Below are 56,511 nucleotides of genomic sequence, written 5' to 3'. Positions count from 1 at the left end.
GTCGCCGGCGAAGGTGAGCACGTTGGTCTTGTGGACCAGCGTGAGCTTCTTGCGGGGCCGCGACTGGGCCTTCTGGAAGGCGAAACGCACCACGCGCTCGACGCCGTGGGCGGTGTTCAGCGACTCCTGGGTGGCGATCTCGTGCGGCGTGCCGCGCCGCATGACGCCGCCGGTGCCCGCGTAGAGGCCCTCGGTGCCCTCGCGGACGACGACCATGTCGATCTGCTCGGCGGACGCGCCGGCCAGCGCGGTCGGGACGCCGGGGAACAGCTTGACCGGGCGCAGGTTGACGTAGTGGTCGAACTCGAACCTGAGCTTGAGCAGCAGGTCGCGCTCCAGCACGCCCGGCGGCACGCTGGGGTCGCCGACGGCGCCGAGCAGGATCGCGTCATAGCCGCGCAGCTCTTCGAGCACCGCGTCGGGCAGTGTCTCGCCCGTGCGGTGGTAGCGGGCTGCGCCCAGGTCGTAATGGGTGGGCTCGATCTTCGTGCCCACGGCCTCCAGGACCTTGAGCCCTTCGGCTACGACCTCGGCGCCGATGCCATCCCCGGGGATGACGGCCAGGCGGATGTTACGCGACTCCATGGCGGTACCCTACCGGCTCGTCTCGGCTGACGAACACATCATCTCAATGGTCGGACATTCCGTTTTGGGGGGATTGCGACCTTTTGACCGTTTCGTTAGAGTCCGACGAGCCTAATCCGCGCAGCACTGCGTGGAGCCGGGGACCCACCCCTTTTCCCCCCGGGGCGAATCGGCCTCGCTTCCCCTTCGAAGCACAGCCGTAGGGCTACTTCCAGGCCCGAGCCCGTCAGCTAACCCGGCCGGCCTCGTGGAAGGACAGTTCCCCTGTCTAGCATCGCCATCCTCCTGGCGGTGGCAGCGGGCGGCGCAGGTCTCGCGCCCGCGGCTCCCGCCGACCCCGCCCCCTCCGTCACCCTCACCGGCCCCCAGGTGAAACAGGTCCAGGAACAGCGTGTACCGAAGCCGGCCTGGAAGGTCGCCCTCGACTACGCCATGGACAAACGCGGCACCCCGTACGTGTGGGGCGGCGCCAGCGAACGGGGCTACGACTGCTCGGGGCTCATGCTCCGGGCGTACGAGGACGCCGGGATCGAACTCCCCAGAACCGCCGCCGAGCAGTACGGCGCCTTCTCCCGGAAAATCGCCTGGAAAGACCTCAAACCAGGCGACCTGGTGTTCTTCAGCAATCTCGGCCACGTCGGCATGATCTCCAAACCCGGTTTCATGGTCCATTCCCCGCACACCGGCGACGTGGTGAAGGAGGAACGCCTGTCGCAGTGGCGCAGGCAGGCCTTCGTCGGCGCGGTACGCCCCGACCCCAAGGGCGTCAAGCGCTGGGCGGACTACACCGCGCTCCGCAAGGCCCCCGCCCCCGCCATGCTCACAGCGACCCTGTGACGACGACCTTCCCCGGGGCGTGTCCCTCCTCCTGGTAGCGGACGGCCGCCGGGATCTCGCCGAACGGGAAGGTCCTGTCGATGACCGGGATGATCTCGCCCCCTTCGATCAGCCCGGTCAGCGTCAGCAGGTTCGCCCTGTTGCTCCCGCAGCGGACCACGTCCGCCCTGGCGATCCGCTGCGGGACGAAGGGCGCCGACGCGAGCGCGGCGAACATGTGGCCGGCCGGCTGCACCCAGCGACCGGCCGGCCCGCCGACCACCACGTACGCGCCCTTCCTGGCCAGGACGCGGCGGCAGTCCGACAGCCGGCGGCCGCCCGCCACGTCGACGAGCAGGTCGAAGCGCTGCCCGGAGGTGGCGAAGTCCTCCTTGGTGTGGTCGATGATCTCGTCCGCGCCGATCGAGCGGACCAGGGCGGCGTTGCGCCCGCCGCACACGCCGGTCACGTGCGCGCCGAACGCCTTGGCGAGCTGCACGGCGAACGTGCCCACACCACCGGACGCGCCGTTGACCAGCACCTTCTGGCCCGCCTGCACGCGGCCCTCGTCGCGCAGCGCGATCAGCGCCGTGTTGGCCGCCATCGGGACGGCCGCCGCCTGCTCGAACGTCAGGTTCCCCGGCTTGGGGGCCACCTCGCTCTCCCGCAGGCAGACGTACTCGCCGAAGCCGCCCTGGAGGGACATCGCGTACACCTCGTCGCCGGGGCGGAACAGTGTGACGTCCTTGCCGGTCGCCTCGACCTCCCCCGCCACGTCGGCGCCGAGGACCGGGATGCGCGGCCGGCGCAACCCGACGCCGCCGCCCATGATCCGGGACAGGTACGGCTCCCCCCGCATGAAATGCCAGTCATAGGGCTGCACGGACGTGGCCCGCACCCGGACCAGCACCTCGTCGTCGCGCGGCACGGGCCGTTCGACGTCGGACAGGACGAGCTGGTCGGGTGAGCCGAACGAACGCAGGACGTAGGCCTTCATCGTTTCTCCCTTGTGGCGTGAACGGCGTGGACGTGCCGTGGATGTGCCGCCAGTGTGGGCGCGACCTGCGCGGACGCTCAACGGTCGAAAGGCGACGGCTCGATGGCCGAAAGTACGACCACCCGGCCCGCCGATGGTGCGAACCGGCTCGGGCCGTACGCGCGATGCCCCGGTGGGGCCGCGGCGGTCACGCTCTCAGGCATGAGATGGATCGCACCCACCGGATTGCTCGCGCTCAGCGTCGTCCCCCTCGTCGCCGGCGCGCTCCGGCTGACCGAACTGGCCTCGGGCGCCCCCGTCACGCCCGGCAACGCGCGCTTCTTCGCCATGCCCGTGCCGGTGTTGCTGCACATCCCCGCCTCGCTGGTGTTCTGCGTGCTCGGCGCGTTCCAGTTCTCGGCCGGGTTCCGGGCCCGGCGGCGGAGGTGGCACCGGGTGGCGGGGCGGGTGCTGGTGGCGTGCGGGCTGGTCGCGTCGTTGTCGGGGTTGTGGCTGACGCTCTTCTCCGACCTGCCCGCCGGTGACGGCGTGCTGCTGGCCGCCTTCCGGCTGCTGTTCGGCACGGCCATGGCCGCCTGCCTCCTGCTCGGCCTGGCCGCGATCCGGCGGCGCGAGGTGGCCCGGCATCGTGCCTGGATGACCCGCGGGTACGCGCTCGGCCTCGGCGCGGGCACGCAGGCCTTCACGCTGGCGTTCGGGCTGCTGGCCTTCGGGCCGCCCGGCGAGCTGGGCAGGGCGCTGCTCGTCGGCGCGGGCTGGGTGATCAACCTGGCGGTGGCCGAGGCGATCGTCCGCCGGGGTCAGGTGCGTACGCGGTCGGTCTCGTAGGCCCACATGGCGATCTCGACGCGGTTGCGCACGCCGAGCTTGGTCATCAGGCTCGCGACGTGGCTCTTGACCGTGCTGAGCGAGATGTGCAGCTCGGCGGCGATCTCGCTGTTGGTCCGGCCGCGGGCCACGGCGCGCAGGATCTCCTCCTCCCGGCCGGTCAGCGCCTCCATAGGCTGCGCGGGCGCCTCGGCACGCCCCGCCCCCGCGAACGCGGCCAGCAGGCGCGCGGTCACACTCGGGGCGATGAGCGCCTCTCCCCCGGCCGCGGCGGTCACCGCCTGGGCGAGCAGCGCGGGACCGGCGTCCTTGAGCAGGAATCCCCTGGCCCCGGCGCGCAGGGCGGCATAGACGTACTCGTCGAGGTCGAACGTGGTGATGACGACCACAGCCATGGGGTCGGCCACGTCGGGCCCGGCCAGCTCGCGGGTGGCCGCGATACCGTCGAGGCCGGGCATGCGGATGTCGAACAGGCACACGTCGGGCCGCAGGCGGCGGGCCAGCTCGACGGCCCGCCTGCCGTCGCCGGCCTCGCCGACGACCTCGATGCCGGGCTGGGCGTCGAGGATCATCCTGAGCCCGGTACGGGCGATCTCCTGGTCGTCGGCGACCAGCACCCGGATGTTCACGCGGCCTCCCTGGGCAGGACGGCGGTGACCGTCCAGCCCCGGTTGGGGTTGGGGCCCGCCTCGCAGGTGCCGCCGAGCAGGGCGGCGCGTTCGATCATGCCGATGAGGCCGTAGCCGGGGGCGGCGACGCCGGTGGCTCGGTCGCCGTCGTCGCTCACGGTCAGGTGTACGGAGGTGTCGTCGGCGGTGACGCGGACGGTGATGTGGGTGGCGTGGCGGGCATGCCGCCGGGCGTTGGTGATCGACTCCTGCGCGATGCGGTAGAGCGCGGCGCCGGACGACGGCGGCAGGTCGTCCAGCCCGCCGGCGATCTCCACCTCGACGGCCGGACCGACGCGCGGACGCCCGGCGAGTTGCCGCAGGTCGTCGAGGTGACGGCCCGGGGTCAGCTCGGCCGGCTCGTTCCTGCGCAGCACGCGGACCATGGCCCGCATCTCGGCGAGGGTGCGGGACGCCTCGGCCTCGATCACCCGTAAGGCGTCGGTGGCGGCGCCCGGCTCGGAGGCGGCGGTGGCCAGGCCGGCCTGGGCGCGGATGGCCATGGCCGAGACGTGGTGGGCGACGGTGTCGTGCAGGTCGCGGGCGAGTTGTTCGCGTTCGAGAAGTTTGACCTGGTCAAGCTCGCGCAGCCGCGCGCCGGCCCGGTACCGGAAGGCGCCGCCCAGCCCGACGGCGGCGAACAGGACGCCGAGCGCCGGGACGACGTCGCCGGGCGCGATGCGGCCGGTGATCAGCGACAGGTGGACCGCGACGAGCCCGGCCGCCATCCCGATCACGGCCTCGCGCCCCGATCCCCACCGGAACAGCGCGTAGAGCACGATCGTCACGAACGCCAGCGTGTACGTCTCGACCGGCTCGCCGCGCGTCAGCAGCGGCGCCAGGCTGGTGACGCCGAAGACGAGCATGACCATGAGCAGCGGCCGGGTCCTGCGCCACAGCAGCGTGGGCACCAGCGCGACGGTCACGGCCGTCGAGACCACCGGCCACCGGAGGTCGGGCCGCAGCAGGCCCTCGATCACCGCGGCCGGCACGAGCACCGCGACGAGCGCCCAGTCGCGCCACACCCGCGCCGGCGGGCCGGCGGGACGCGGCTCACGCCACACGGAACGGAGGAGGCCGGGCACCCCCTCATCGTAAAGGCGCACCCCACCTCCGCGCAGAGCCCACGAGCCCGGCCGCGATCAACTCCCGCGGGCCTCGGCGACCGGCCCGGCCGGGGTCATCTTCTGCGGGCGTCGAAGATGAGGTCCCACGCGCGGGACTTGGCGTGCGCGACCGCCCCCAGCAGCACGCCGCTGTCGCCGAGCAGGCTGGCCACCACCTTCGGGCGCAGCGGGCCGAGCTCGGCGATGCGGCGCTCGACCGAGGCGCCCAGCAGGTCGAGGTTGCGCCCGACTCCCCCGCTCAGCACGATCACCTCCGGATCCAGCACCGCGGCCACGGCCACCAGCAGGCCGCCGATGCGGCGTCCTTCGGCCTCCACCACCGATCGGGCCGTCTCGTTCCCGTCGGCGGCGGCGGCGAAGACCTCCCTGGCCGTCTCCAGCTCCAGGCCCGCCGCGCGGGCGGCGCGTACGACGCCGGGCGCGGCCGTCGCGGCCTCGGTGGCGCCGTGCGCGAAGGAGTCGGCGTCGTGGGCGACGGGGTCGGCGCCGGGCGGCTGCTCGGTGGCCGGGACGTAGGAGACCTCGCCGGCCGCGCCCCGCGCGCCGACGTACAGCTCGCCGTTGATCACGATGCCCATGCCGACGCCGGTGCCGATGGAGACCAGGGCGAAGTTGGCCGTTCCGCGACCGGCCCCGTGGGCGTGCTCGCCGACGGCGGCCAGGTTGATGTCGTTCTCGATGACGAGGTCGACGCCGAGTGCCGCGCGCAGCCGGTCGGCCAGGCCGGGCGGGCCGGGCAGGTTGGGGGCGAAGTCGAGGCCGCCGCGTACGGGGTCGTACACGCCGGGCGAGCCCACGACCGCGCAGGTGATCGAGCGCCACTCGACCTCCGCCTCGGCGGCCGCCGCCCTGGCCAGCTCGCCGACCAGGTCGGCCAGCTCCGTCGAGGTCCTGGCCGTGTTGCGACCGTCGGTACGGCCGGCGAACGCACCGCGCAGATCGGCCACGGCGACCCTGATCCAGTCGCGGCCGATGTCGATCCCGGCGACGTGGGTCGAGGCGGCGTTCATGTCGTAGAGCGAGGAGACCGGGCCGGGCCGTCCGGACACTTCCCCGACCAGGTGGACCAGGCCGTCCTCCTCCAGCCCGGCCAGGGCGGCCGAGACCGTCGGCTTGGACAGGCCGGTGCTCTTGGCCAGGTCGGCGCGTGAGGCGGGACCGTGCTCGTGGAGCTGGTCGAGCAGGCGGCGCTCGTTGAGCACCCGCAGCAGCCGTGGATTGGCCAGGTCGCGTCGCATGTCCGGCCTCCCTCCGAGGTGCACTCTAGCCAACTCGCCTGATAGTAAACTACCTTTCTTACCAAGCGGGGGCGGGCATCTTCTGAGAGGACGAAGTGCGATGCACCGAGCTTGGCGACTCATCCCCTCGGCGGCGGTCCTGCTGGCCGCCGCCTGCGGAACCGGCACCACCGGCACGACCACCACCACCACTCAGGCCACCGCGGCGCGGCAGGGCGGGACGATCGCCCTGTTCCTCCCCGAATCGAAAACCACCCGGTACGAAGCCTTCGACCGCCCCCTGTTCGAGGCCAAGGTCAAGGCGCTGTGCCCCGGCTGCAAGGTCATCTACGGCAACGCCGAACAGGACGCGGCCAAGCAGCAACAACAGGTCGAAGCGGCCCTCACCCAGGACGCCGACGTGCTCGTCCTCGACGCCGTGGACGCCAACGCGGTCGCGCCCCTGGTCAACCAGGCCAGGCAGAAGAAGGTCCCCGTGGTCGCCTACGACCGGCTGATCTCGGGCATCGACTACGCCTACTACGTCTCGTTCAACAACGTACGGGTGGGCGAGATGCAGGGTCAGGCGCTGCTCGACGCCCTGAACACCAAGGGCACCACGGACAAGGGCCAGATCGTGATGATCCACGGCTCGCCCACCGACCCCAGCTCGGCCGACTACAAGAAGGGCGCCAAGAGCGTCCTGGACGGCAAGGTCAAGGTCGGCAGGGAGTTCGACACCCCCGACTGGAGCCCCGACAAGGCGCAGCAGCAGATGGAGCAGGCGATCACCGCCATCGGCCGGGACAACATCGTGGGCGTGTTGTCGGCCAACGACGGCATGGCGGGCGGCGCCATCGCGGCCATGAAACGCGCGGGCTACAAGGAACTGCCGCCCATCACCGGCCAGGACGCCGAGCTGGCCGCCGTGCAGCGCATCCTCACGGGCGAGCAGTACATGACCATCTACCTGGACATCAGGAGGGAGGCGGAGAAGGCCGCCGAGCTGGCCGTCGCCCTGACCAAGGGCGAGCAGCCCGCCGCCACCTCCAAGGTGAACAACGGCACCGCCGACATCCCGGCCTTCCTCCTCGACCCCATCGCGGTCACCGCCGACAAGATCAAGGACACCATCGTGAAGGACGGTTTCTACCAGGCCGACCAGATCTGTACGGCCGAGGTCAAGGCCGCCTGCACGAAGGCGGGCATCGAGTAGATGATCGCGGCGACGGGGATCTCCAAACGGTACGGAGCGGTACGGGCCCTCGACGGCGTGGGACTCGACCTGCGTCCCGGCGAGGTCGTGGCGCTCATGGGCGACAACGGCGCGGGCAAGTCGACGCTGGTCAAGACCATCTCCGGCGCGCTCGTACCGGACGAGGGCCGGATCACGGTGGACGGCGCGCCGGTGCGCGTCGCCACCCCGCACGACGCGCAGGCGCTCGGCATCTCGACCGTCTACCAGGATCTCGCGCTGTGCGAGAACCTCGACGTCGTGGCCAACCTGTTCCTCGGCGCCGAACGCCGCCGCTGGTCGGTGCTGCGCCACCTGAGCATGGAACGCGCGACCCGCGACCTGCTGGCCCAGCTCGACGTGCGCATCGGCGACATCAGGGTGCCGGTGTCGATGTTGTCGGGCGGCCAGCGGCAGTCCGTGGCCATCGCGCGGGCACTGCTCGGCGAGCCGCGGCTGGTCATCCTGGACGAGCCGACCGCCGCGCTCGGCGTGGAGCAGACCGCGCAGGTGCTCGCGCTGATCCGGCGGCTGCGCGAGCGCGGCCTCGCGGTGCTGGTCATCTCGCACAACCTCGCCGACGTGCGCGAGGTGAGCGACCGGGTGGTGGTGCTGCGCCTCGGGCGCAACGCCGGTGAGTTCCGTACGGCCGACGCCTCCCGCGAGGAGATCGTGGCCGCGATCACAGGAGCGGGCGAATGACGGCGATGCCCATCGTGCTGACGGGACGGCTGCGGCAGGGCGAGGTCGGCGCCTGGCCGGTGGTCGGCGGCCTGGTGGCGATCACGATCGTGTTCAGCACGCTCAACGACCGGTTCCTGTCGCCCGAGAACCTCACCAACCTCGCCCTCCAGATGGCCGCCACCGGCACGATCGCGCTCGGCGTCATCATGGTGCTGCTGCTCGGCGAGATCGACCTGTCGGCCGGCTCGGTCAGCGGCCTGTGCGCCACGGTCATGACGATCGCCCACGTCAAACAGGGCTGGAACGCCCTGCTCGCGATCCTGCTGGCGCTGGCGGCGGGCGCGGCGATCGGCCTGCTGCACGGGCTCATGCTGACCAAGCTGCGGATGCCGTCGTTCGTGGTCACGCTGGCCGGGCTGATGGGCTGGCTCGGGCTGCTGCTCTACCTGCTGCGCCAGGGCGGGACGATCAACCTGCCGTTCAACGGGTTCATCTCCGGGCTGAGCGACACGTGGCTGCCGGGCCGGCTCTCCTGGGCCCTGGTGCTCGCGCTGGCCGGCGCGTACGCCGCGATCTCCGTACTGGCCAGGAGGGCGCGGCTGGCCGCCGGGCTGCCCGTGGCGCCGGCGTGGCAGGCCCCCGTTCTGTCGGGCGGGCTGGCGGTCGTGCTGGGCGCGGCGGTGGCGGTCATGTCGGCCGACCGGGGCGTGCCGCTGCTGCTGGTGCTCTTCGGCGCGCTGGTGGTGCTGCTCGACCTGATGTTGCGGCACACGACCTTCGGCCGCCACCTGTACGCCGTCGGCGGCAACGCCGAGGCCGCCCGGCGCGCGGGCATCAACGTGACCAGGATCAGGATCCTCGCGTTCGTGCTGGCCTCCACGCTGGCGGCGGCCGGCGGCGTACTGGCGGCGAGCCGGCTGTCGGCGGTCAACCAGGGTTCGGGCGGGAGCGACATCCTGCTCATGGCCATCGCCACGGCGGTCATCGGCGGCACCTCGCTGTTCGGCGGCCGGGGACGCGCCTACGCCGCGCTGCTCGGCGTGCTGGTCATCCAGTCGATCACCAACGGCATGTTCCTGCTGAGCGTGGACTCCTCGGTCCGGTTCATGGTGACGGCCGCCGTACTGGCCCTGGCGGTGGCGATCGACTCGCTGGCCCGCAGGGGCGCCGCGCGGTGAGCCGGGTCCTCGGCATCGACGTCGGCGGCACCAAGGTCGCGATCGGGGTGTCGGGCTCCGACGGGCCCGTGGTCGCCGGGCGGGCCCGGCTGGAGACCGGGCCGGACACGCTCGTCCGCGCGCTGGCCGCCGCCCGCTCCCTGGACGGGCGGCCGGCCGCGGTCGGCTTCTCGACCTGCGGGGTGATCAGGGACGGCGTGGTGCGGCTGGCCCCGAACGTCCCCGGCTGGGAGGGGCTGGAGCTGCCCCGGCTGCTGCGGGAGGAGTTCGGCGCCACGCCGGTGGCCATCGACAACGACGTGAACGCGGCGGCGGCGGCCGAGCTGCGCTGGGGCGCGCTGCGCGGCGTCTCCACGGGTGTCTATCTCAACCTCGGCACCGGTCTGGCCGCGGCCCTGGTGGTCGGCGGCCGGGTGGTGCCCGGCGCGCACGGCGCGGCGGGCGAGATCGGCTACCTCCAGGTCACGCCTGGCCAGGCGGCCTTCGCCGACGGGCGGGTGCCGCTGGAGGAGCTGGTCTCCGGCGCGGGGCTGGCGGCCAGGGGCGGCGCGCTGCTCGGCCGCGCCACCACGGCGGAGGAGGTGCTGGCCGCGCGTACCGGGCCGCTGGCGGAGCTGGTGGAGGAGACGCTGCGGGTGCTGACCATGACGGTGGCGAACCTGTGCGTCACGCTCGACCCCGAGCGGCTGGTCGTGGGCGGCGGCATGATGGGCGCGGCCGGGCTGATCGTGCCCAGGCTGGCCGATGAGGTGCGGCGCGCCGTGCCGTTCCCGCCGGAGATCCGGCCCGGCCGGTTCACGGACGACGCGCCGCTGCTCGGCGCGCTGGCTCTGGCCCACGCCGCGGCGCGGGCCTGAGCGGCGCTACCGGGCCGAGTTCTGGGGGGCGCCGCCGTTGTCCCTGCGGTCCAGGGCGGTCTGCAGGGCCTCGGCGGCCTCGTTCTCCTGCTCTTCGGTACGGTTCCAGGCGTACATGTCGTACATGTCACTCATCTCGTTTCGCGGGCGCGTATCCAGCAAGGGGGCGTCGGACCCCGGTCGCGAATCCGACCGGGCCTGCTCTCGTGGGCCCGGGTCACGGACCGGACGAGGGGAAGGGACTGATCGGCCGACAGACGCCACTCACCGCGGCGGGTCGTCGGCCTGCCCTAACAGGCCCCGCCGCGGCAGGTAATGAGTACGAGAACCTGGCGCATTTCCGTCAACAGTACCTGGCAGTGGTTTCACTGTCTCGTTGGATGTCCTGCCATCTCGGATGCTGAGACAAGAAAAGGCCGCCACCCGGAACGGTCCAGGTGACGGCCTACCCCGGGATCCGGGGCCCGAACTTCTCGGGTCAGTCCTCCAGGTCGACCGAGCGGCCGCTCTCGGCGCCGATCTCGGCGGCGATCTGGTCGATCATGGCGGCCGGGATGGCCGAGTCGACGGTCAGCGCGATCAGCGCCTTGCCGCCCTTGACGTCACGGGCCACCTGCATCGAGGCGATGTTCACGCCGGCCTCGCCGAGCAGCCGGCCGACCACGCCCACGATGCCGGGACGGTCGGTGTAGGTGAAGAACGACAGGTGGGCCGTCGGCTCGATCTCCATCTCGTAGCCGTTGACCTCGACGATCTTCGTGATCTGCCGGGGGCCGGACAGCGTGCCGGAGACCGAGACGTGCCGGCCGTCGGCGAGCACGCCGCGCAGGGTCACCACGTTGCGCCAGTCGGGGCTCTCGGAGCTGGTCACCAGCTCCACGTTGATGCCCCGCTCCTTGGCCAGCAGCGGCGCGTTGACGTACGTGACCTGCTCCTCGATCACGTCGGCGAACACGCCCTTGAGCGCGGCCAGCTCGATCACCCGTACGTCCTGGGAGGCGATCTCGCCGCGCACCTCGACGTCGAGCTTGGTGGCGACCTCGCCCGCGAGGGCGGTGAAGACCCGGCCCAGCTTCTCGGCCAGCGGCAGGCCCGGCTTGACGTCCTCGGCCACCGCGCCGCCCTGGACGTTGACCGCGTCGGGCACGAACTCGCCCGCCAGCGCCAGCTTCACGCTCCGCGCGACCTGGGTGCCGGCCTTCTCCTGGGCCTCGTGCGTGGAGGCGCCGAGGTGCGGCGTGGCGACGACCTGGTCCAGCTCGAACAGGGGGCTGTCGGTGCACGGCTCCTTGGCGAACACGTCGAGGCCGGCGCCCGCGACCCGGCCCTCCTTGATCGCCGAGTAGAGCGCGGCCTCGTCCACGATGCCGCCGCGGGCCACGTTGACGATGCGCACGGACGGCTTGACCTCGTGCAGCTCCTTGTCGCCGATGAGCCCCAGGGTCTCCTTCGACTTCGGCAGGTGCACGGTGATGAAGTCGGCCTGCTTGAGCACCTCTTCGAGGCTGAGCAGCTTGACGCCCATCTGCGCGGCGCGGGCCGGCGGCAGGTAGGGGTCGTAGGCGATCAGCTCGACGCCGAACGGCTGGAGCCGCTGGGCCACGAGCTGGCCGATCTTGCCGAGGCCGAGGATGCCGACGACCTTCTCGTCCAGCTCGACGCCGGTGTACTTGGAACGCTTCCACTCGCCGTTCTTCAGCGCGGCGTGGGCCTGGGCCGTGTTGCGGGCGCTGGCCAGGATGAGCGCGATGGTCTGCTCGGCGGCGCTGGTGATGTTGGAGGTCGGCGCGTTGACGACCATGACGCCGGCCTTGGTGGCGGCCTCGACGTCGACGTTGTCGAGACCGACGCCCGCGCGGGCGACCACGCGCAGCTTCGGCGCGGCGGCGATGGCCTCGGCGTCGACCTGCGTGGCGGAGCGCACGATCAGGGCGTCCACGTCGGCGAGGGCGGGCAGAAGCTGGGAACGGTCCGCTCCGTCGGTGTGGCGGACCTCGAAATCGGCGCCGAGCACGGCGAGGCCGGCCTCGGACAGCTCCTCTGCGACCAGAACGACGGGCTTGTTCACAGGCGTGGATCCTTAGGGGCATGCGGCGGGCAGGAGGGACACGTCACTGGGTCCCTCGGGATCCCTCAGAGTCTATCCGCGCTTGTGAACGCGTTCACGAGGGACCCACGATATGAGACAGCCCTCCGCGTACCCGGGTGGCGGGAAACTCATCCACTCTGCTCCCATCTTTGTCTTGATCGGGAGATTTATTCACCATTAGCCTGATAAGCCGTGGCCGACTACCTATGGTTCGTCATATGAGCATCGGGAATCCTGCGCTTGCCGACGTGCTCGCACAGCATGGCGCGCCTCATCGCCTGCTGGCGGCCCTCGCCGACGGTGGAGTCCTGGTGGCAGTGCGACCAGATCGATCGGTCGTCCTTGGGACGACCCAGGCGGGTGACCGGGTTCTGCTCGGGTACACCAGCCCGACGACCTACGCCCGACACCGTGGCAGCCATTCCCTCTCGGTGTGCGACGCCGACACCATCCTGGACATCCAGCGCGTCACGGGCGTGCGGGAGATCGTGATCGACGCCGCGGGCCCCGCCGCCGCGGCCGTCCCCATCGACGATCTCCAGCGTTTCCTGACCAGCACCCGCAATGGGCACACCCCCGTCCTGTCGGGGGCGGTGCCCGCCGCGTACGCGACCGGCGCGATGGCGACCGTCTCGCGGGTGCCCGCGCTGGCGCAGGTGGCTCCGCCCGCCCCGGAGGCGCCCGCACTGCCGTGGGTCCCCGCGCCCCGGCCCCACCTGTCGGGGCCGATGCAGCAGGTGGACCCGGGCTACCGCCGGTGCACGCACCCGATCCTGCCCGCGCTGCGGCAGGCCATCGCGCAACTGCTGGCGGACTTCCCGCTCGTGCACCACGTGTGGATCTCCGAGGCCGGCACCGCGTCCGGGGCGACCGGGATCATGCTGCACGTGAAGGTGCACATGTCGGCCGCCGAGGACGTCGTCCGCGACCTGCACCGCCTGGTACGCGCCCGCCTCCCGCAGTTCGCGGCGAGCGGCGCGCCGATCCTCATGGCCAGGGTCGCCGACGCGCGCAGCGAACGCCGGATGATCGAGATCGGCGCGCACGTGGTCTGCGCCAACGTACGGGAGTAGCCACCGTACGGGAGTGGCCGCGGCGGGGCCCGGGAAACTGGGCCCTACCGAACAAGCTCTCGCTCGGCTTGAATAGGTCCATGATCACGACGCCGGTGAGCACGCCCACGGTCTCCAGGGGCGTGCGCCTCGGCTACGGCGTGGGCTCCTTCTGCACGGCCACGGTCAGCGCCGTGCCCGGACTGCTCCTGCTGTACTACATGACCAACTTCCTGGCCGTGCCCCCGTGGCTGGCCGGCGTGGTGGTCACCGCGCCCAAGGTGTGGGACCTGATCATCAACCCGCTGGTCGGCCGGTGGTCCGACCGGACCGTCTCGCGGATGGGCCCGCGCCGCCCGTGGTTGCTGGCCGGGTCGCTGACGCTGCCCGTCGCGTTCTTCCTCGTCTTCGCCGGGCCGCCGCTGACCGGGGTCCCGGCCGCCCTGTACATCGGCCTGTGCTTCATGGCGACGGCCACGGCGTACGCGCTGTACGAGGTGCCGTACAAGGCCATGCCCGGCGAGATGACCCACGACTACCACGAGCGCACCTCGCTGCTGCAGTGGCGGATGGTCTTCATCGGCGCGGCCACCGCGATCAGCGGCGTGCTGGCCCCGATGATCGCCACCGGCGAGGGCGAGGAGGGCACGCTCGGCAGCTACCGGCTGATGGGCCTGACGATCGCCCTCATCCTGCTGGCCTCGATGCTCGGCTCCTTCTTCGGCACCGCCCGCGCCCCCATGACCGGCGCCCCCGAGGCGGACCACGGCGGGTGGCGCGAGCAGTTCGCGGCGATCAAGGGCAATCGGGCGTTCCTGTGGCTGACCGTGATGGCCTGCCTGCAGATGCTGGCCGTGAGCATGATGCTGGCCGCCGCGCCGTACTTCGCGGCGTACACGATCGGGTCGTCGAAGGCGACGCAGACGCTCTTCGCCGCGCTGGTGGGGCCGATGTTGCTGACCATGCCGCTGTGGGTGTGGCTGGCCCGGCGCTTCGACAAGCGCGGCGCGATGATCCTGGCCGCGCTGCTGTTCGGCGGCGGCACGGCGGCGGCAATGGCCACCCCGCTGTTCGGCCCCCTGTACGCCCACCTGACCATCCTGCTCGTCGGCATCGGGATCGCCGGGGTCGAGCTCATGCTCTTCTCGATGCTGGCCGACGTCGTCGCCGCGGACGCGGCCGAGTCGGGCAAGCGGCGGGCGGGCGTGCTGACCGGGTTGTGGACGGCCATCGAGAGCGGCGTCAGCTCGTTCGGCGCGCTGATCTTCGGGATCATCCTGTCGATCGGCGGGTTCGTCGAGTCCGAGCCGAGCACACCCGTCCAGCAGCCGGACAGCGCCGTGACCGCGGTCCTGATCGGGCAGACCGCGGTCCCGGCGCTGATCATCTTCCTGTCGGTCCTCGTGACCCTCCGGTACCGGCTCAGGCCACCCGCCGGGCCAGCACCAGGCGCGTCCGGGTGAACAGCCCGGCCACCAGGGCCGCGACCAGCGGCAGGCCCAGCACGAGCGTGGCCAGGAGCAGCCACGGGACGTCGATCACGGCGGGGCCGTCCAGGAAGGCGCGCGAGCCGGCGGCGCCGTTCCTGGTCAGCGGCCAGGTCACCGCGACCCCGACGACGGATCCGGCCAGGAGGCCCACCCCCGCGCCGAGTCCCGCGATGTAGGCGGCCTGGGCGGCCACCACCAGCCTGCGCACCCGGGGCGCCGCACCGACCGCCGACAGGTTGTTCAGGTCCGGACGCATGTCGGCCGCCGCCAGCCCCGTGGCCGCGAACGTGCCCCCGAGCACGAGGACCAGCGCCGCACCGAGCACGATCATGAGGGCGAAGGCGCGGTCCTCTCCCTTCCCCCGCTCGGCGTAGAGGAACAGGTTGCCGTCCACCTCGCCCCGCAGGTCGGCCTCCATGCGCCGTTCGTCCTGCGGCGGGGACGCGGTGTAGAGCATCCGCTCGACCACGCGGAACCCGGCCTTGGCCAGCGCCTGCGGCGGGATCATGGCGCCCGCCTGACGGGGGTCGGCTCCGGTGGACAACACGGCCGGGATCCGGATGGTCCTGATGGTCGAGCGGGTGGCCGCGTCCTGGCGGTCGACGGCGACCTCGATCATGCCGTCGCGCACCACGTCCGGGCTGAACGCCACGGCCTTGCCCGCCGCCAGCGCGGCGACCGCCTGCGGGTCACGGCGCTTCTGGAGGAAGGCGAGCAGGTCGGCGCCGCCGATCGGGGGACGGTCGTGAACCCACGGCTGGCACGCCTCCGCCCCGCACGTCGCGTTCACGGTCAACCACATGGTCCTGCCCTTGGCGTCCGTCACCTCATGTCCGGCGACGATCTCCGTACCGGGGAAGCGGACGCGGACGGCCTCCTTCAGCCGGGCCCACGTCTGGCCGTCCATCGTCGTGGCGCCGCCGATCACCGTGGTGCCCAGCGGGAACACCGAGATGTTGCTCTCCTCCTCGTGGGTGTACGCACTGCTGCTGCCGATGCCGAGCGTGACCGCCCCCATGGTCGCCGCCATGACGGCCGCGGCGGCGGAGGCCGTACGGACGCGGTGGCGCGCGGCATCGCGCACGGAGAGGCGCAGCGGGAGCGGCAGCCTGGCGGCGATCCGCGAGGTGGCCTGGACCAGCCACGGCATCAACGCGACCACGCCGAGCACGAACGGTACGAAGGCCGCCGCGATCGACACCACGCCCCTGGTCATGGCGTAGCCGGTCGCCCCCAGCCCCACCAGCAGCAGCACGATCCCGAGCACGGGACGCCGGGCCCGCCCCCGGATCTCCGCGGCCCGCCCGGCCAGCACCTGCGCGGTGTCCTGCCGGCTCGCCTGCACCGCGGGCACGATCGCCGCGATCAGCCCGCTGACCAGGCCGAGCACCGCCACGCCGAGCACCGGCAGCCACGGCACCTCAGCCGGTCCGTGCGTCCAGTCCAGCTCCCGGGCCGCGATCGACTCGACGAGCAGGCCCGGCCCGATGCCCAGGACGACCCCGAGCAGGGCCGCGGCGCCGCCGAGCACCAGGCCGTCGGCCAGCACGATCATGCGCAGGTGCCGCGCCGACCCGCCCTGCGCGGCGATCATCGCCAGCTCCCTGCGCCGCCGCCGCAACCCCACGGCGAACGCCGGTCCGGCCAGCAGAACGGTCTCCATGACGACGAGCACGATCGCGACGCCGAGCAGGACCGCATCCTCCAGGTGTCCCGGGCCGTCGAAGCGGGAGTCGTCCCCCGCGTGGGCGTCGAGCACCGCGCGGGAGGTGACGCCCAGGCCCGCCCGGTTGAGCTGCTGCACCTTCGACCACATGACGGGCGCGGCGGTGTCGGCGAGCCAGCCGCTGCTGTTGCCGTCGTTCTGATGCGGGAGCAGGCCCTCCGGCAGGGCGGCCAGCTCAAGGATGCCGGGCCGGTTGGGGTTCTCGACGACGCCGACCACCTTCGCGGTGCGGTCCGGCCGCCGCGTGACGAGCGTGTCGCCCACCCGGACGCCGCTGCCGGCCATCTTCGACGAGATCGCCACCTCGCCGGGCGCTGCGGCGTACCGGCCCCGTAGCAGGGGGCGCAGCCCGGCCGTCATGGGGTCGCGCAGATCGATCTCCAGGACATCCGCCTGGGAGAAGCCGTCGGGCAGCCGGGCGCTGACCACGCTCTCCTGGTAGCGCAGCAGGCGACCAGGGAGCAGCGTGTTGATCTCGGTGGTCGTCCACGGCCGCGTCGAACCGGTGCTCTTCGGCTGGCCCGCGGAATACCCGCTGTAGTCCTGCTCGACCTGCGCACGGGACGAAAAGGTGATGAGACGGGCGTCGGCCGCCCCCATCCGCGAGCCGGCCCGTTCCTGCGCGGTGAGGCTGGTCGTCGCCGCGCCGGTGAGCATCCCCGTGATGACCAGGATGGGCAGCCCGATCATCACCATGATCAGGGCGCTGCGCCCCTTGAAACGCAGCGCGTCCCTGCGGGAGATGCGCAGGGCGGCCAGGAAGGCGCTCATCGCGCGCTCTCCAGCCGCACCGCCGACGCCTCCGCGATCAGGCCGTCCCGCAGGTAGACCACCCGGTCGGCCCAGGCGGCGTAGCGCGGCTCGTGGGTGACCAGCAACACCGCCGCGCCCTCGTCGCAGCGGTTGCGCAGCAGGCTCAGGATCTCGTCGCCGGTGGCCGTGTCGAGCGCGCCGGTCGGCTCGTCGGCCAGTAACAGCCGTCGCTCGCCGACCAGCGCCCTGGCGATGGCCACGCGCTGGCGCTGGCCGCCGGACAACTCCTCGGGGAACCGGTCGGCGAACTGGTCGACGCCCACGTCGGCGAGGACGGCCAGCGCCTCCTTGCGGGCCTGGGCGGCGCGCACGCCGTCCAGCTCCCTGGGCAGCATGACGTTCTCGGCCGCCGTCAGGGACGGGATCAGGTTGAGGTCCTGGAAGACGTAGCCGACGCTGCCGCGTCTGAGCGCGGCCAGGTCGCGGACCTCGGCCAGGTCGCGGCCCTCGATCCGTACCGTGCCCGACGTGGGCCGGTCGAGGCCGCCGGCCAGGTTGAGCAGGGTCGACTTGCCCGAGCCCGACGGGCCCATGACGGCGACGAGCTCCCCCTGTGCCACCTCCAGGCTCACGCCGCGCAGGGCGTGGGCCTGGCCGTGCTCGCGGGTGACGTCCCGCAGCTCCACCACAGTCATGCGTTCTTCTCCTTGACAACGGCCTCGCAGTGGTCGAGCCAGCGCTGCTCGGCCTCGGCCTTGAAGATCATCGATTCGAGGACGAGTCGCTGGGCGAGGCCGTCCCCCACTGCCCTCTTGGCCCTGGTCAGGTCCTGGAGCGTGCGCATGGTGGCCATGCGCTGGGCCAGGATGACCTCTCCCACGTCCACGTCCGTGGCGGCGACGGCCATCGCGATCTTGATGACGAGTTCGTCCCGAGGCCGGTCGGAGTGGTCGACGGGGGTGCTGAACCATCGCTCCAGCTCCTCCCGACCGGCCTCGGTGATCATGTAGACGGCGCGCCCCTGCTCGTCGGCGCCGCCCGGCGCGACCAGGCCGTCACGTTCCAGGCGGGTGAGCGTCGTGTAGACCTGGCCGATGTTGAGGGGCCAGGTCGCCCCCGTCGACGCCTCGAACTCCACCCGGAGCTGATAGCCGTACCGCGGTTCGCTGCTCAGCAGGGCGAGCAGTCCATGCCTGATCGACATGGATACTGAGTATGCATACTGAGTATGGCGATCGCAACCGATCCGCGTATTCTGGACACGGAACGCCGTTCAGGCCGATACTCGGGAGATGAGCTCCACGCAACCGCCGTTCCGCGCCTCCGACGGGGAACGCGACCGCGCGATCGACGAGCTCAAGCACCGGGCCGTGGAGGGCCGGATCTCCCACGACACCTTCGTCGGCCGGGTCGACCAGGCGCTGCGGGCACGCAGCCAGCACGAGCTCGACGAGCTGGTCGCCGACCTGCCGCGACGGCCCACGTTCAGGCAACGGCTGACGGACGCGGTCTCGTCGGTGTCGGAGTTCACCACCCGGTTGCAGTCGGCCTGGCGGCGGCCGCGGCTGCCCCGGCTGGCACTGCCGGAGGACGACCGGCTGCGCTACGTCGTGGGCCGGGGGTCGGCCTGCGACCTCGTACTGTCGGACCTGACGGTGTCCCGCGTGCACGCCGAGCTGCGGCGCGAGGGCGACGGCGGCTGGCTGCTCGTCGATCTCGGCTCGCTCAACGGCACCCGGCTCAACGGGTGGCGGCTGGTGGGGCCCGCCCGGGTGAAGTCGGGCGACGAGATCTCCTTCGGCGACTGCGGCTTCCTGCTGACCTCGGGCCAGCCCGCCCTCTGAAGCCCCTCCCCCTGAGCCGACACCGCCCCAGAAATACGGATATTTGCGGATTACACGGCGACTGAGCTGATTCATGCTCACATGCGATCCCCCAGTCCCTTGGAGACCACATGCGGCGCACCTCAGCCTCCCTCCTCGCGGGCACGCTCGTCGCGGCCCTCGCGTGGGCGTCCGGCCCCTCCACCCCCGCGGTCGCCCTCGACCCCTCACCCGGCGTGGCCGACCTGACCCAGGACCTCAACCAGATCCTCGGCGACTCGCGGCTCACGATCGCCAGGGCGGGCGTCGTCGTCAAGAGCGCCGCGAACGGCGAGCAGCTCTACGCCACCGACGCCGGCAAGCTCCTGACCCCGGCGTCCAACACCAAGCTGTTCACCTCGGCCGCGGCGGTGGAGACCCTCGGCCTCGACTACCGCTTCCCGACCACCGTGCTGAACGCCGGCCGCAAGGTCGGCTCGGTGCTCACCGGCGACCTGGTGCTGCGCGGCACCGGAGACCCGACCATGCTCGCCGAGGACTACGACGCGCTGGCGGCCAAGGTCGCCGCGGCGGGCGTCAAGGTCGTCACCGGCAAGCTGATCGCCGACGACACCTGGTTCGACGGGCAGCGGCTCGGCACCGACTGGGCGTGGGACGACGAGACCGCCTACTACGCGGCGCCGATCTCCGCGCTGACCGCCTCGCCCGACCGGGACTACGACGCGGGCTCGGTCATCGTCTCGGTTGCGGCCGAGGGCGGCCAGGTCAAGGTCACCACGACCCCGGAGACCGACTACCTGAAGATCGTCAACAAGGCCACCGTGGGCGCCGAGACCGACGTGCTCATCGAACGACAGCACAGCACGCGGACGGTCGTGATCACCGGTACGGTCGCGGACCCGTACCAGGAGTGGGTGGCGGTGGACGACCCCACCGCGTACGTGTCCTCGTTGTTCCGCAAGGCGCTGGCCGCGCACGGCGTACGGGTGCTCGGGGCGACGACCACGGGGGCGGCTCCCGCCGGGGCGAGCGAGCTGGCCAGGCACGACTCGATGCCGCTGGGCGAGCTGCTGGTGCCGTTCCTCAAGCTGAGCAACAACATGCACGCCGAGATCCTCACCAAGGCCATGGGCCGCAAGGCCACTGGTCAGGGCACGTGGTCGGCCGGTCTCAAGGTCGCCACGGACTTCGCCAAGGCGAACGGCGTCCAGGTGATCAACATGCGGGACGGCTCGGGGTTGTCGCGCCGCGACGGCTTCTCGCCGGACTCGATCGTGCAGCTCCTGACCTCCGTACGGACCAAGCCCTGGTTCAGCACCTGGTACGAGGCCCTGCCCATCGCGGGCAACTCCGACCGCTTCACCGGCGGCACGCTGCGCAGCAGGATGCGGAACACGCCCGCCGCGAACAACGTGCACGCCAAGACGGGCTCGCTGACCGGCGTGACCTCGCTGTCGGGCTACGTGACCAGCGCCGAGGGCGAGCCGCTGGTCTTCTCGATCATGCTGAACCAGTACCTGTCGGGCTCGCCGAAGGACATCGAGGACAAGATCGCCATCCGGCTCGCCCAATTCTCGCGGGCCACGGCGACCGACGTGACCGCCCAGCTCAAGGCCGCCGACCAGGGCGCGGCCGGCGACCTGGAGTGCTCGTGGCTGAAGCCGGCCCAGTGCTGACCACCCGCTGACCCACCGCGGCGGCCTCCCGGCGTACGGGGGGCCGCCGCCCGGTTCAGGGACGCTCCACGACTACGCTGCGTCGCAGATCATGAAGTTGCGGGGCATGACGGTTGCGGGGCATGACAAAGGGGCCCACCCCAACGGGCAGGCCCCTTAGTCACGCTGTTCAGCGCTGAGGAATGACGTCAGCTGATCGCGCACTTCGTGTCTTTGCTCTTGATCCCGAGGATCTGGCTCAGGATGTCGCCGGTCTCGAGGACGAGCACACCGCTGGTGCTGTTGTCGACCTCGCCACGGGCGAAGATGTTCTCGTCACCGCAGACGAAGAGAACCCGACCCGGGTCCTCGTCGGTCTGAGGGACGAAGGCCGTGTGAGGGGTCGCCGCTAGAGCGGAGCCGCCGACCATGACCATCCCGCCGACGAGCCCGGCCAGGATGAGCCCTTGTCTGAACATATCGAATCTCCTTGATACCTATCGACTACTCTCCGTAGCTATCGGGAGGAGATTTGCCCTAGCCCCTCTTTCAACAAACGCCAGCATTTCTGTCTTTACCTGCGAAAATACGCCGCATGGGGGAAGGGATGACACAGGCCGACCTTCTTGACCGATCGGTGTACGCGGCAGAGGAATAACCGGCCCGGCCGTTACCTTTCGCGGAACCGGCCGTCTCAGGGCACCGTGAGAAGCACCGGACCGTCGGCGGTGATGGCCACCGTGTGCTCGACGTGAGCGCTCCTGCTGCCGTCGGCGGAGCACACCGACCAGCCGTCCTCGGCCATCTCGTAGTCGTCGCCGCCGCCCGCCATCAGGCTCGGCTCGATCGCGATCACGAGGCCGGGGCGCAGCCGCAGCCCGCGTCCCGGGCGCGCCTCGTTGGGCACGAACGGCGACTCGTGCATGGCCCGGCCGATGCCGTGGCCGCCGAAGTCGTTCTGCATCCCGTAGCCGGCGCCGCGTCCGACCAGGGACATGGCGTGGCCGATGTCGCCCATCCGGCCGCCCGGCACGGCCGCCGCGATGCCGGCCGCCAGCGTCTCCTCCGCCACCCGGATGAGCTTCAGGTCCTCGGGACGCGCGTGGCCGACGGTGAAGCTCACCGCGCCGTCGGCGTGCCAGCCGTCCACGTGGGCCCCGAAGTCCACGCTCAGCAGGTCACCGTCCCGCAGCCGGTACGGCGTGGGCAGCCCGTGCAGCATGACCCCGTTCACGGACGTGCACACCACCCCCGGGTACGGCATCGCCCCGAACGACGGGTGGTAGCCGAAGAACGACGACCCGGCACCCGCCTCCTCCATGACCTCGCGGGCCACCTCGTCGAGTTTCAGCAGCGACACCCCGACGGCGGCCCGTTCCCTGACCGCGGCGTGGACGGCGGCCACGACCCGGCCCGCCTCCCGCATGGCGTCGATCTCGCCGGCGCTCTTGAGCATGATCACAGTGGCCTCCCAGCCCTTGGAGCGATAACTATACCGGTATTATTATCACGCTTCTCCGGGGCATCGACACTCCCGCACCGACGGCCGGGACGGCGAGGGGCGTCCTGGGGCCGACCCGATGCACGGTCGCCCAGAGTGACCGATAAGGTGCGGAGAGTATGCGTTTCGGACCGTTCTCGATGGTGGCTCTGGCGCTCGCGGCAGGAGCCGTCGACGCGCTGAGCTTCCTCGCGCTCGGCCAGGTGTTCACCGCGAACATGAGCGGCAACCTGGTGCTCCTCGGCCTGGCCCTCGGCACCGGCGACACCTCGCACATCATCCGCTCGGGCGTCTCGCTGGCCGCGTTCTGCCTGGGCCTCGCGCTCGGCTTCACCCTGCTCGGACGCGCCCCGCCGGGGCGGGACGTCCCCTCGTCCCGGGAGCCCGGCGTGCCGGCGCGCCCGCTGGCCGTGCTGCTCGCCGAGCTGGCGCTGCTGCTGGTGGTGGCGGCCGGCTGGACGGCGCGCGCGCTGCCCGGCCCCGCGCTGATCGCGGCCTCGGGTACGGCGATGGGCCTGCAGAGCGCGGTCACGCGCTGGGCGGGCGGCCCCGGCCTGTCCACCACCTACGTCACGGGCACGCTGACCAGCCTGGCCGGCCGGATGGTCGGCCCGCACTCGGGCGTGCTGCGCCCGCTGGCCGTGGTGGTGTCGGTGACCGCGGGCGCAGTCGTCGGGGCCGCGGCGCTGTGCCTGCACGCCGCCGTCGCGCCGTTCGCCGCCCCGGTCATGGTGGCCGCCGCCATCGCCGCCTGGCCCCTGTCCGCGAGAGGCCCCAGAAGGCCCCGCTGACCCCGTCCGGGCTCAGACGCGCCCTGTCGGCGCTCACGCGTGCCCGTGTCGCGCTCAGGCGTTCCCGTCCCGGGCTCAGGCGCGGCCGTCAGGCTCAGGCGTGCTCGTCCTTGCGGTAGACCAGCAGATAGCGCCAGAAGAGCAGCCTGCGCAGCTTGAAGCCGGGCAGCAGCGCCGCCGCCTCCCGCCGTACGTCCGCCAGGGACGTCTCAGGCGGCCGTACGGGCGCCCGTACGGCCCCCGCCCGCCGCCCCGTGGCCCGCTCCCGCGCCGCCACGGCCAGCCGCGCGCCCGCGTTGGCCGGCACGGCGGCCAGGCTCCAGGCGAAGTCGGAAGCCGTCCGCTCGGCGTAACACCCGAGTACGGCCAGCACACCGCCCGGCGCCAGCGCGTCCCGGAACGCCGACACCGTCCCGAACGGCATGTGATGCAGGCTGGCCAGGCAGGAGATGTAGTCGTAGTGCCGCTCGGGCAGGTCCATGCGGGTGGCGTCGGCGCAGACGAACCGCACGCCGTCCACCGGCGGCGGCGATCCGGCGGCCTCGATCACCTCCGGCGACGGGTCCACCGCGTCGACCTCGATCCCGCGGGCCGCGAGCCGCCGCGCGAAGCGGCCGGTGCCGCAGCCGACGTCGAGCGCCGTACGGGCCCCGCTCGGCACGAGCCGGACCATCGCCCGATGGTAGTGATCGTTGTGATCGAAAGGCATCCCGGCATCATGCCATCTGACCTGTCGAAAACCCGGTAAAAGCCGCAAAAGCCGTACGCCGCCCGCCCGGTGACGGGACGGACGGCGTACGGCCGAGCGGGTCAGCCCTTGAGCCAGCTCATCATCGGGCGCAGCTTGGCGCCGGTCTTCTCGATCGGGTTCTCGGCCAGCTCCTCGCGGTAGCGCGTGAAGTCCTTCTGGCCGCCGTCGAACTCCTCGACGAGCTGCCGGGCGAAGGTGCCGTCCTGGATCTCACCGAGGATGCGGCGCATCTCCTGACGGGTCTCGTCGGTGATGACGCGCGGGCCGCGGGTGTAGCCGCCGTACTCGGCGGTGTCGGAGACCGACCAGTACATCTTGGAGATGCCGCCCTCGTACATGAGGTCGACGATGAGCTTCATCTCGTGGAGGCACTCGAAGTAGGCGACCTCCGGCTGGTAGCCGGCCTCGATGAGGGTCTCGAAGCCCGCCTTGATGAGCTCGGAGACGCCGCCGCACAGCACGGCCTGCTCGCCGAACAGGTCGGTCTCGGTCTCCTCGGTGAAGGTGGTGCGCAGCGCGCCGGCGCGGGTGCCGCCGATGCCCTTGGCGTACGACAGCGCCAGGTCCAGGGCCTTGCCGGAGGCGTCCTTCTCGACGGCGACGAGACACGGGACACCGCGGCCGGCCTCGAACTGGCGGCGGACCAGGTGGCCCGGGCCCTTCGGGGCGACCATGCAGACGTCGACGCCCTCGGGCGCCTCGATGAGGCCGTAGCGGATGTTGAGGCCGTGGCCGAAGAACAGCGCGTCGCCCTCGACGAGGTTGGGGGCGACGTGCTCGGCGTACAGGTGGCGCTGGATGTGGTCCGGCGCGAGGATCATGGTGAGGTTGGCCTCCTCCACCGCCTCGGCCGGGGTGACGACCCGCAGCCCGTCGTTCTCCGCCTTCTCGCGGCTCTTGGAGCCCTCGGGCAGGCCGACGCGCACGTCGACGCCGGAGTCACGCAGGGAGAGCGCGTGGGCGTGGCCCTGGCTGCCGTACCCCAGCACGGCCACGTGACGCCCCTGGATGATCGACAGGTCGGCCTGGTCGTCGTAGTAGATCTCGGTCACTTCTATAAAACCTTTCAGGCGGTACGGTCCAGTGCCCTGAGGGACCGGTCGGTGATGGAACGGGCGCCGCGGCCGATGGCCACCATGCCCGACTGGACGAGCTCTTTGATCCCGAACGGTTCGAGAACCTTGACGAAGGCCTCGAGCTTGTCGGGAGTGCCGGTGACCTCGATGGTCACGGCGTCGGCCGCGACGTCCACGCAGCGGGCCCGGAAGAGGTTGACGAGTTCCAGCACGGACGACCGGTTCTCGGCGTCGGCCTTCACCTTGATCAGCATGAGCTCGCGCTGCACGGACTGCGACGGGTCGAGCTCGACGATCTTCAGGACGTTGACGAGCTTGTTGAGCTGCTTGGTGACCTGCTCAAGGGGCAGTTCCTCGACGCTCACCACGATCGTGATGCGCGAGATGTCGTCGTGCTCGGTGGGCCCGACGGCGAGCGAGTCGATGTTGAACCCCCGCCTGCTGAACAGCGCTGAAACACGCGCGAGGACGCCCGGCTTGTTCTCCACGAGCACGGACAGCGTGTGCCTACTCATCCTCGTTCTCCCACTTCGGCGCCATGTCACGGGCGATCTTGATGTCGTCGTTGCTCGTGCCTGCCGCGACCATGGGCCAGACCATGGCGTCCTGGTGGACGACGAAGTCGATCACGACCGGCACGTCGTTGATCTCCATGGCCTTCTTGATGGTCGCGTCGACGTCCTCGGCGCGCTCACACCTCAGGCCCACACAACCATAGGCCTCCGCCAGCTTGACGAAGTCCGGGATGCGACGCGCCGTCTGCAGATTGGTGTTGGAGTAACGCTCCTCGTAGAAGAGCGTCTGCCACTGGCGGACCATGCCGAGGTTGCCGTTGTTGATGACGGCGATCTTGACCGGCACGCCCTCCAGCGCGCAGGTGGCCAGCTCCTGGTTGGTCATCTGGAAGCAGCCGTCGCCGTCGATGGCCCAAACTGTGGCGTCCGGCCGGCCCATCTTCGCGCCCATGGCGGCCGGGACGGCGAAGCCCATCGTGCCGAGGCCGCCGGAGTTGATGAACGTCCCCGGGTTCTCGTAGTCGATGAACTGCGCGGCCCACATCTGGTGCTGCCCGACCCCGGACACGTAGTACGCGTCGGGACCGGCGATGGCGCTCAGCCGCTCCATGACGTACTGGGGAGCCAGCGTGCCGTCCTCGAAGGTCTCGTAGCCGAGCGGGTAGGTCTCCTTGTACCCGTTCAGGGTGGTCCACCAGTCGGCGTAGTCGCCCTTCTGGCCCGAGGCCTGGATCGCGCCGACGAGGTCGTTGATGACCTCCTTGCAGTCGCCCACGATGGGCACGTCGGCGTGCCGGTTCTTGGAGATCTCGGCGGGGTCGATGTCGGCGTGGACGATCTTGGCCCCCGGCGCGAACGACGACAGGTCGCCGGTCACCCGGTCGTCGAAGCGCACGCCCAACCCGATGATCAGATCGGATTTCTGCAGCGCGCCCACGGCCGAGACGCTACCGTGCATGCCCGGCATGCCCATGTGCTGGGGGTGGCTGTCGGGGAACGTGCCACGGGCCATCAGGGTGGTGACGACCGGGATGGCGGTCAGCTCGGCGAGCTGCAGCAGCTCGGCCGCAGCGCCGGCCTTGTGCACGCCGCCGCCGACGTACAGGACGGGCCGGCGGGCCTCGGCGATCAGCTTGGCGGCCTCACGGATCTGCTTGGAGTGGGGCCTGGTGACCGGGCGGTAGCCCGGGAGCTGCATGACGGGCGGCCAGGAGAAGGTGGTCTGGGCCTGCAGCGCGTCCTTGGAGATGTCCACCAGCACCGGGCCGGGACGGCCGGTCGAGGCGATGTGGAACGCTTCCATGATCGTCCGGGGGATCTCCGCCGGGTCGGTGATCAGGAAGTTGTGCTTGGTGATCGGCATGGTGATGCCGGAGATGTCGGCTTCCTGGAAGGCGTCCGTGCCGATCATCGGCGCGGCCACCTGGCCGGTGATCGCGACGATCGGCACCGAGTCCATGAAGGCGTCGGCGATCGGCGTCACCAGGTTGGTGGCCCCGGGGCCGCTGGTGGCCATGCAGACCCCGACCTTGCCGGTGGCCTGCGCGTACCCCTCGGCCGCGTGGCCGGCGCCCTGCTCGTGCCGTACAAGCACGTGCCGGACCTTGGTCGAGTCGTAGAGGGGATCGTAGGCGGGCAGAATCGCGCCGCCCGGGATCCCGAACACGGTGTCGACTCCCACGTGCTCCAGCGCCCTCACCAGGGCCTGTGCACCTGTCATCCGTTCGGTCATCGGCTCGTTCCTTGCGTGGCTACTCACTTAAGGACATAAAAAATGCCCCTTCCCACCGGCGGAGGTGGATCTGGGGCGGCGCGCAGGTCGTAGTGCTTCGCTATCGGCCTGCGCGCCGGCGAAGTACTACGAGAATCTCACTGCGAAGCATGGCTTACACCATAGCCGCTCAGAACGCCCCGGTGTCAACTTGGCGGGACACGAGTCTCAAACAGTGAGACTCGTACGCATCAGGGTGTCCACTCCGCGGGCCGCCATCGGCCGGGCCACCAGGAATCCCTGCCCCCTGGTGCAGCCCATTTCCCGCAGCAGTTCGAGCTGCTCGGGCCGCTCGATGCCCTCGGCCACCACGATGAGACCGAGGTCGTGGCCGAGACGCACGATCGTCCGGGTGAGCAACGTCAGCGTGTCGTCCTTGCCCAGCCCGGACACGAACGACGGATCGATCTTGATCATGTCGACCGGGAGCTGGCGGAGGAAGGCCAGCGAGGCGTAGCCGGTGCCGAAGTCGTCGATCGCCAGGCGTACGCCCAGCGCGCGCAGCTCCGACAGCCGCTTGATGGTCTCCTCGGCGTCCTCGACGAGCATCTCCTCGATCACCTCAAGGGTGAGCGCGGAGGCCGGCAGGCCGCTCTCGGCCAGCGCCTCCTCGACGGTCTCGACGAACCGGGGGGCGGTGATCTGCCGGGCCGACAGGTTGAGCGACAGGCCGATGTCCCAGGAGGAGGCCCGCCAGGCGGCCACCTCGCGGCACGCCTCGCGCAGGATCCACTCGCTCAGCGGCACGATGAGCCCGGTGTCCTCGGCCGGGCCGAGGAACTGCTCGGGCGGTACGAACACCGAGCCGCGCCACCACCGCACCAGCGCCTCCACCGCGGTCACCCGCGACGTGGCCAGATCGACCACGGGCTGGTACTCGATGGCGAACTGCTGCTCGATGAGCGCCCTCTGGAGGTCGGCGGCCAGCTCCAGGCGGCGCACCACGTCGGCGTGCATCTGCGCGGCGAACACCTCGACCCGCCGCCCGCCCAGCTCCTTGGAACGCGCCATCGCCACATCGGCGTTTCGCATCAGGTCGCCCGCGGGCAGGCCGTCCTCGGTGAAGGCCACGCCCACGCTCGCGGTCAGCGCCACGTCGCGGTCGGCCACCCGGAACGGCTCCTGGGAGACCGCGCGTACCAGGCGCTCGGCCATGTCCACGGCCATCTGCGCGTCGCCGCCGGTCTCCACGAGCACGGCGAACTCGTCGCCGCCCCACCGGGCCAGCGTGTCGTCGGCGCGTACGGCCCCGCGCAGCCGCCGGGCGGCCTGGCCGAGCAGGTAGTCGCCGCTGGCGTGCCCGACGGAGTCGTTGACCGAGGTGAACCCGTCGAGGTCGAGGAAGATGACCGCGACGTTGCCGGACGTACGGCCCGACAACACCTCGCGGGTGCGTTCCTCGAAGTAGGCGCGGTTGGGCAGGCCGGTGACGCCGTCGTGGAAGGTCAGGTGGGCGACCTGGTTGCGCAGGGCCTCCTCGTCGCTGACGTCGCGGGTGGTGACGAGCATGAGATCGTCGCCGCCGATGTGGCGGGTGGCGACGGACTCGGTGGGCCGCCACGTGCCGTCGGCGGCGCGCACCCGGCAGGCGATCAGGCAGGCGCCCGGCGCGGCGCCCTCCTCGTCGGTGGTCATGGCGCGCATCGCGGCCTGGATGCCGGGGACGTCCTCGGGGTGGATGTAGTCGAAGATCGTGCCGCCGACCAGGTCTTCGGGCAGGTAGCCGTAGGTGACCTCGACGCCGGGGCCGATCTCGTGGACGACGCCCTCGTAGTCGCACAGCAGCACCACGTCGCCGGTGCTCTCGGCCAGTTCGCGCAGTTGCCGCTCGCCCAGCGAGACCAGGCCGCGCAGCCGGATGGAGGCGGCCGAGAGCACGAACAGGCGTACGAGCAGGAGCAGCACCACCGAGACCGCGACCACCACGACGCCGGTCACCGGCTGCGCGGCACGGGCGCCCGCGAGGTGGGCCAGCAGCGTGCAGGCGGCCACGGCGACGAGCGCCAGCGGCATCATCGCGACCACGTTGCGCACGGCGGGACCGCCGACCGGCCGCGCCCGCGGCCCCCACGGCACGGCGGCGAGCAGCAGCAGCGCGACGGGTACGAGCATGACGGTCCACGTCGGCGGCGTGTCGCCGGCCAGGCGGGCCATGGCGGCCGACAGCCCGCCCACGGTCATGGTGGCGAGCACGCCCACGCCGGCCAGGCCGAGCAGCCAGGAGCCCGCCCTGCTGGCGAGCACCGACGGGATCACCCCGCAGGTCACCAGCAACGCGATCATCGGCGGCACCATGGCGAACGCGAAGGTGGGCGCGTCGCCCGCCTCCTCGTAGTAGTGGCGAAGGGCCACCACCCAGCCGATGAGGAAGAGCGAGGCCGCGCACAGGTACGCGTCCGTGAGATGCCTTAGAGCGACCTTGGCCGGGAACCTGCGGTCGGCGGCGATCAGCGCGCCGCCCGCGATGATCACGGTGCCGAGCAGGACGAACAGGTCGGCGAAGCTGACCACGAAGCTCGTGGCGACCGAGCGCAGGGCCACGCCCGCCGCCCACACGACGGCGCCGCCGCCCATCCAGCGCGCGCCCATCGCGAGCGAACGGTGTTCGGCCGACCTGATCGAGACGACCAGCAGCGAGGCGACGGCGACGAGGGCCGCCACGCCTCCCGCCACGGCCCCGGTCAGCAAGGCCGGGCCGTCCGCGAGGAGCGCAGCGGCGAACGCCACCGCACCGGCCGCGGAGGCGGCTGCCAGCGGCGCTCGTGGATCACGCCAGCGGATCACAGTCGTTGCCCATCCCGTCTTGAACCCTGTGTCAGTGACCGCCGAAGCCCGGCGGGCACATCGCCAGTGTGTGCGGTCGCGGACGCGCGGGTGGTGACAACGGCGATGTCGTCACCGATCTGATAACCACACAGACCAATTTCCGCCAAGAGTTCCTTGACAGCGAGTCAGGAACCCCCTGCAGACGCCACCGTACGCACGAAAGGTCACGGACCAGCCACGTTCCGGATTCCTCTCAATACGAGTCGGTAATGACGTTGATCAACTGCTCGCCCGCCAGGTAGCGCCCGAGCTGCTCGCGGACCAGCCGCAACGTGCGCCGTACGGACGCGGGTGTGCTGCCCGCGACGTGCGGTGTGATCAGCACGCCCGGCGCGCTCCAGAGGGGGTGGCCCTCGGGCAGCGGCTCGGGCGCGGTGACGTCGAGCGCGGCGCGTAGCCTACCGGTTTTCAGCTCGGCGATCAGGGCTTCGGTGTCGACCACGCCGCCCCTGGCCGCGTTGACCAGGACGGCGCCGTCCTTCATCCGGGCCAGGAAGGCGGCGTCGACCATGCCCGCCGTGTCGGGCGTGGCGGGCACGAGCAGGACCACGACGTCGGCCTCCGGCAGCAGCGCGGGCAGCTCCTCCATGGCATGGACGCCCTCGCGCGCGCTCCTGGCCACCCGGACGACCTCGACCTCGAAGCCGCTCAACCGCCGCTCGACCGCCGCGCCGATGGAACCGTGGCCGACGATGAGCACGGTGGAGTCGGCGAGCACGCCGGTGTGGTGGTAGGTCCACTCGCCCCTGCGCTGGGCGTCGGTGAACCCGGGGAACTCCCTGAGCACCGCGATCATCGCGCCGACCGCCCACTCGGCGGTGCCGGCGTCGTGCACGCCGCGGGCGTTGCACAACACCACGCCCTCGGGCAGGTGCGGCCGGTACGGCTCCACCCCCGCGGTCACGGTCTGCACCAGCCGCAACGAGCGCATCCGCGCCAACGTGCCCGGCACGTCGGGCACGACGACCAGCGGCGGGATCCAGACCTCCACGTCCTCGACGCCGTCCGGCATGGCCGAACCGTCGTAGACCGCGCATTCGACGCCAGGCAGGTCAGACAGAACATCCGCCGCCGCCTCGGACGGAACCCAGATCTTCATGCCGAGAACCTTACGACCCGGCGGGAAGTATGGAACACATGAGGAAGCTCTGGACGATCATGATACTGGCCGCGGTCACCGCCTGCTCCGTCGGCGGCGAGGGCGGTGGCGAGGGCAGCGGTGAGGGCGGCGAGGTGCGCCCGACGGCCGCCGTTTCGGCCGGAGTGGCCCCCGGCGCGCCCAAAGACGTGGTGACCGGGCTGGCCGTGCCGTGGGCGATCGCGTTCCTGCCCGGCGGGGACGCCCTGGTCACCGAACGGGACTCGGCCAGGCTCCTGCGTGTCACCCCCGCGGGGAAGGTCACCGAGCTCGGCCGGATCGGCCAGGCGCGGCCCGGCGGCGAGGGCGGGCTGCTCGGCGTGGCCGTCAAGGACCGGCAGGTCTTCCTGTACTACACCGCCGAGCAGGACAACCGCATCGCGCGTTACCAGCTCGGCGACCACGGCCTCGGCGACGAACAGCTCCTGGTCGAGGGCATCCCCAAGGGCGGCATCCACAACGGCGGCCGGCTCGCCTTCGGCCCCGACGGCTACCTGTACGCCACCACCGGCGAGACCGGCGACCGCGAGATGGCCCAGCGGCGCGACTCGCTCGGCGGCAAGATCCTGCGCATGACCGTGGACGGCGCCCCCGCCCCCGGCAACCCGTTCGGCACGCTGGTCTACAGCTACGGCCACCGCAACGTCCAGGGCCTGGCCTGGGACACCGCGGGCCGGCTGTACGCCTCGGAGTTCGGCGCGAACACCTACGACGAGATCAACCTCGTCCGGCCGGGCGCCAACTACGGCTGGCCGAAGGTCGAGGGCAAGGGGAACGACGCCCGGTTCGTCAACCCCATCCTCACCTGGCCCACGGGTGAGGCCTCGCCGTCCGGGATGGCGTACGCGGACGGCGCGCTCTGGGTGGGCGCGCTGCGCGGCCAGCGGCTGTGGCAGGTGCCGCTGGGCCGGGACGGCTCTCCCGGCATGCCGGTGGCCCGCTTCGCCGGCCGCTACGGCAGGCTCCGCGCGGTCACCGCGGCCCCCGACGGCACCCTGTGGGTGAGCACCAGCAACAAGGACGGCCGCGGCTCGCCACGCCCCGGTGACGACCGGATCCTGTCGGTGCCGACGTCCTGACGGGTCGGGCCGGCCCGGCCGGCCCTACCGCGCTAGCCGGCGGCGCCGCAGGTGAGCGCGGTCTGCGGCCGGTACTTCGTGGTCAGCTTCTTGTCCTTCTTGACGACCTCGCCGTCCTTGTAGAACAGGCGGGTGACGTCGATGGTGAAGCCCGGCTGGCCGATGGTGGCCACGCAGCCCGGCTCGGTGCTGGTCGCCCGGCCGAACGGCTTGGGGTCACGCCGTTCGGACTCGTCCGCCTCGATCTTGTCGTAGCGCTTGGTGCTCCACAGGGTGACGGTGACCGACGTGGCGGTGGTCGCGGTCTTGACCAGCACGCCGTACTCGGAGTCGTTGCGCCACTTGAGGTCGCGGTCGGGGTAGAGCAGCGCCACGTCGCGCCCGGCGGGGTAGGAGGAGGCGTAGTAGTCCATGGGCTCGTGCTCGACGAGGTCGAAACCGCCGAGGAAGGCCGCGTTGTACATCGTGGTGGCGAACTGCGAGACGCCGCCGCCGATGATGTTCACCATCCGGCCGCCGACGATCTGACCGGCCTCGACGTAGCCGCCCTCGACCGTACGTTCGCCGGTCGCCTCGTTGAGCGAGAGCGTCTCCCCCGGCTTGACCAGCCGGCCGTCGAGGTCCTGCGCCATGCGCCGGATGTTGGTGACGCGGGCCGGGCAGCAGTCGAAGGACGTGCTGAACGTGCCGACGTTCTCCTTGATGCCGAGGCCGCGGATCTGGTTCGTGGTGACCTCCGGGGTGACCACGCCCAGCTTGACCTCGACCGTCCGGGCGCCGCCCGAGGCGAGCAGCTTCTCGACGTCGCGGGCCAGCAGCTTGGCGTTGACGCCCCTGCCCTTGCGCGCGGCCACCAGGACCGGCTTGCCGCCCACGATCTGGTACGTCGCGTCGCGCGGCTGCTGCGTGGCGTCCACCAGGCCACCCTCCACCGGCTCAAGCGCGGCCTGGGCGTCGAACTGGGGGGCCAGCGCCCCGTCGCCGTCGGGCACGTACGTCAGGTGGGCGGCGATCATGGCCGGGGTGAGCTGGGCCTGCTTGCCCGCGAGGGTCAGCGTGACCGGCGCGGAGACGGCCTTCCTGGCATCGGCCAGGGCCGACTCGACGGCCTCTGTCGCGGTGGCGGGCTTGGCCGGGCTCATGGTGAGCGCCACCGAGCCGCCGCCGCGCAGGAACGCCTCGCCGATCCGGCGCACGGCGTCGTCCCGGTCGAGGAGCGTGCCGTCCTCGGGCATGCGGGCCTTCGGCACCAGCCCGGAGAAGGCCACCCTGCCCTCGCGGGCCTGCTTGTCCACGCCTTCGGCCAGGCCCTCGACGGTCCTGGTGAGCTGGGAGGAGTCGATGGTCACCTTGGGCTGGACGTCGGTCTTGCCGGTCAGGCCGCGCCAGACCTCCACGGGGCCCGGGAAGCCGCTGGGGGCCTGCCCGATGGTGCCGACGACGTCGAGTTCGAGTCCGGCCTCGTCGGGCTGGATCGTGTCCCTCTTGCTGCCGATGTTCACCGTGACCGGCTTGCTGAGCTTGGCGCCCAGCTCGGTACGCAGCTTGTCGGCCGCCTGGGTGACGGTCAGGCCGCCGATCTCCACGCCCGCGACCCGGGTGCCGCGCAGCACGGCCCCGGACATCATCACGGCGGGCACCACGTACGCCAGCGTGGCCAGGACGATCACGAGCACGAGCACCCCGGGCAGCAGGCGCCGCCGGCGGACGGGCTCCGGCTCGAAGGAGGGCGGCCGCCCGCCGCCTCCGCCGCCGAACACGGGGGCGGGCGGCGCGGCGGGATCCTTGTCCTTCATCGGCCACGGCTGGGCGGGCGGCGCCTTCGGTGGCAGAGCGCCGCCGGTCTGACCGCCGGGCGCGCTCGGTCCTTGGGCCGGCCGGGGCTCCTGCTGGTCCTGCGGGCCGAAGATGTCCCGGGACACACCCGGAGGTAATCCTTCGATCCGCGGCTTCTTGGAGACACCCGACGTGGGCATTGGCACCGAGGCGAACGGGTCGGTCGGTGATTCGATCGGTCCGGCGTTTCGCACGCCTCAATCTCCTCCCGGTCCGCAGCCAAGTCTCAGGCAACAGTAAGGCACGAGTATCCGACTATGTCACGAGAAATGACTACGGAAGTGTGTCAACCTAGCCACCGGTAGCGATGTTCCGGGCGTCCGGCGGTGCCGTACCTGGGGTGGAGCTCGGCCCGGCCCGAGGCGCACAGGTGTTCCAGGTATCGGCGCGCGCTGACCCTCGACAGGCCCGTCAGCTCGGCCGCCTCGGCCGCCGACAGGTCTCCCCCGGCGTCGCGCAGCGCCTCGGCCACCAGCGCGCAGGTGGCCCGCGACAGGCCCTTGGGCATCGGGGCGGCCTGTTTGGGCGCGCCGAAGAGCCGGTCGACGTCGTCCTGACGGGCCTGAGGGCCGATCGCGGTGAGCCGGCGGCGGGTCTCGGCGTACTGGCGGAGGCGTTCGGCGAGCGCGGCGGCGGTGAACGGCTTGATCAAGTAGTTGACCGCGCCGCCGCGCATGGCCTCCCGTACCGTGGCCACGTCGCGGGCCGCGCTGATCATCAGGACGTCCACGTCGTTGAGGGACTTGAGCACCTCCAGACCGGACATGTCCGGCAGGTAGATGTCCAGCAGGACCAGGTCGGGCCGGAGCTCGGCCACGGCGGCGAGCGCGTCGGCCCCGCCGTGGGCCACGGCGACGACCTCGAAGCCGGGCACCCGCGCGACGTACCCGCTGTGGATGCGGGCGACCATGAAGTCGTCGTCCACCACCAGGACCCGTACGTCGTTCACGCGCGCACCTCGGCGGGCAGCAGAGCGGTGAACACGGCCCCGCCCGCCTCCCGCACGGCCCCGCCCGCGTCGCGGCCGGTCCCGCCCGCGTCGCGTACCCGGACCCAGCCGCCCCGGCGCAGGCACGCCTGCCGGGTCAGGGCCAGGCCGAGGCCGCGCGGCCCCGAATGGGCGGCCTTGGTGGTGAAGCCCTCCCTGAAGACCTCCTCCACCAGCTCCGGGGTGATGCCGGGGCCGGAGTCGCCGACCCGGACGTGCAACCCCCGCGCGTCGGCCACGACCGACACCTCGATCGTGCCGCCCGCGCCGTCGAGCGCGTCGATCGCGTTGGCCACCAGGTTCCCGACCACCAGGACGGCGTCCTGCGGGTCACCGAGCGCGCCCTCGGGCACGGCGGAGTCCTCCGAGAGCACCAGCCGCGCCCCGCGCTCGGCCGCCTCGGCGGACTTGGCCAGCAGCAACGCGGCCAGCGTCGGGTCCTGGACGCGTTCGCGCAGGCCGGTGGCGTACGTGCCGCCCGTGGTACGGGTGATGAAGCCGATCGCGGCCTCGTGCTCGCCCAGTTCCAGCAGGCCGACGACGGTGTGCATGCGGTTGGCGAACTCGTGGGCCTGGGCACGCAGGGCCTCGGTCGCGCTGCTGGTGTCGTCCAGTTCGCGGGCCAGCCGGACCAGCTCGGTACGGTCACGCAGGGTGACGACCCAGCCGCGATGGCGGCCGCGTACCGAGACCGGGGTGCGGTTGAGCACCAGCACGCGGTCGCCGTGCAGCACCACGCGGTCCTCGCCGGGGTCGGCGCCGGTCAGCACGTCGCGCATGCGCTCGGAGACCGGCATGCTGCTCACGTCGGCCCCGAGGTCGCCGAGCAGGTCGCGGGCGGCGTCGTTGACCAGCGTGACCCGCCCGGCGAGGTCGAGGGCCAGCACCCCCTCCTTCACCCCGTGCAGCACGCCTTCGCGCTGCTCCAGCAGGGCGGCGATCTCCCTCGGCTCCAGCCCGAACGTCTGCCTGCGCACCCGTGCGGTGATCAGCGCGGCCAGCGCCAGCCCGGCCAGCAGCACGGCCAGCGCGGTCCAGATCAGCGGCGGCAGCGCGCCGCCGAGCTGGCCGGTGACCGTGGTCTGGAGCACGCCGACCGAGACCAGGCCGATGATGTTGCCGTATTCGTCGCGGATGGGGGTCTTGCCCCTGACCGTGGTGCCGATCGTGCCGGTCTCGGTGCCGACCCAGCTCCGGCCCGTACGCAGGACCGCCGTGCCGTCGGTGGACAGCCGCTTGCCGATCAGGGCGGCGTTGGGATGGGCGTAACGCTTCTGCTGGGCGTTGGCGATGGCCACGTAGTCGGCTCCGGTCTCGTGCTGGACGCTGAGCGCCAGCGGTTGCAGCACCGACTCCGGATTCTCCAGCCTGAAGGCGTCGCGTACCTGCGGAAGGGCGGCCACCGACTGGGCGATGGCCAGGGCGCGCTGCTGGTGCAGCGCGTCGAGCTGCTCGCGCGTGTGCCCGGCCCACACGCCTGCCGTGCCACCGACGGCGAGCAGCACGATCACCGTCTGGAGCACGAACAACTGGGTCCCGAGGGGGGCGTCAGTTACCCTGCGCACGCCCACATGGAAACAAAGCCAGGTCACGGCCAGGTCGCGACCAATACGACCACTACGACGGCAACCGTCCAAAGCCTCGACCGGGCGGGCCGGGGGCATCACCATCGCAGCCCTACGACTGTGAGCATCCCCCCTTGGAGTGATCATGCGCTTGCGCGTATTCGCCGCCGTCCTGGCGGCACTCTCCGTCACCGCCGTGTCCGGCTGCGGCGGGCCCGGCGCCTCCGGCGGCAACGCGTCCCTGCGGATCATGGCGCCCGCGGCGGCCGGCGGCGGCTGGGACCAGACCGCGCGCACGGCCGAGCAGGCGCTCAAGACGGCCGACCCGGGACGCAAGGTCGAGGTCTACAACGTGCCAGGCGCGGGCGGCACGATCGGCCTGGCCCAGCTCGCCGGCGAGAAGGGCAACGGCAACCTGCTGATGACGATGGGCCTGGTCATGGTGGGCGCCATCGAGCAGAACAAGTCGAAGGTCACCCTGGCCGAGACCACGCCCATCGCCAAGCTGACCGAGGAGTACGAGATCGTCGTCGTCCCGGCGGCCTCCCCGTTCAGGACGCTGGCCGACATGGTGGCCGCGTGGAAGGCCGACCCGGCGAAGGTCTCCGTGGCGGGCGGCTCGGCCGGCGGCACCGACCACATCGTGGCCGGGCTGATGGCCAAGGCCGCCGGCGTGGACCCCAAGCAGGTCAACTACATCGCGCACTCCGGCGGCGGCGAGGCGCTCAACGCGCTGCTGGGCAACAAGGTCAGCGCGGGCATCTCGGGCGTCGGCGAGTTCGCCGAGCACGTGAAGTCCGGCAAGCTGCGGGCGCTGGCCGTCAGCAGCGGCTCACGCGTGGCCGGCCTCGACGCGCCGACCATGAAGGAGGGCGGCCTGGACGTCGAGCTGGCCAACTGGCGCGGCTTTGTCGCCCCCGGCGGCCTGGACGACGCCGCCGCCAAGTCCCTGACCGACCTGGTCACCAAGATGCACGACTCCCAGCCGTGGAAGGACGCCGTCGCCAAGAACGGCTGGATCGACTCCTTCCAGACCGGCCCGCAGTTCGCCGACTACCTGAAGTCCGAGGAGACCAAGGTCAAGGGCATCATCGCCGAAATGGGGCTCGTGTCCTGATGATTCGCCGGTGGCGGCCCGAACTCGGGCTGGCGGTCGTGGTGCTGGGGCTGGGCGTGTTCGTGGTGATCGGCACGCTCGACGTCTCGGCCGCGGCCTCCCAGCTCGGCCTCGGGCCGCGCTTCTTCCCCATGCTGGTCGGCGGCGCGATGGTGCTGATCGGCGCGTTCTACGTGATCGACGTGCTGCGCGGCGGCCACGGCGACCCCGAGGAGAGCGAGGACGTGGACGCCGCGGCGCCCACCGACTGGCGCAGCGTCGGCCTGGTCAGCGGCATCTTCCTGGCCTTCGCCGCGCTCCTCGACGTGCTCGGCTGGGTCATCGGCGCGAGCCTGCTGTTCTTCGGCCTGTCGGTCGCGCTCGGGGCCGAGCACAGGCTGCGGGCCGCCGTGGTGGCGGTGGTCCTGGGCGTGACGACGTACCTGCTGTTCGTCAAGGGCCTCGGCGTCTCGCTGCCGGCCGGCCCGCTCGGCGGGGTGATGTGAGATGGGCTCCCTCCAGCTCCTCATGGACGGCTTCGCCGCCGCCCTCACCCCCGTCAACCTTCTGTACGCCCTGATCGGCGTCACCCTCGGCACCCTGGTCGGCGTGCTGCCCGGCATCGGGCCGGCGATGACCGTGGCGCTGCTGCTGCCGATCACCTTCACCGTGCCGCCGGCCAGCGCGTTCATCATGTTCGCCGGCATCTACTACGGCGGCATGTACGGCGGCTCGACCACCTCCATCCTGCTCAACACGCCCGGCGAGTCCTCCTCCATGATCACCGCCCTGGAGGGCAACAAGATGGCCAGGCGCGGCCGGGCGGCACAGGCCCTCGCCACGGCGGCCGTCGGGTCGTTCGTGGCGGGCACGATCGCCACCGCGCTGCTGGTGGTGGCCGCGCCCGCAGTGGTGAGCTTCGCGATCTCCTTCGGCCCCGAGGACTACTTCGCGCTGGCGATCCTGGCCTTCACCGCCGTGTCGTCGGTGTTGTCCCGCTCGGTCGTGCGCGGGCTGGCCTCGCTGGGGCTGGGCCTGGTGATCGGGCTGATCGGCATCGACCAGCAGACCGGTCAGGCGCGGCTCACGCTGGGCGTACCGCAGTTGCTCGACGGCATCGACGTGGTGATCGTCGCGGTGGGCCTGTTCGCGCTCGGTGAGGCCCTGTACGTGGCCTCCCGGCTGCGGCACGCCGTGCCCGAGGTGGTGCCCGTGGGCCGGGCGTGGATGGGCCGCGCCGACTGGCGGCGCTCGTGGTTGCCGTGGCTGCGCGGGACCGCGCTCGGGTTCCCGTTCGGCGCGCTGCCCGGCGGGGGCGCGGAGATCCCCACGTTCCTGTCGTACGCGGCCGAGAAGCGCCTGGCCCGAGGGGTGGCCAAGGAGGAGTACGGCAAGGGCGCCATCGAGGGCGTCGCGGGCCCCGAGGCGGCCAACAACGCCTCGGCGGCCGGAACCCTGGTCCCGCTGCTCACGCTGGGCCTGCCCACGTCGGCCACGGCCGCCATCCTGCTGGCCGCCTTCCAGCAGTACGGCCTGCAACCCGGCCCGCAGCTCTTCGACCACAACCCGGCGCTGGTGTGGGCGATGATCGCCTCGCTGTTCGTCGGCAACACGATGTTGCTCGTGCTGAACCTGCCGCTCGCGCCCCTGTGGGCCCGCGTTCTCCGCGTTCCCCGGCCGTACCTGTATGCCGGGATCGTGCTGTTCGCCGCGCTCGGCGTCTACGCCCTGAACGGCACCGTCGTGGACCTGTTCGTCCTCTACGTTCTCGGGCTGCTCGGGTTCTCCATGCGCCGCTTCGGCCTGCCCGTCGCACCCGCCGTGATCGGCATGATCCTCGGGCCGATGGCCGAGATCCAGCTCCGCCGCGCGCTGGCGATCGGCGCGGGCGACGTGAGCGTGCTGGTACGCAGCCCGATCGCGGCCGTGCTCCTCGCCCTGGCCCTGCTCGCCCTGCTGACCCCGCTGGTACGGCGGCTGATGGCACGCCGGGGCGTCGATGCGATCACGCCCGTGTCACGCGAGGACTGACCGGGCTCGCCGCTGGGAAGACCCCTGATGGTTCTTGGGGTGGCCCCGCCGATATGTCCGGATCGGTGGGGCCGCTGCCTTCCCAGCGGCGGTCGGGTTACTCCGAGACGCCCAGCTTCTCCAGGATGAGCTGACGGGCCCGGGCCGCGTCGGCCTTGCCACGGCTGGCCTTCATCACGCCGCCCACCAGGGCGCCGGCCGCCGCGATCTTCCCGGAACGCACCTTCTCGGCCGCGTCGGCGTTGTCGGCCAGCACCTGGTCGATGATGGCCGCCAGCTCGCCCTCGTCGTTGACGATCTGCAGCCCGCGCGCCGCGACCACCTCGTCAGGGGTGCCCTCGCCGGCCTGCACGCCTTCGAGCACCTCGCGGGCGAGCTTGTCGTTGAGCGCGCCCGAGGCCACCAGCTCGGTGACCCTGGCGATCTGGGCCGGCGTGATGGGCAGCTCGGCCAGCGCGACGCCGCTCTCGTTGGCACGCCGCGCCAGCTCGCCCATCCACCACTTGCGGGCGTCGGCCGCCGGGGCGCCGGCCGCGACCGTGGCCTCGACCAGGTCGATCGCGTCGGCGTTGTGCATGGCCTGCATGTCGAGGTCGGACAACCCCCACTCGGTCTGCAGCCGCTTGCGCTTGACCGACGGCAGCTCGGGCAGGGCCGCCTTCAGCTCGGCCACCCACGCCGGGTCGGGCTCGATCGGCACGAGGTCGGGCTCCGGGAAGTACCGGTAGTCCTGTGCCTCCTCCTTGGACCGGCCCGACGTGGTGGTGCCGGTGTCCTCGTGGAAGTGGCGTGTCTCCTGCGTGATCTTGCCACCGCCGGCGAGCACGCCCGCCTGGCGCTCGATCTCGCTGCGCACCGACCGCTCGACGCTGCGCAGCGAGTTGACGTTCTTGGTCTCGGTGCGGGTGCCCCACTCCGAGGCCCCGCGCGGCATGAGCGAGACGTTGACGTCGCAGCGCAGCGAGCCCTCCTCCATGCGCACGTCGGACACGCCGAGCGAGCGCATGATCTCGCGCAGCTCGGTGACGTATGCCTTGGCCACCTCCGGCGCGAGCCGGTCGGTGCCCGGGATGGGCTTGGTGACGATCTCCACCAGCGGGATGCCCGCGCGGTTGTAGTCGACGATCGAGTAGTCGGCCCCGTGGATACGGCCGGTCGCGCCACCCACGTGGGTGGACTTGCCGGTGTCCTCCTCCAGGTGCACCCGCTCGATCTCGATGCGCACGATCTCGCCGCCAACCTCGACGTCGACGTAGCCGTCGAAGCAGAGCGGCTCGTCGTACTGGGAGATCTGGTAGTTCTTCGGCATGTCCGGATAGAAGTAGTTCTTCCGGGCGAACCTGCACCACTCGGCGATCGAGCAGTTCAGCGCGAGGCCGATGCGGATCGTCGACTCGATGGCCATGGCGTTGGCCACGGGCAGCGAACCGGGCAGCGCGAGACAGGTCGGGCAGACCTGCGTGTTGGCCGGGGCGCCGAAGGTGGTCTTGCACCCGCAGAACATCTTCGACTTGGTGCCGAGCTCGACGTGCGTCTCCAGCCCGAGCACCGGCTCGTACTTGTCGAGCGCTTCGTCATAGACCATGGTCATAGCGACGGGGCCTCCTTCAGCAGCGGGCCGCCCCAGCGGCTCTCCAGCGCCTTCTCGACGGCGGCGCCGACGCGGTAGCAGCGGTCGTCGGCGAGAACCGGGGCCATGATCTGCAGGCCGACCGGCAGGTTGTCCTCGTCGGCCAGACCGCACGGCACCGAGATGGCCGCGTTGCCCGCGAGGTTGGACGGGATGGTGCACAGGTCGGCGAGGTACATCGCCATCGGGTCGTCGGCGCGCTCGCCGATCTGGAACGCCGTCGTCGGCGTGGTCGGCGAGACCAGCACGTCGACCTGCTCGTAGGCCGCCTGGAACTCCCGCGAGATGACCGTGCGCACCTTCTGCGCCTGGCCGTAGTAGGCGTCGTAGTAGCCGCTGGACAGCGCGTACGTGCCCAGCATGATGCGCCGCTTGACCTCGGGGCCGAACCCGGCGGCCCGGGTCAGCGCCATGACCTCCTCGGCGCTGCGGGTGCCGTCGTCGCCGACGCGCAGGCCGTAACGCATGGCGTCGAAGCGGGCCAGGTTGGACGAGCACTCCGACGGCGCGATCAGGTAGTACGCCGGCAGCGCGGTCGTGAACGACGGGCAGGACACCTCGACCACCGTGGCGCCCAGTGACTCCAGCAGCTTGACGACCTCGTTGTAGCGGGCCAGGACGCCCGGCTGGTAGCCCTCGCCGCCGAACTCCTTGACGACGCCGATCCGCATGCCGGACACGTCAGGGTTGCGGGCCGCCTCGACCACGCTCGGGACCGGCGCGTCGATCGACGTGGAGTCCATCGGGTCGTGCCCGGAGAACGCCTCCTGCAGCAGGGCCGCGTCGAGCACGTTGCGCGCGAACGGCCCCGGCGTGTCGAGCGAGCTCGCGAACGCGATCAGCCCGTAACGGGACGAGCCGCCATAGGTCGGCTTCATGCCCACGATGCCCGTGACGGCGGCGGGCTGGCGGATCGAGCCGCCGGTGTCGGTGCCGGTGGACAGCGGCGCCTCGTAGGCGGCCACGGCCGCGCTGGACCCGCCGGACGAGCCGCCCGGCACCCGGTTCAGGTCCCACGGGTTGCGGGTCGGGTGGTAGGCGGAGTTCTCCGTGGAGGAGCCCATGGCGAACTCGTCGAGGTTCGTCTTGCCGAGAATGACCAGCCCGGCCTCGCGCAGGCGCGCCGTCACTGTCGCGTCGTACGGCGGCCGCCACCCTTCGAGGATCTTGGACCCGGCCGTGGTCGGCATGTCGCGGGTGGCGAAGATGTCCTTGTGGGCGATCGGCACCCCGGCCAGCGGCCCGAGCTTCTCGCCCGCGCGCAGCCGGGCGTCGACCGCCCGCGCCTGCTCAAGGGTCGTCTCCCGGTCGACGTGCAGGAACGCCTGGACCTTGGGCTCCACCTCGGCCATGCGGTCGAGGTGCGCCTCGGCCACCTCGGCGGCCGACACCTCACCCGCGGCGATCATCGCGCCCAGCTCGGCGGCGGTCTTGCGGATCAGACTCATGCCTCCTCCCCGAGGATGCGCGGCACACGGAAGCGGTCGTCCTCGACGGCGGGAGCGCCGGAAAGGGCCTGCTCGGGCGTCAGGGACTGTCGCACCTCGTCGGCACGGAAGACATTGGTCAGCGGAAGCGCGTGCGACGAAGGCGGCACGTCCTCGGCGGCGACCTCGGCCACCTTCGCGACCGACTCGATGATGGCATCGAGCTGGGTGGCGTAGTGGTCGAGCTCGTCGTCGGTGAGCGCCAGCCTGGACAACCGGGCCAGGTGGGCGACCTCGTCGCGGGTTATGGCGGACATGAGTCGTTGAACCCGTTTCGTGGATGGAGTTTGGGACACTGCCATCCTAGGGGGCCTGACACCGCAGGCCCGAACCCTTAACCCGCCGGAAACACACTCACCCGTAGAGCTCCTTCAGGCCGATCGCCACCACGTCGCTCTCCCGGGCCGTCGCGGCGTCGAATCCCACGCCGCTGTAACAGGCCAGCTTGGTGTCCCGGACGTCGTACCCCTTGGCGTCCAGCAGATCCCGCGCCCTCCTGAGCCGGGCCACGTGCCGGGGTCCCATGGCCTTGCCCCATTTCACCTCGCCCAGCGACAACACGCGCCTGTGCTCGCCGCGCATCGCGGGCGCGAAGACCGCGACGTCGATCTGGATCTGCTCGTGCCGTACGGGATCGACGACGGTTCCCGCGCCGATCTCGCCGGGCGACTCGCCGAAGACCCCGGGTTCCAGCGCGACGAACTGACGGCACATCTCCTCGAAATGCGGGCCGAGCACCTGGTCGCTGAAGCCGGCCCGGCCGTCCTGCCACACGTACTCGGCCCGGCCGCTCTCCAGCGGCCCCCACTGGGGTCGCATCACGACCTCGTAGAAGTGGATGAGCGGCTCACACACGCGGTAGACCGACCGCGAGGAGCGGAAGACGTCCACCTCCCTGCGCAGCAGGCTGCTGTCCTCCAGCACGTTGAGGTGGTGGCCGATGTCGGACGCCTTGCGGCCCACGTAGTTCGCGATGCCGCCTCGGGTGCCGTTCCCGGTGGCCACGGCCGCCAGCACGGACTTGTACATGGCGGAGTCCCGCACCTCCGCCTCCTCCTCGAGGAGGTAGCGGGCCTCCTTGAAGAGCGGGGTCGAGGGCGAGAGCACCGTGCGCCGCACCCAGGCGTCGAAGTCCTCCGGGCCGTCCGGCCTGTCGTCGTTGGCCAGGGGCAGGTACGCGGGGGTGCCGCCGGTGACCGCGTGCACCTTCACGGCCAGCTGCGGATCGGTGATCCCCCAGTAGCGGGCGGCGAGGCGGTAGTCGAACGGCCGGACCGCGAGCTCCATGGAAGCCCGGCCCCTCAACGGCGCGTTCCCTGCCAGGAGCCGGCCCATCACGGACATCGCCGAGCCGCACAACAACAGGGACGCCGGCACTTCGTCGAAGACGGCCCGGTCGACGGCCTGCTGGATGATCGAGGGCAGGGCCGGCGACGCCTTGCTGAGGTAGGGGAACTCGTCGATCACCATGAGTGCGCGACGCTCGGCGCTGACGGCGAAGAGCTGGCTGATCGCCTCGTCCCAGGTCGTGAACCGGAACGGCGCCGAAGCCCCCACGTACCGGGCCAGAGCGGCGGCGAAGAGGTTCAGTGACTCGGTCGGGGTGCCCTCGGTCGCGCCGAAGTAGAAGCCGTCCGTCTTGCGCGCGAGCGACTCGACCAGGAACGTCTTGCCCTGGCGGCGCCTGCCGCTCACGACGCCGAGCCGGGGCCGGGGCCTGGGACCGGAACGCTCGACGAAGGCGGACAGGGCCTCCCACTCGGAGTCGCGCGCGAAGATCCGTTCAGGCTTCGGGATCAAGAGGCCCCCAGAGACATCGAAGTGTACTTCGACGAAGTATACTTCGACGAACTAGAGACCTGTAACAGGTCATGCCGTCTGGGTGACCTCCGGCTGGTAGCCGTACTCGATCCCGGGGGCCGGGGCGAAGCGGTCGCCGAGCCAGGCGGTCGCGTCGGCGGCGGGCATGGGCTGGCAGAACAACCAGCCCTGGCCCAGGTCGCAGCCCATCTCGGCCAGGCGCAGGGCGACCTCGTCGGACTCCACGCCCTCGGCCACCGAACGCAGGCCCAGCGACCGGACCAGGTCGACGATCGAGCGGACGATCCGGTCGTCGTCCTCGGACTCGGCGATGCGGCGGACGAACGAGGCGTCGATCTTGACCTCGGAGACCGCCAGCCGCTGGAGCCTGATCAGCGAGGAGTAGCCGGTGCCGAAGTCGTCGAGGGACAGCGGGACGCCGAGCGTGGCCAGGGCCTTGATGGTCTCCTGGGTGTATGCCTGGTCGCCGGTCAGGATGCGCTCGGTGACCTCCAGCTGGATGGCGGACGGCGGCAGGCCATACCTGGTCAGGCCCACCTCCAGTTGCTCCGGCAGCGCCGCGTCGAGCAGGTCGCGGGCGGAGATGTTGACCGAGATCTGCACCTGGAGGCCGTTGTGCCACCAGCGGGCGGCCTGCTCCAGCGCGGCATCGATGACGTACTCGGTGAGCTGGCGCATCAGGTACGTCTGCTCGGCCAGCGGGACGAAGTCCGACGGCGGGATCGGGCCGTGCACCGGATGGCACCAGCGCAGCAGGGCCTCCACCCCGGTCACCGCGCCGCCGGCCAGGCTGACCTTGGGCTGGTAGTGGAGCTGGAGCTCGCTGTTGTCGATGGCGCGGCGCAGATCGCCCAGCAGGTTGAGGCGTTCGGGCGAGTTACGGTCTTTGTCGGGCTGGTAGAGCTCCACACCGGTACGCCCCTCCTTGGCCAGGTACATGGCCACGTCGGCACGTTGCAGCAGCAGCTCGAAGTCGGGGGCGTGGTCGGGGTAGAGCGCGATGCCGACCGAGCCGTCGAGGTCGAAGCTCATGCCCTCCAGGCGTACGGGCTCGGTCAGGGCGGCACGCAGCCTGGCCGCCACCTCTCTGGCGGCGTGCGCGTCGCGGATCGAGGGCAGCAGCACGGCGAACTCGTCGCCGCCGAGCCGGGCCACCACGTCGCCCGGACGTACGGAATGGGTGAGCCGGTGGGCCACCATCTGCAGCAGGCGGTCGCCCACCGGATGGCCCATCGTGTCGTTGACCTCCTTGAACCGGTCGAGGTCGAGGAGGAACAGCCCGACGCGCTCGTCCTGGCGGGACTCGGCCAGCGCCTCTTCGGTGCTGACGATGAGCATCTTGCGGTTGGGCAGCCCGGTCAGCTCGTCGTGCAGGGCCTGGTGGTCGCGGCGCATGGAGAGCGTGGCGGTGAAGTACACGGCGGCGAGGGGGGCGACGAAGAGCGGGACGAGGCCGGGCGAATGGTCCATCACCACGACGACCAGCGGCGCGAGGCCGAGCAGCGCCGTGTAGACGAGCCCCTGCGGCCCCGCGGTGACCTTCAGCACCCGGACGATCGAACGTCGTTCGTGCAGCGCGACCGCCCCGGACACCAGCGCGGCCCTGGTCGCGAAGTAGGCCACCCCGGCCAGCGTGATCGCCGGCAGGTCGGCCCCCTCGGGCGTCCACGGCACGGCCGGGCTGGGCACCACGCCGAACAGCCCGAGCATCACGGCGGCGCCGGTCAGCGCGAGGGTGGACTGAGCGACGTTGAACATGACCCGGTGCCACGCCTTGCGCGTCACGACGCCGTTCATGGCGATGGCGACGGCCTGCATGAGCACGGCGGTGGGCAGCCCGAAGTGCAGCAGCACCGCGAAGGTGAACATGGTGGACGGATAGGTGCCGCCCACCGCGGTCGCGGAGGACACCATGACGGGCCTGAGCTCGCCCAGGACCACCAGAACCGCCAGCACCCAGAACAGCGGCGTGCGGGCCAGCTCCACCAGCGCGACCGGATCCAGCCTGAGCATGGCCACGATCAGCGCGGTGAAGCCGATCACGGTGATGCCCGCGAGGAACGCCCAGAGCGGCGTGCCGACGCGCGGGCCGGTGTCGCGGGTGTCGGTTGGGTCAGTCATCGGTAACAGAACCCCCATTAGGTCACTATGGGAGGGTACGACCTTCACCCCACTTCACGAAACCGATTGCGTACGTTCCGTCACTTCTCCTTTCCGACATATACCCAAAAACCACCCTGGGTAGCGCGCCCATCGACAGCGCGTACACAATTCTGATCCCCCGCCCGTACCGCGCCCATCCCCGAGGCCACCAAACCAGAGCCCAACCGCAACCCCCCGTGGGACGCGAGCCGGGCCCCGGACGCCGCTACGGCTCCTCGGTGACCGCCACCCGCGCCGCCGCCTCCGGCCCCTCGTCCAGCAGCACCGCGAACCCCTGCTCGTCCAGGATCGGCACCCCGAGCCCGACCGCCTTGTCATACTTCGACCCGGCGTTCTCCCCCGCCACCAGGAACGACGTCTTCTTCGACACCGACCCGGCCACCTTCCCGCCCCGGCTGGTCAGCGCCTCGGACGCGGTGTCCCGCGTGTACGCCTCCAAAGTGCCCGTGACCACGAACGTCAGCCCCTCCAGGATCTGGGGCTCCGTCTTCTCCGGCGCGGGACCGTCGTCCATCCGCACCCCGGCCGCCCGCCACCGCTCGACGATCTCCCGGTGCCAGTCGACCTCGAACCACTCGCGGATCGTCGCCGCCACCCGCGCCCCGATGCCCTTGACCGAGGCCAGCTCCTCCTCGGAGGCGTCCATGATGGCGTCGATCGACCTCATGGCCTCGGCGAGGTCACGGGCCGTCGGCGGGCCGACGTGCCGGATCGACAGCGCGACCAGCACCTGCGCCAGCGGCGCGGCCTTGGCCCGGTCGAGCTCCTCGACCAGCGTGCGGGCGGCCTGGCTGGGGCCGCCGTCGAGGTTGGCGAACAGGGAGACGACCTTCTGCTCGCCGGTCTCCGGGTCGAGCTTGGGCAGGCCGGTGTCCTGGTCGCGGACGACCGACCGGATCGGCATGAGCTGCTCGATCGTCAGGTCGAACAGGTCGGCCTCGGTGCGCAGCACGGGCTCCTGCGGCGGCACCGGCTGGGTGAGCGCGGTCGCCGCGACGTAACCCAGCCCGTCGATGTCGAGGGCGCGCCGCCCGGCCGCGAAGTAGAGGCGCTCGCGGATCTGCGCGGGGCAACTGCGGGCGTTGGGGCAGCGCAGGTCGGCGTCGCCCTCCTTCTCGTACGCCAGCTCGGTGCCGCACTCGGGGCAGTGGGTCGGCATGACGAACTCCCGCTCGGACCCGTCGCGCAACGCCGTGACCGCGCCGACGATCTCGGGGATGACGTCACCCGCCTTGCGCAGCACCACGGTGTCGCCGACGAGCACGCCCTTCTTGATCACCGTGGCGGCGTTGTGCAGCGTGGCCCGCTCGACGGTCGAGCCCGCGACCACGATGGGCTCCATCACCGCGTACGGCGTCACCCGCCCGGTGCGGCCGACCCCCACCTGGATGTCGAGCAGCTTGGTGTTGACCTCCTCCGGCGGGTATTTGTAGGCGATCGCCCACCGGGGGGCGCGCGAGGTGGACCCCAGCTCCCGCTGCGTACGGAAGTCGTCGACCTTGACCACGACCCCGTCGATCTCGTACGCCGGGTCGTGCCGGTGGACACGGTAGTGCTCGATGAACTCGTCGACCCCGGTGAGACCGGGGACCACCTGGAACAGGTCGCTGACCGGCAACCCGAACTCGCGCAGCCGCTCGTAGACCTCCGACTGGGCGCGCGGCACGGCCGAGCCCTCCCAGAGGCCGATGCCGTGGACGAGCATGCGCAGCGGCCGCTGCGCGGTGACGCGCGCGTCCTTCTGCCGCAGCGTGCCGGCCGCCGAGTTGCGCGGGTTGGCGAACGGCGGCCTGCCCTGCTCCACGAGCTGCTCGTTGAGCCGCTGGAAGCCCTCGACCGGGATGTAGACCTCGCCGCGCACCTCGACCAGGCTCGGGACGCCCTCGCCCTTGAGCCGGTGGGGCACGCCCTTGATCGTGCGCACGTTGGCCGTGACGTCGTCGCCGACGCGCCCGTCGCCGCGGGTCGCGCCGCGCTCCAGCTTGCCGTCGCGGTAGACCAGCGCGATGGCCAGCCCGTCGATCTTCAGCTCGCACAGGTAGGGACCCGGATCACGCTCGGCCAGCCGCTCGACCCGGGCCATCCAGGCGGCCATGTCGGCCTCGTTGAAGGCGTTGTCGAGGCTCTCCATGCGGTTGAGGTGGCTGACCTTCGCGAAGTCGCCCGAGATCGGCGCGCCCACCTTCTGGGTGGGCGAGTCGGGCGTCTGCAGCGGGGGGTGGGCCTCCTCCAGCGCGAGCAACTCGCGGAACCACTCGTCGAACTGGGCGTCGCTGACCGTCGGCTGGTCGAGCACGTAGTAGCGCCAGCGCGCGTCCTCGACCTGCTCGCTCAGCTCGGCATGCCGCTTGAGCGCGGCCACGGGCACGCCCCCGACCTCGGTGTCACGCTCGCTCACGCAGGGTCTCCTTCCACGTCCAACACGCTGAGGAAACGCTACCGCCGGGCTCCGACAGGAACGACTTCGCGGGTCAGCCGCCCTGGGCCCAGACGCCTTCCCAGACCGAGCAGTTACCGGTGATCTTCCTTGCCGTGCCCCGGCAGACCCGGCCCTCGATGGAGAGCATGTAGCCGGTCGCGACCGAGAACTCGAGCGGCCGGGTGCCCGAGCAGTTGCGGTACGTCCGGTGCCCCTTGCCGCCGCCGTCCTTCTCCCAGCGGAACTGCAGCCAGGAGCACCCGGGCCGCCCGGGGAAGTCGTACAGCTTGCCGCTCACCACGAACCCGGGCCGGTCGAGCAGGACCTGTCCCTTCGCCTTCCCGGCCCGGTCGGCGGAGTAGATCGACCCCCAGCTCCACGTCTCGGGGTTGGCCGAGGCACTGGCGGGAACGGCGACCGAGGCGGACGCGATCAGCATGGCGGCACCGGCGGCCAGAGCGCGAACAATCATGAACCGGACGTTACTCACCCGCCTTGCATCCCGCTTGCCGGATCGTCCTTGAGCACCTGGGCCGCCTTCCGGCAGGCCGCCAGCGCCGCCCGCGCGTATCGGGGGGAGGCCCCGGCGAGACCGCACGCGGGCGTCAGCGTGACCTTCCCGGCCAGCCCGTCGGGCGCGAACCCGAGCCGCCGCCACAACTCCACCGCGGGCCTGGCGACCACGCCGGTGTCCGGCAGCGCGACGTCCCTGCCCGGCACGACGCCCAGCAGCAACGCGACGCCGGCCTCGAAGAGCTCGCCGAACTCCTCGTCGTCCCTGCGCCGCAGCAGCGCCGCGTCGACCGCCACGCCCCGCACCCCGGCCCGCCGCAGCAGCGCGTACGGCACCCCGCGCGCGCAGCAGTGGACCACCGGGTCGGGGAACAGCTTCAGCGACTCCTCCACCCGCCACTCCTCCACGGCCGCCAGCCGCCCGAACCCCGAGGCCGTCGGCACCGTGCCCGCCAGCACGCCGGGCAGCCCCGGCTCGTCGAGCTGCAACACGATCTCGGTGACGCCCGGCAGGCGCCGCCGCACCTCGGCGCAGTGGTCGGCGACCCCCTGGGCCAGCGACGCGACCAGGTCGCGCACGGCCCCCGCGTCGGAGAGCATCTTGTCGCCGAACTTCAGTTCAAGGGCCCCGGCCAGCGTCCACGGCCCGCACACCTGCAGCTTGAGCGGCCCCGAGTAGTCGTGGCCGACCTCCTCCAGCCCGTCGAGGTCGCGGCGCAGGTGATCGACGGCCCGCCGGTGGTCGCGGCCCGGCCGGTCGGCCAGCCGCCACCCGGACGGCTGCACCTCGACCGGCAGGTCGACCAGCAGCCCGGCCGTCCTGCCGATCATGTCGGCGCCGACCCCGCGGGCCGGCAACTCTGGCAGGTACGGCAGGCCGGGCACCTCGCCGAACACGACACGGATCGCCTCAAGATGATCCTCACCCGGATGCGAACCGACCCCGGTGGCTTCCCACGTAGACATGGTCACAAGCGTAGGCTCTGCCGAATGGAGCTCACCAAACTCACGCACGCCTGCGTACGCCTTGAGAAGAACGGCAAGATCCTGGTCATCGACCCGGGCACGTTCTCGGACGAGCCGGTGCTCGACGGGGTCGACGCGGTGCTCATCACCCACCAGCACTTCGACCATTTCGACATCGACAAGCTGAAGGCCGCCCCGGCCGGCATCGAGGTCTGGACCTGCGAGGGCGTCGCGGCCCAGTTGACGGACGTGCCGGTCAAGGTCGAGGTGGTCCGGCACGGCGACTCGTTCGAGGCGGCCGGTTTCCGGGTGAAGGCGTTCGGCGAGTGGCACACCAAGAACCACCCGGACGCGCCTGTCGTATCGAATGTCGGCTTCATGCTCGACGACGAGGTGTTCTACCCGGGTGACGCGCTCACCCTGCCCGGGGTCGAGGTGCCCACCCTCCTGGCGCCGACCAACGCCCCCTGGATGAAGCTCAGCGAGATGGTCGAATACCTGCGCACAGTGCGGCCGGCCCGCGCGTTCTCCACGCATGACGGCCTGCTCAACGACATCGGCCTGTCGCTGGTGGACACCTATTTGGAACTGGAGTCCGAGAAGCAGGGCGCCGACATGCGCCGGCTCAAGGTCGGCGAGTCGGTGACCCTGCCCTAGGCGGCCGAGACGATGGTGGCCGAGCCGATGACGGTGTCGCCGGAGTAGAGCACGGCCGCCTGGCCCGCGGCGACGCCGGTGGCCGCGCGGTCGAGGTCGATGCGCAGGCCGCCGTCGATCTCGTCGAAGCGGCAGGCGTAGACCTCGCCGTGGGCCCTGAGCTGCACGGTCAGGTCGTCGAAGCGGGACGGGCCGTTCCAGACCGGGCGGGCGCAGGTGATCGAGGTGACCTCAAGTGCCGAACGCGGGCCGACCGTGACCGTGTTGGAGACCGGCTCGATCGACAACACGTAACGCGGCCTGCCGTCGGCGGCCGGGCGGTCGATGTGCAGGCCCTTGCGCTGGCCCACCGTGAAACCGTGGGCGCCCTGGTGGGTGCCCACGACCGCGCCCTCCTGGTCGACGATCGGGCCCTGCTCGGCGCCGAGCCGGCCGGCCAGGAAACCGCGCGTGTCGCCGTCGGCGATGAAGCAGATGTCGTGGCTGTCGGGCTTGTCGGCGACGGTCAGGCCGCGCCGCGCGGCCTCCTCGCGCACCTCGGCCTTGGTGGAGTCGCCGAGGGGGAAGATCGCGTGGCTGAGCTGCTCACGGGTGAGCACCCCCAGCACGTACGACTGGTCCTTGCCCTGGTCGACGCTCCTGGACAGCTCGCCGCCGGACAGCTTGGCGTGGTGGCCGGTCGCGACCGCGTCGAAGCCGAGCGCGAGCGCCCGGTCGAGCACGGCCTCGAACTTGATCTTCTCGTTGCACCGCAGGCACGGGTTGGGTGTACGGCCCGCGGCGTATTCGGCCACGAAGTCCTCCACCACGTCGCGCTGGAAACGCTCGGCCATGTCCCAGATGTAGAACGGGATGCCGATCACGTCGGCGGCCCGCCGCGCGTCGCGGGAGTCCTCGATCGTGCAGCAGCCTCGCGCGCCCGTACGGTGGGATTGGGGGTTGGCCGACAAGGCCAGATGCACACCAGTGACGTCGTGACCGGCCTCGGCGATCCGGGCGGCGGCCACGGCGGAATCGACGCCGCCCGACATGGCGGCAAGCACACGCAGTCCCATGACCGTTCCAGCGTACTGTCCGGCGGGGAGTGCGCGGCCATCGGTTCCGTCTGGAAGGATTCAGCGCATGCGACTGTTCGGGCGCAAGGACGAAGACCAAGAGGCCGACCGGCCCGGCGACGGCGTCGCCGAGTTCTGGGTGTGGTGGCAGGAGGCCAGGCCACGGCTCGACTCGCTGGTGGCGGCGGGCACGGCCGAGGGCATCGAGGAGCTGGTCGCCCCTGCGGTGGCCGCGCTCGATCCCGGCCTGGTCTGGGAGGTGGCGCCCGGCAGGAACGCCGCGCACATCCTGGTGGTGACCGCGGCCGGCGACGCCGAGCTGCGTTCGCTGGCCCACCGCTGGGCCAGGGCGGCGCCGCCGGCCGACCTGCTGTGGGAGTTCCACCCGTCGCGCCAGGCCAACCCGCAGGCGCTGGAGCTGACGCTCGACGTGGGCGGCTTCGAGTTCGCGCTCGACAAGCTGAAGTTCGGGCTGCGCGTGCCGCGCAACCAGCCGCGGGTCGACGTGTCCGCCTATCACCCGATCTTCGCCGAGCTCGACGAGGAGACCCGCCTGGAGGCGGCGCTGCTCGCCCTCGACTGGCTGCTGGGCGAGGACGACGTCGCCAGGTGGGTGGGCGAGATCACACCCGCCACGCACGAGCCGATCGACGCGGTCGCCGCCGTCCACGTGCCCGCCGTGGTCGCCGACCTCGCCTCGGGCTACCAGGACGAGGAGTGGGTGCTGCTCGAAGGCCAGACCGGCGAGGGCGCGCCGCTGGTCGCCACCGCCCGCTTCCCGCTGCGGCCCGTCGACCATCCGCTGTTCGACCAGCACATCGAGATCACGCTCCCGTACACCCACCGCGACGAGAACGGCCTGCCGGTCGGCGACTCGCTGACCGCGCTGCGCGACTTCGAGGAACGCCTGGCCACCCGCCTGCTCAAGCTGCGTGACGACGCCCTGCTGGCCGCCCACCTGAGCGCCGCGGGCCACCGGGTCATCCACCTCTACGCCGACCCGACCTCCGAGGCGTCGATCCACGCCAAGGAGCTGATCGTGAGCTGGGAGGAGGGCGAACCGCGGGTCGACGTGGCCACCGACCCCGCCTGGACCGCGGTCTCCCCCTTCCTCAGCTGAGCCCGGCCCTGCGGGCGCGTTCGACGGCCGCGGGCAGCACCTCGATCAGGCGGTCGACGTCGTCCCTGGTCGAGGTGTGGCCGAGGGTGAACCTGAGCGAGCCGCGCGCCGCCGCGGCGTCGGCCCCCATCGCGAGCAGCACGTGCGAGGGCTGGGCCACGCCCGCCGAGCAGGCCGAGCCGGTCGAGCACTCCACGCCCTTGGCGTCGAGCAGCATGAGCAGCGCGTCGCCCTCGCAGCCGGGGAAGGAGAAGTGAGCGTTGCCGGGCAGGCGGTTGACCGGGTCGCCGTTGAGCACGACGTCGGGGACCGCCTGGCGTACACGCTCGATGAGCTCGTCGCGCAGCGACGTCAGGCGGCGGCCCAGGGCCTCCTGCTCCTTCACGGAGGTCCGGACGGCGGCGGCGAGGCCCGCGATGGCGGGCGCGTCGAGGGTGCCCGAGCGTACGTCGCGCTCCTGACCGCCGCCGTGCTGCACCGACACCGGTGTCAGCCCTCTGGCCAGCAGCAGCGCCCCCACGCCCATCGGCCCGCCGACCTTGTGGCCGGTCAGCGTGAGCGCGTCGGCGCCCGAGTCGGCGAACGACACCGGCAGCAGCCCGATCGCCTGCACCGCGTCGGTGTGGAACGGGATGCCGTGGTCGTGGGCGACGGCCGCCAGCACGTGGACGGGCTGGATCGTGCCGACCTCGTTGTTGGCCCACATGACGCTGATCATGGCGACGCCGTCGGGGTCGCGTTCGATGGCGGCGCGCAGCGTGTCGGGGTGGACGCGGCCGTACTCGTCGACGTCGAGCAGCTCGACCTCGGCGCCCTGGCTGTCGGCCAGCCACGCGGCGGGGTCGAGCGCGGCGTGGTGCTCGACGGAGCTGATCAGGATGCGCCGCCGCGGCCTGCGCGCCCAGTAGAGGCCCTTGATGGCGAGGTTGTCGGCCTCGGTGCCGCCCGAGGTGAAGACCACCTCGCTCGGCCGGGCACCCAGGGCGTCGGCGATGGTCTCGCGGGACTCCTCGACGACCCTGCGCACCTGACGGCCCGCGGCGTGCAGCGAGGAGGCGTTGCCGACGCGTTTGAGTTGCTCCGTCATGGCCTCGATCGCTTCGGGCAGCATCGGCGTGGTCGCCGCATGATCAAGATAGGCCGACGGTCGTGTCACCCGCTCAGGGTATCTCGTTTGCTACTGTACCGTCCGGACGGTACAGTAGCGGTATGAGAAGGGACGAGTTGCTGGACGCGGCGGAGGATCTCCTGTGCGACCAGGGCTCGGCCGCGCTGACGCTGTCCGCCGTGGCCGACCGGGCCGGCGTGAGCAAGGGTGGCCTTCTTTACCACTTCGGCACCAAAGAGGCCCTGATCAGGGGCATGGTCGAACGACTGATCGAAGAGTTCGACGACCTGACGGCCGCCCAGGAGGGCGGGACGTACACCGAGCGTTACCTCGGCGCCACGCTGGCCGCCGTGCGTTCGGGCCGGCTGCGACGATGGGCCGTCGTCACGGGCGCGTCGGGCAACCTCTTCCTGCTCGCACCGCTGCGGGAGGCGATGGCCCGCTGGCACCGCGAGGGGCTGGGCGACGAGCCCGACCCGCTGGCCTCCCAGATCGTACGCCTGGCCTGCGAAGGGCTGTGGGACGTGGCGAGCCATGACCCGCAGCTCAACTCCGAGGCGGACCTCAAGGCCCTGGAAGCCCGGCTGAGAGCCCTGCTCAAACCGGGCTGACCCGTCCCGTTCCGCAACGTGTCGCGGGTCACTCCCGCCCCGGGAATGCGCGGGCGTCACTTCTGGTTCCGATGTCGGAGCTTCGCCCGAAGCTCCCGCGGCGGACTCGGAGTGACGGGAGGCGACCTCGCGATGACGTACCCCTGCTTGCCTGGTCCCTGTCCCCCTGCGACCGCGGTCCCACCGACCGGCCGCTGAGCCCCGCGCGTCCCCGACGGTCGCGCCCGGACGGCGTGCCCGGCCGCGCGACGTGATCCCCCGACCGGCCTGAGCCGGTCGCGCCCTTCCCCCCGTCCGCCCCGCTCGACGAGCCGGGGTGGTCCGGTGCCGCGTGGCGCCGTCCCTTCGAGTTCTCCTTCCCCCCATGGTTGTCCGGGCGCTCCCGTACGAGGAGCGCCCGTTTTATGGCGAAATAACAAGCTTGTGAGAGGTGTGCCTTATGACCCGCGACCTGAGGACGGCCCGTTACGGGGCGATCCTCACCTTCGTCCTCAGTGGCCTGATGGTGGGCACGATGACCGTGCGCATCCCCGCCCTGACCGACAAACTCGGCCTGTCCGAGTCCACGGTCGGCGCGGTGCTCCTCGCATGGGGCCTCGGCGCCCTCGTGACCATGCAGTCAATGCGACGGATCATGGCCCGCGCGGGCAGCAGGGCGGTTCTGCGGATCGGCGCCCCACTCACCGCGGTCGGCCTGCTGGCCGTCGCCTTCGCCCCCAACCTGCCCCTGCTCATCCTGGCCGCGACGTTCTTCGGCATGGCCTTCGGCACCGTGGACGTCGCCATGAACGCCCAGGGTTCCACCGTCGAGCAGGCGTACGGCCGACCGCTGATGAACGGCATGCACGCCGGCTGGTGCGTCGGCGCCATCTCGGCCGGCGCCCTCGGCAGCCTGTCGATCGCCGCCGGGTTGTCGTTCACCGCCAACCTGGCGCTGGTCGCCCTGGTCTCGCTGCCGGTCGCGGTGCTGATCGGGCGTACGTACCTGCCCGAGGCCCCCATGGCGGAGGCCACGCGCACGGCCAGGAGCCGCATGCCGGCCATCGTCTACCTGCTCGGCGCGATCATGTTCTTCGCCTTCATGGTCGAAGGCGTGGTCGCCGACTGGAACGGCCTCTACATGCGCAACGAGCTCGGCGCCCCCGAGGCGCTGGCCGCGCTCGGCTACCCGGTGTTCGAGGCGGGCATGCTGCTGGCCAGGCTCGGCGGTGACCGGCT

General features: G+C 71.5%; 50 protein-coding genes and 1 riboswitch (2 of these 51 cut by a window edge). Of the genes, 19 read left to right on the top strand and 31 right to left on the bottom strand.

Annotated features, from left to right (window positions below; translation table 11 throughout):
- Positions 1–585, bottom strand: partial view of a 3-isopropylmalate dehydrogenase gene (locus IEZ27_RS08345; protein ID WP_189646687.1) — the 5' portion only. The gene continues 462 nt to the left of window position 1, outside the view; the window shows 585 of its 1,047 coding nt (coding positions 1–585); the start codon lies at positions 583–585; its stop codon lies beyond the left edge, outside the window.
- Positions 586–683: 98 nt separating this feature from the next.
- A riboswitch (cyclic di-AMP (ydaO/yuaA leader) is annotated at positions 684–845 on the top strand.
- Between the two features lie 31 nt (positions 846–876).
- On the opposite strand from IEZ27_RS08345, the gene IEZ27_RS08340 reads away from it, so the two are divergent.
- Positions 877–1,422 (top strand): C40 family peptidase, encoded by a 546-nt coding sequence (locus IEZ27_RS08340; RefSeq protein WP_189646686.1) that lies wholly within the window; start codon positions 877–879, stop codon positions 1,420–1,422.
- Here IEZ27_RS08340 and IEZ27_RS08335 read toward each other — a convergent pair.
- A complete protein-coding gene (locus IEZ27_RS08335) occupies positions 1,406–2,398 on the bottom strand; it encodes an NAD(P)-dependent alcohol dehydrogenase (RefSeq protein ID WP_189646685.1) in 993 nt (330 codons plus the stop codon). The genes IEZ27_RS08340 and IEZ27_RS08335 overlap by 17 nt on opposite strands.
- Before the next feature lie 201 nt (positions 2,399–2,599).
- Between IEZ27_RS08335 and IEZ27_RS08330 the strand changes: the two genes are divergently transcribed.
- On the top strand, positions 2,600–3,226 hold the full coding sequence (locus tag IEZ27_RS08330; RefSeq protein WP_189646684.1) for a DUF2306 domain-containing protein: 627 nt from the start codon (positions 2,600–2,602) through the stop codon (positions 3,224–3,226).
- On the opposite strand, the gene IEZ27_RS08325 is transcribed toward IEZ27_RS08330, so the two are convergent.
- From IEZ27_RS08325 to IEZ27_RS08315, 3 genes are all read right to left on the bottom strand, one after another.
- The gene (locus IEZ27_RS08325) at positions 3,199–3,855 is read right to left on the bottom strand and encodes a response regulator (protein ID WP_189646683.1); all 657 of its coding nucleotides are present in this window, start codon (positions 3,853–3,855) and stop codon (positions 3,199–3,201) included. The two genes, IEZ27_RS08330 and IEZ27_RS08325, sit on opposite strands and share 28 nt — an antisense overlap.
- Positions 3,852–4,979 carry a sensor histidine kinase gene (locus IEZ27_RS08320; protein ID WP_189646682.1) on the bottom strand — a complete coding sequence of 376 codons (1,128 nt, stop codon included), beginning with the start codon at positions 4,977–4,979 and terminating at the stop codon, positions 3,852–3,854. The genes IEZ27_RS08325 and IEZ27_RS08320 overlap by 4 nt, the downstream gene beginning before the upstream one ends.
- A 95-nt stretch (positions 4,980–5,074) precedes the next feature.
- Positions 5,075–6,259 carry an ROK family transcriptional regulator gene (locus IEZ27_RS08315; RefSeq protein WP_229823651.1) on the bottom strand — a complete coding sequence of 395 codons (1,185 nt, stop codon included), beginning with the start codon at positions 6,257–6,259 and terminating at the stop codon, positions 5,075–5,077.
- Positions 6,260–6,359: 100 nt separating this feature from the next.
- Between IEZ27_RS08315 and IEZ27_RS08310 the strand changes: the two genes are divergently transcribed.
- The 4 genes from IEZ27_RS08310 to IEZ27_RS08295 are packed head-to-tail and all read left to right on the top strand — an operon-like array spanning position 6,360 to position 10,191.
- Positions 6,360–7,454 carry a sugar ABC transporter substrate-binding protein gene (locus IEZ27_RS08310; protein ID WP_189646681.1) on the top strand — a complete coding sequence of 365 codons (1,095 nt, stop codon included), beginning with the start codon at positions 6,360–6,362 and terminating at the stop codon, positions 7,452–7,454.
- Positions 7,455–8,174, top strand: a complete 720-nt coding sequence (locus IEZ27_RS08305; protein WP_189646680.1) for an ATP-binding cassette domain-containing protein — start codon at positions 7,455–7,457, stop codon at positions 8,172–8,174.
- Positions 8,171–9,334: a sugar ABC transporter permease gene (locus IEZ27_RS08300; RefSeq protein WP_125637187.1), complete on the top strand. Its 1,164-nt coding sequence runs from the start codon at positions 8,171–8,173 to the stop codon at positions 9,332–9,334. The genes IEZ27_RS08305 and IEZ27_RS08300 overlap by 4 nt, the downstream gene beginning before the upstream one ends.
- Positions 9,331–10,191 carry an ROK family protein gene (locus IEZ27_RS08295; protein ID WP_189646679.1) on the top strand — a complete coding sequence of 287 codons (861 nt, stop codon included), beginning with the start codon at positions 9,331–9,333 and terminating at the stop codon, positions 10,189–10,191. The genes IEZ27_RS08300 and IEZ27_RS08295 overlap by 4 nt, the downstream gene beginning before the upstream one ends.
- A gap of 6 nt (positions 10,192–10,197) precedes the next feature.
- Here the strand turns inward: IEZ27_RS08295 and IEZ27_RS54910 are convergent, their stop codons facing one another.
- Together IEZ27_RS54910 and serA are read right to left on the bottom strand one after the other, a co-directional pair.
- On the bottom strand, positions 10,198–10,326 hold the full coding sequence (locus tag IEZ27_RS54910; protein ID WP_268246047.1) for a hypothetical protein: 129 nt from the start codon (positions 10,324–10,326) through the stop codon (positions 10,198–10,200).
- 343 nt (positions 10,327–10,669) lie between these two features.
- Positions 10,670–12,259 carry a phosphoglycerate dehydrogenase gene (serA, locus tag IEZ27_RS08290; protein ID WP_189646678.1) on the bottom strand — a complete coding sequence of 530 codons (1,590 nt, stop codon included), beginning with the start codon at positions 12,257–12,259 and terminating at the stop codon, positions 10,670–10,672.
- A 332-nt stretch (positions 12,260–12,591) separates the two neighbouring features.
- On the opposite strand from serA, the gene IEZ27_RS08285 reads away from it, so the two are divergent.
- Entirely contained in the window at positions 12,592–13,353 is a 762-nt protein-coding gene (locus IEZ27_RS08285; protein WP_229823650.1) for a hypothetical protein, read from the top strand.
- Between the two features lie 80 nt (positions 13,354–13,433).
- Positions 13,434–14,795 carry an MFS transporter gene (locus IEZ27_RS08280; protein WP_189646676.1) on the top strand — a complete coding sequence of 454 codons (1,362 nt, stop codon included), beginning with the start codon at positions 13,434–13,436 and terminating at the stop codon, positions 14,793–14,795.
- Here the strand turns inward: IEZ27_RS08280 and IEZ27_RS08275 are convergent.
- From IEZ27_RS08275 to IEZ27_RS08265, 3 genes are read right to left on the bottom strand one after another with little or no spacing between them, the layout of a single operon-like run.
- Complete coding sequence (locus IEZ27_RS08275) at positions 14,755–17,319, bottom strand: ABC transporter permease (RefSeq protein ID WP_189646675.1); 2,565 nt, start codon at positions 17,317–17,319, stop codon at positions 14,755–14,757. The genes IEZ27_RS08280 and IEZ27_RS08275 overlap by 41 nt on opposite strands.
- Complete coding sequence (locus IEZ27_RS08270; protein WP_189646674.1) at positions 17,316–17,996, bottom strand: ABC transporter ATP-binding protein; 681 nt, start codon at positions 17,994–17,996, stop codon at positions 17,316–17,318. The genes IEZ27_RS08275 and IEZ27_RS08270 overlap by 4 nt, the downstream gene beginning before the upstream one ends.
- Positions 17,993–18,505 carry a PadR family transcriptional regulator gene (locus tag IEZ27_RS08265; RefSeq protein ID WP_125637194.1) on the bottom strand — a complete coding sequence of 171 codons (513 nt, stop codon included), beginning with the start codon at positions 18,503–18,505 and terminating at the stop codon, positions 17,993–17,995. The genes IEZ27_RS08270 and IEZ27_RS08265 overlap by 4 nt, the downstream gene beginning before the upstream one ends.
- A gap of 88 nt (positions 18,506–18,593) precedes the next feature.
- Between IEZ27_RS08265 and IEZ27_RS08260 the strand changes: the two genes are divergently transcribed.
- Both IEZ27_RS08260 and dacB read left to right on the top strand, forming a co-directional pair.
- Positions 18,594–19,145: a DUF1707 and FHA domain-containing protein gene (locus IEZ27_RS08260; RefSeq protein WP_125637195.1), complete on the top strand. Its 552-nt coding sequence runs from the start codon at positions 18,594–18,596 to the stop codon at positions 19,143–19,145.
- Between the two features lie 110 nt (positions 19,146–19,255).
- Positions 19,256–20,800: a D-alanyl-D-alanine carboxypeptidase/D-alanyl-D-alanine endopeptidase gene (gene dacB, locus IEZ27_RS08255; RefSeq protein ID WP_189646673.1), complete on the top strand. Its 1,545-nt coding sequence runs from the start codon at positions 19,256–19,258 to the stop codon at positions 20,798–20,800.
- Between the two features lie 188 nt (positions 20,801–20,988).
- On the opposite strand, the gene IEZ27_RS08250 is transcribed toward dacB, so the two are convergent.
- Together IEZ27_RS08250 and map are read right to left on the bottom strand one after the other, a co-directional pair.
- Positions 20,989–21,258 carry a hypothetical protein gene (locus IEZ27_RS08250; protein ID WP_189646672.1) on the bottom strand — a complete coding sequence of 90 codons (270 nt, stop codon included), beginning with the start codon at positions 21,256–21,258 and terminating at the stop codon, positions 20,989–20,991.
- A gap of 215 nt (positions 21,259–21,473) precedes the next feature.
- Positions 21,474–22,241 (bottom strand): type I methionyl aminopeptidase, encoded by a 768-nt coding sequence (gene map, locus IEZ27_RS08245; RefSeq protein ID WP_189646671.1) that lies wholly within the window; start codon positions 22,239–22,241, stop codon positions 21,474–21,476.
- Between the two features lie 158 nt (positions 22,242–22,399).
- Here map and IEZ27_RS08240 point away from each other — a divergent pair, with 158 nt between their 5' ends.
- A complete protein-coding gene (locus tag IEZ27_RS08240) occupies positions 22,400–23,071 on the top strand; it encodes a YoaK family protein (protein WP_189646670.1) in 672 nt (223 codons plus the stop codon).
- Positions 23,072–23,165: 94 nt separating this feature from the next.
- On the opposite strand, the gene IEZ27_RS08235 is transcribed toward IEZ27_RS08240, so the two are convergent.
- The 6 genes from IEZ27_RS08235 to IEZ27_RS08210 form a co-directional block, all read right to left on the bottom strand.
- On the bottom strand, positions 23,166–23,744 hold the full coding sequence (locus IEZ27_RS08235) for a class I SAM-dependent methyltransferase (protein ID WP_229823648.1): 579 nt from the start codon (positions 23,742–23,744) through the stop codon (positions 23,166–23,168).
- Positions 23,745–23,881: 137 nt separating this feature from the next.
- A complete protein-coding gene (gene ilvC, locus IEZ27_RS08230) occupies positions 23,882–24,865 on the bottom strand; it encodes a ketol-acid reductoisomerase (RefSeq protein ID WP_125637313.1) in 984 nt (327 codons plus the stop codon).
- 23 nt (positions 24,866–24,888) lie between these two features.
- Positions 24,889–25,413 carry an acetolactate synthase small subunit gene (gene ilvN, locus IEZ27_RS08225; protein WP_125637201.1) on the bottom strand — a complete coding sequence of 175 codons (525 nt, stop codon included), beginning with the start codon at positions 25,411–25,413 and terminating at the stop codon, positions 24,889–24,891.
- Entirely contained in the window at positions 25,406–27,145 is a 1,740-nt protein-coding gene (locus IEZ27_RS08220; protein WP_189646668.1) for an acetolactate synthase large subunit, read from the bottom strand. Before IEZ27_RS08220 ends, ilvN begins: the two co-directional genes overlap by 8 nt.
- A 207-nt stretch (positions 27,146–27,352) precedes the next feature.
- On the bottom strand, positions 27,353–29,968 hold the full coding sequence (locus IEZ27_RS08215; protein WP_229823644.1) for a putative bifunctional diguanylate cyclase/phosphodiesterase: 2,616 nt from the start codon (positions 29,966–29,968) through the stop codon (positions 27,353–27,355).
- 235 nt (positions 29,969–30,203) lie between these two features.
- Positions 30,204–31,109: a 2-hydroxyacid dehydrogenase gene (locus IEZ27_RS08210; RefSeq protein WP_125637203.1), complete on the bottom strand. Its 906-nt coding sequence runs from the start codon at positions 31,107–31,109 to the stop codon at positions 30,204–30,206.
- Between the two features lie 29 nt (positions 31,110–31,138).
- On the opposite strand from IEZ27_RS08210, the gene IEZ27_RS08205 reads away from it, so the two are divergent.
- On the top strand, positions 31,139–32,227 hold the full coding sequence (locus IEZ27_RS08205; protein ID WP_379478556.1) for a PQQ-dependent sugar dehydrogenase: 1,089 nt from the start codon (positions 31,139–31,141) through the stop codon (positions 32,225–32,227).
- Positions 32,228–32,259: 32 nt separating this feature from the next.
- Here IEZ27_RS08205 and IEZ27_RS08200 read toward each other — a convergent pair whose 3' ends face one another.
- The 3 genes from IEZ27_RS08200 to IEZ27_RS08190 all read right to left on the bottom strand — a co-directional run bounded on the left by IEZ27_RS08200 (position 32,260) and on the right by IEZ27_RS08190 (position 36,616).
- Positions 32,260–34,149, bottom strand: coding sequence for a VanW family protein (locus IEZ27_RS08200; protein WP_189646666.1), 1,890 nt, complete (start codon positions 34,147–34,149; stop codon positions 32,260–32,262).
- A 200-nt stretch (positions 34,150–34,349) separates the two neighbouring features.
- On the bottom strand, positions 34,350–35,012 hold the full coding sequence (locus IEZ27_RS08195; protein WP_189646665.1) for a response regulator: 663 nt from the start codon (positions 35,010–35,012) through the stop codon (positions 34,350–34,352).
- Positions 35,009–36,616: an ATP-binding protein gene (locus IEZ27_RS08190; protein ID WP_229823642.1), complete on the bottom strand. Its 1,608-nt coding sequence runs from the start codon at positions 36,614–36,616 to the stop codon at positions 35,009–35,011. Before IEZ27_RS08190 ends, IEZ27_RS08195 begins: the two co-directional genes overlap by 4 nt.
- 145 nt (positions 36,617–36,761) lie before the next feature.
- Here IEZ27_RS08190 and IEZ27_RS08185 point away from each other — a divergent pair, with 145 nt between their 5' ends.
- Genes IEZ27_RS08185 through IEZ27_RS08175 form a run of 3 tightly spaced genes read left to right on the top strand, consistent with a single transcriptional unit; the run spans position 36,762 to position 39,743 of the window.
- Positions 36,762–37,733, top strand: coding sequence for a tripartite tricarboxylate transporter substrate binding protein (locus IEZ27_RS08185; protein ID WP_189646664.1), 972 nt, complete (start codon positions 36,762–36,764; stop codon positions 37,731–37,733).
- Positions 37,733–38,218 (top strand): tripartite tricarboxylate transporter TctB family protein, encoded by a 486-nt coding sequence (locus tag IEZ27_RS08180; protein WP_189646663.1) that lies wholly within the window; start codon positions 37,733–37,735, stop codon positions 38,216–38,218. The genes IEZ27_RS08185 and IEZ27_RS08180 overlap by 1 nt, the downstream gene beginning before the upstream one ends.
- A 1-nt stretch (position 38,219) precedes the next feature.
- Positions 38,220–39,743 (top strand): tripartite tricarboxylate transporter permease, encoded by a 1,524-nt coding sequence (locus tag IEZ27_RS08175; protein WP_125637209.1) that lies wholly within the window; start codon positions 38,220–38,222, stop codon positions 39,741–39,743.
- Between the two features lie 97 nt (positions 39,744–39,840).
- On the opposite strand, the gene gatB is transcribed toward IEZ27_RS08175, so the two are convergent.
- The 8 genes from gatB to IEZ27_RS08135 form a co-directional block, all read right to left on the bottom strand.
- Complete coding sequence (gene gatB / locus IEZ27_RS08170) at positions 39,841–41,328, bottom strand: Asp-tRNA(Asn)/Glu-tRNA(Gln) amidotransferase subunit GatB (protein WP_125637316.1); 1,488 nt, start codon at positions 41,326–41,328, stop codon at positions 39,841–39,843.
- A 2-nt stretch (positions 41,329–41,330) separates the two neighbouring features.
- Positions 41,331–42,821, bottom strand: a complete 1,491-nt coding sequence (gene gatA, locus IEZ27_RS08165; RefSeq protein ID WP_125637210.1) for an Asp-tRNA(Asn)/Glu-tRNA(Gln) amidotransferase subunit GatA — start codon at positions 42,819–42,821, stop codon at positions 41,331–41,333.
- Entirely contained in the window at positions 42,818–43,117 is a 300-nt protein-coding gene (gatC, locus tag IEZ27_RS08160; RefSeq protein ID WP_101787882.1) for an Asp-tRNA(Asn)/Glu-tRNA(Gln) amidotransferase subunit GatC, read from the bottom strand. The genes gatA and gatC overlap by 4 nt, the downstream gene beginning before the upstream one ends.
- Before the next feature lie 97 nt (positions 43,118–43,214).
- Entirely contained in the window at positions 43,215–44,660 is a 1,446-nt protein-coding gene (locus IEZ27_RS08155) for an ATP-binding protein (RefSeq protein ID WP_189646662.1), read from the bottom strand.
- A gap of 69 nt (positions 44,661–44,729) precedes the next feature.
- Positions 44,730–46,802, bottom strand: coding sequence for a putative bifunctional diguanylate cyclase/phosphodiesterase (locus IEZ27_RS08150; RefSeq protein ID WP_189646661.1), 2,073 nt, complete (start codon positions 46,800–46,802; stop codon positions 44,730–44,732).
- Between the two features lie 247 nt (positions 46,803–47,049).
- Complete coding sequence (gene ligA, locus IEZ27_RS08145; RefSeq protein ID WP_189646660.1) at positions 47,050–49,242, bottom strand: NAD-dependent DNA ligase LigA; 2,193 nt, start codon at positions 49,240–49,242, stop codon at positions 47,050–47,052.
- A 73-nt stretch (positions 49,243–49,315) separates the two neighbouring features.
- The gene (locus tag IEZ27_RS08140; protein ID WP_189646659.1) at positions 49,316–49,735 is read right to left on the bottom strand and encodes a hypothetical protein; all 420 of its coding nucleotides are present in this window, start codon (positions 49,733–49,735) and stop codon (positions 49,316–49,318) included.
- A 14-nt stretch (positions 49,736–49,749) separates the two neighbouring features.
- On the bottom strand, positions 49,750–50,742 hold the full coding sequence (locus IEZ27_RS08135; protein ID WP_189646658.1) for a methionine synthase: 993 nt from the start codon (positions 50,740–50,742) through the stop codon (positions 49,750–49,752).
- A gap of 24 nt (positions 50,743–50,766) precedes the next feature.
- Between IEZ27_RS08135 and IEZ27_RS08130 the strand changes: the two genes are divergently transcribed.
- Positions 50,767–51,399, top strand: a complete 633-nt coding sequence (locus IEZ27_RS08130) for an MBL fold metallo-hydrolase (protein ID WP_125637216.1) — start codon at positions 50,767–50,769, stop codon at positions 51,397–51,399.
- Here the strand turns inward: IEZ27_RS08130 and mnmA are convergent.
- The gene (gene mnmA, locus IEZ27_RS08125; RefSeq protein WP_185844832.1) at positions 51,396–52,454 is read right to left on the bottom strand and encodes a tRNA 2-thiouridine(34) synthase MnmA; all 1,059 of its coding nucleotides are present in this window, start codon (positions 52,452–52,454) and stop codon (positions 51,396–51,398) included. The genes IEZ27_RS08130 and mnmA overlap by 4 nt on opposite strands.
- Positions 52,455–52,521: 67 nt before the next feature.
- Between mnmA and IEZ27_RS08120 the strand changes: the two genes are divergently transcribed.
- Positions 52,522–53,574, top strand: coding sequence for a DUF695 domain-containing protein (locus IEZ27_RS08120; protein ID WP_189646657.1), 1,053 nt, complete (start codon positions 52,522–52,524; stop codon positions 53,572–53,574).
- Here the strand turns inward: IEZ27_RS08120 and IEZ27_RS08115 are convergent.
- The gene (locus IEZ27_RS08115; RefSeq protein WP_268246046.1) at positions 53,567–54,730 is read right to left on the bottom strand and encodes a cysteine desulfurase family protein; all 1,164 of its coding nucleotides are present in this window, start codon (positions 54,728–54,730) and stop codon (positions 53,567–53,569) included. The genes IEZ27_RS08120 and IEZ27_RS08115 overlap by 8 nt on opposite strands.
- Before the next feature lie 53 nt (positions 54,731–54,783).
- Between IEZ27_RS08115 and IEZ27_RS08110 the strand changes: the two genes are divergently transcribed.
- Positions 54,784–55,293, top strand: a complete 510-nt coding sequence (locus IEZ27_RS08110) for a TetR/AcrR family transcriptional regulator (protein ID WP_125637219.1) — start codon at positions 54,784–54,786, stop codon at positions 55,291–55,293.
- Between the two features lie 439 nt (positions 55,294–55,732).
- Positions 55,733–56,511: the 5' portion of an MFS transporter gene (locus IEZ27_RS08105; RefSeq protein WP_189646656.1), read on the top strand. The gene runs 409 nt beyond the window's last position; 779 of the gene's 1,188 nt are visible here — the first part of the coding sequence; the start codon lies at positions 55,733–55,735; its stop codon lies beyond the right edge, outside the window.

It is taken from the genome of Nonomuraea spiralis (genome assembly GCF_014648435.1).
GTDB classification, from domain to species: Bacteria; Actinomycetota; Actinomycetes; order Streptosporangiales; family Streptosporangiaceae; genus Nonomuraea; species Nonomuraea spiralis.
This window is presented reverse-complemented; position numbering and strand designations above follow the sequence as displayed.

What these genes read in the sequence shown, in the direction of transcription:
- IEZ27_RS08330 (WP_189646684.1), top strand. Translation starts at nt 2,600, where the DNA reads ATGAGATGGATCGCACCCACCGGATTGCTCGCGCTCAGCGTCGTCCCC.
- IEZ27_RS08270 (WP_189646674.1), bottom strand. Translation starts at nt 17,996, where the DNA reads ATGACTGTGGTGGAGCTGCGGGACGTCACCCGCGAGCACGGCCAGGCC.
- IEZ27_RS08150 (WP_189646661.1), bottom strand. Translation starts at nt 46,802, where the DNA reads ATGACTGACCCAACCGACACCCGCGACACCGGCCCGCGCGTCGGCACG.
- IEZ27_RS08280 (WP_189646676.1), top strand. Translation starts at nt 13,434, where the DNA reads ATGATCACGACGCCGGTGAGCACGCCCACGGTCTCCAGGGGCGTGCGC.
- IEZ27_RS08185 (WP_189646664.1), top strand. Translation starts at nt 36,762, where the DNA reads ATGCGCTTGCGCGTATTCGCCGCCGTCCTGGCGGCACTCTCCGTCACC.
- IEZ27_RS08110 (WP_125637219.1), top strand. Translation starts at nt 54,784, where the DNA reads ATGAGAAGGGACGAGTTGCTGGACGCGGCGGAGGATCTCCTGTGCGAC.
- IEZ27_RS08120 (WP_189646657.1), top strand. Translation starts at nt 52,522, where the DNA reads ATGCGACTGTTCGGGCGCAAGGACGAAGACCAAGAGGCCGACCGGCCC.
- IEZ27_RS08205 (WP_379478556.1), top strand. Translation starts at nt 31,139, where the DNA reads ATGGAACACATGAGGAAGCTCTGGACGATCATGATACTGGCCGCGGTC.
- IEZ27_RS08130 (WP_125637216.1), top strand. Translation starts at nt 50,767, where the DNA reads ATGGAGCTCACCAAACTCACGCACGCCTGCGTACGCCTTGAGAAGAAC.
- IEZ27_RS54910 (WP_268246047.1), bottom strand. Translation starts at nt 10,326, where the DNA reads ATGAGTGACATGTACGACATGTACGCCTGGAACCGTACCGAAGAGCAG.
- gatC (WP_101787882.1), bottom strand. Translation starts at nt 43,117, where the DNA reads ATGTCCGCCATAACCCGCGACGAGGTCGCCCACCTGGCCCGGTTGTCC.
- IEZ27_RS08135 (WP_189646658.1), bottom strand. Translation starts at nt 50,742, where the DNA reads ATGTCTACGTGGGAAGCCACCGGGGTCGGTTCGCATCCGGGTGAGGAT.
- IEZ27_RS08240 (WP_189646670.1), top strand. Translation starts at nt 22,400, where the DNA reads ATGCGTTTCGGACCGTTCTCGATGGTGGCTCTGGCGCTCGCGGCAGGA.
- IEZ27_RS08305 (WP_189646680.1), top strand. Translation starts at nt 7,455, where the DNA reads ATGATCGCGGCGACGGGGATCTCCAAACGGTACGGAGCGGTACGGGCC.
- gatB (WP_125637316.1), bottom strand. Translation starts at nt 41,328, where the DNA reads ATGGTCTATGACGAAGCGCTCGACAAGTACGAGCCGGTGCTCGGGCTG.
- IEZ27_RS08310 (WP_189646681.1), top strand. Translation starts at nt 6,360, where the DNA reads ATGCACCGAGCTTGGCGACTCATCCCCTCGGCGGCGGTCCTGCTGGCC.
- mnmA (WP_185844832.1), bottom strand. Translation starts at nt 52,454, where the DNA reads ATGGGACTGCGTGTGCTTGCCGCCATGTCGGGCGGCGTCGATTCCGCC.
- gatA (WP_125637210.1), bottom strand. Translation starts at nt 42,821, where the DNA reads ATGAGTCTGATCCGCAAGACCGCCGCCGAGCTGGGCGCGATGATCGCC.
- ilvN (WP_125637201.1), bottom strand. Translation starts at nt 25,413, where the DNA reads ATGAGTAGGCACACGCTGTCCGTGCTCGTGGAGAACAAGCCGGGCGTC.
- IEZ27_RS08260 (WP_125637195.1), top strand. Translation starts at nt 18,594, where the DNA reads ATGAGCTCCACGCAACCGCCGTTCCGCGCCTCCGACGGGGAACGCGAC.
- IEZ27_RS08210 (WP_125637203.1), bottom strand. Translation starts at nt 31,109, where the DNA reads ATGAAGATCTGGGTTCCGTCCGAGGCGGCGGCGGATGTTCTGTCTGAC.
- IEZ27_RS08140 (WP_189646659.1), bottom strand. Translation starts at nt 49,735, where the DNA reads ATGATTGTTCGCGCTCTGGCCGCCGGTGCCGCCATGCTGATCGCGTCC.
- IEZ27_RS08180 (WP_189646663.1), top strand. Translation starts at nt 37,733, where the DNA reads ATGATTCGCCGGTGGCGGCCCGAACTCGGGCTGGCGGTCGTGGTGCTG.
- IEZ27_RS08175 (WP_125637209.1), top strand. Translation starts at nt 38,220, where the DNA reads ATGGGCTCCCTCCAGCTCCTCATGGACGGCTTCGCCGCCGCCCTCACC.
- IEZ27_RS08300 (WP_125637187.1), top strand. Translation starts at nt 8,171, where the DNA reads ATGACGGCGATGCCCATCGTGCTGACGGGACGGCTGCGGCAGGGCGAG.
- IEZ27_RS08235 (WP_229823648.1), bottom strand. Translation starts at nt 23,744, where the DNA reads ATGGTCCGGCTCGTGCCGAGCGGGGCCCGTACGGCGCTCGACGTCGGC.
- IEZ27_RS08315 (WP_229823651.1), bottom strand. Translation starts at nt 6,259, where the DNA reads ATGCGACGCGACCTGGCCAATCCACGGCTGCTGCGGGTGCTCAACGAG.
- IEZ27_RS08220 (WP_189646668.1), bottom strand. Translation starts at nt 27,145, where the DNA reads ATGACCGAACGGATGACAGGTGCACAGGCCCTGGTGAGGGCGCTGGAG.
- dacB (WP_189646673.1), top strand. Translation starts at nt 19,256, where the DNA reads ATGCGGCGCACCTCAGCCTCCCTCCTCGCGGGCACGCTCGTCGCGGCC.
- IEZ27_RS08275 (WP_189646675.1), bottom strand. Translation starts at nt 17,319, where the DNA reads ATGAGCGCCTTCCTGGCCGCCCTGCGCATCTCCCGCAGGGACGCGCTG.
- IEZ27_RS08250 (WP_189646672.1), bottom strand. Translation starts at nt 21,258, where the DNA reads ATGTTCAGACAAGGGCTCATCCTGGCCGGGCTCGTCGGCGGGATGGTC.
- IEZ27_RS08335 (WP_189646685.1), bottom strand. Translation starts at nt 2,398, where the DNA reads ATGAAGGCCTACGTCCTGCGTTCGTTCGGCTCACCCGACCAGCTCGTC.
- IEZ27_RS08265 (WP_125637194.1), bottom strand. Translation starts at nt 18,505, where the DNA reads ATGTCGATCAGGCATGGACTGCTCGCCCTGCTGAGCAGCGAACCGCGG.